The organism is Variovorax guangxiensis (genome assembly GCF_003952165.1).
GTDB classification, from domain to species: Bacteria; Pseudomonadota; Gammaproteobacteria; order Burkholderiales; family Burkholderiaceae_C; genus Variovorax; species Variovorax guangxiensis.
Map to the genome: position 1 here is coordinate 509882 of NZ_RXFT01000003.1, position 53309 is coordinate 563190.

The following is a 53309-nucleotide window of genomic DNA, read 5'->3' on the forward strand; positions in this document are numbered from 1 at the left end:
GTTCAAACTTCCCAGCATTCGTGAGCGGATTTCCGAGGCCTCGCCGCTCTTACCAGCGCGATCAAGGCGCTCACACAAGGCGACGGCCAGAAGAACTACGGTTGTGAGGCGTTGTTGTCCATCAACGACCGCCGCCTGCGTTTTACTCTCTTTGCCGGGCACTGCCTCCAGTATCAATGTTCCCGTGAAATGTTCCGGATTCGCGATGTCGATCCGGCCAACGTCCTCCCAGAACTCGGTCACCTGAGTTTCACCCCATGCGTATCCGCGCTGGTAGTCGGGGATGAGAAAGTCGAAGCGTGCGAAAAGATTGTCAAGGGAGTGCAGTTCCACGTTTGTTGGCTCCGGGTGATGGGCGGTTTTTGATTTGTCGGAGGGCTTTTTGAATCGGAAACTAACACGATGTCGCCGTAGTCCGGATGGAACTAGGTTGCTAGAACGAGGCGACACGGAGGAGTGCGACAGTGTGTTTTCAACGAGATTAGCCTTGGCGCTGAAAGCTCTGCATGACCAAGAACGTCTACGGGATCCCACCGCCGCAAACATCCGCTCCAATGGACATCGCCCGCTCGGAGGCCCTGTCCACCAGGCGGCGTGGGTATGACGTCGACGCCTTTAATACTTGAAGCTTTGCTGGTGGTCCGTAAACCTCAACCTTCCAAGATGGGTGTCTCAGTTATATTGAATTCCTAGGCCGAGCACCGTCTTATTGACCCGATCTCCGCCATTCAGAATGTCGCTACCTACCTCGCGGCGGATAAAAATAGAGGGCCGGAAGGCGATGGATTTGTCGGCCGGATCCGTCAGCGCGTAGTCCAGAGAGAGTCGTGTGTAGCCTGCGTGCCGCTTGACGTTGTTGAACGGCGCCGTGCTGTCAGCAAAGCGCTGGTAGTTCAACGTGCTGGACAAGCGAGGGAGCACGCCATTGAGTTGTGCCGTCGCCTTGAAGCCCGCATAGGCGCTGCGCCATGATCCTCGCGTGATCCCTGCGCTCGTGCGGTTTTCGGAGATGAATCCGAAATGGGGGATAAAGCTAAAGCATGTGTTAGGCCCACTCGGCACGCAGTTGACCCACTTTAACGATATGACGCTGATGTGCGCAGAAACGGTGTTGGCGTCGTTCGTCCCGTAAAGATCATAGCGACGTGTGGCACGCAACACCGGCAATAGCGTCCAACCGCCTTGTTCGAAGGGGTCCCATAGCGGCCCCATCACACCTATGCCCAAACTGCGCGTATCCTTCCGTGTACTTCCGGAAGTATCTCGGTTCCAAGCGGTGGATGCGAAGGGTTGCCAACCGAGGTCATTCACTGGCCTGAACGAGGCAATGGCTGCCACCTTCGCGATGGTGGCGTTGTTTCCGCCGCTACGCTGTGCGCTTATCAGCGCGGGATCGTCTCCCAGAGTTGATTCTCCATAGTTGCTGAAATCCCCTGACTCACGAACATGTACTCGAACGAATGGCAATACGGGTCGACTCGTTGGTGAGGGCGGTGGTGGTGGCGCTTTGTATTGAAGAACCTTATCAAGACAATCCAGTCGTCTGACGGAGTCGTGGATTTTCAAGCATTCATCGGTCGTGCCCTCGGCCGCGCAGGCGGTCAGTGGTGCGAGCATTCCGATGGCGATTGCCGCAGTCTTCACAGTGGCTCGTTTGGAGGGACCGTCGCACCGCTCTGTCTGCAAGCGAGCAAGATCAAATCCCCGATCGTTTCACAGGCGACGAGGTCGATCGAACCTACTCGACGCCAACTGCCACCTACCAGGTTGCGCATCACCTTATTGAAACGTGGAGGCATGACGGCGAGAACCGGATCACTGATACCAATCTTCCCCAACTTGGTACTCGCGGCGTACTTACTCCCGTATCCAGCCACGATGTCTAGGCTTGAAAAATCGTCCGCGACATCAATTACGGTGCGTTTGAGCGCCTGGTAGTCCGCAGCCATAAGCCCCCTTTTATGTCTCTCGTAGAAAGGAATAGCAGTTTCTTGGGGGAGTTTCTCCAAAGATGACCGACGCGCCATCCCCTGAATGGGGGAGGTTTCCAATTCCACGCAGTGCGACGGCCGGGAGGCATTGACGGCCACCAATCCCGCACTACGCGAGGTGCCGCCGCGCGTGACCGTATGTGTTGCCTTTCATCATGGGGCCGACGATGCTCCAAGCTTTCCTTTTACTTAGCAGAAGTCGTTGCAGTAGTTCCGCGCGCCGGGCAAGATCCATTCCGAAAACTACAGAAAGGATGCGAAATGTCTTCACCCACCATCAACGACGTCCGCAAAGCGCTCACCGCTCTGTTGCCAATCAAGCGACCACGAGGGGACAACGAAGGGGATGCAATCGACAACCCGAGTGTCTACGACGGATTGGCGCGCGAGGATCAAGATAAGGTTGACCTCGCAAAGGAGGTCGTGCGCGACTATGTTCTATACGCCGATGGCGAGGTCAACAACCGCGCCGTGACGGCGGTTCGCAAGGCCGGCTTTAACATAAGTATTGGCCCCGGCCAGTATGACCCCATGCGCACCGCAGGACGCGTATTGGTTGGAGATTGGGAGCTATCCCTCAGCGATCCAGAGTGAAAAGATACCTGACCAGACGAGGGACGCTCACGGAGTTGAAGCAACTCTTGGAGCACGATTGTTTGACGCATCCGCCGGAGGCCTGAGATTTCGCGATCTGGCGTCTGGAGGGCCCGACGGTATCGAGCAGGTGGTGCGCGTGAAGGATCGCTTCGTCGGCCGCGCTACGTTGCCACCGCGCGCGCCGGCGTTGGCATTGTCGCGCTACCGCGAGTCATGGCTGCGACAGATGTCAAAGCTGGCAGATTGGCGCCCGCCCTCCCGCAATACAGGCGGGCGGTTCGCGACCTGAGTGTCATGTACGACGCCAGCCACGAGCAAGTCCCCAAAGCCGTGTCCGTCTTCGTCGACATGGCGGTGCGGAAGTTCAACTCCAGGAGTTGAGGACTGGCGGGCTGGTGTCGGCGACAAACGCGGCTCCGCATGCTCTAGCGCTCGGCATTCACTCGTCTACGGCGTAGCAGGTCCGGCAAACACCTCCGTACCCATGCCCGCCTAGTAGTTTCCGTTCGAGGAGAGGTCAATGGATATCGTGACCACCGCCTCGTCGTACTCGATGACGCACGCAAGCCCTGGACGCCCACATCCGCTGGGACAACGAGCAACAGATCAAAATCTCGCTGAACTCGCGTAGCCCCGTCGAGTACCGCAGGGCCCTCGGGATCGCTGCATAGTCAGTCCAAACCCCTGAGTCAAAGATCGGCGGAATTCAACAACCCTGTACCTAGCTGCGATTCAGGTCATTGCCCAACTCCTGAATCAGGAAATCGACAACATGGCCTTTGCCCGGGCTTATTCCGACACACAACGTATTGACGCTGGCGACAACGGACCGCAGCTGGGCAGCACCTGGAATGGTGAGCACTTGATGGGCTGTCGCCTCGAGGCACTGATGCAAACGTTCCTGAGACAACTTGCAATTGTCAACCACATGTTGCTTCGCATTGTTGCGCAGTATTGCCGCACGAGCGCGTAGGCCATATTCCTCGATCAGCATCCCGTACAGATCCGTCGAGGCAGCAGCAAACAAGACCCGAGTCGCACTTGAGTTGAGTCTCTGATGCAAGGCATCGGCGATGGCAAAGAAACCATCCGCAGTGGCAAGCACATTTTCTGTAGAGGACAAAGCGTTCGATGGAGTCATGGAATAGTTGCCAAACTAGAACAAGGCTTGCTAGTGAGATTTCAGGGAGTTCCAGCGCAGAACACATTTGTCTCCGCTGGCGCGGCGCTCGATTGCAACAGCACTAAGCATAGGCACCGCCGGTTGAAGTTGCCGGCGAATGAAATCACAAAGATTTTCTAGGGTTGCCGGACCAAGGTCAGCAATCTCGTCAAGAAAGCGATGGTCAAGCATTTCCCGTACTCGCGCAATCTCTTGGCGCAACGATCCTAGGTCAGTCAACATGCCCGTCGTGGAGTCCGGGATTCCGCTCAGCGTTACTTCGGCCTCGTACGTGTGACCGTGGATACGAAGGCTCCCCGCAGTATCGATATTTCGATGCAGTGTGTGCGCCGCTTCAAAGTAGAACCTTTGCGAAAGCTCGCAAGTCACGTCAATCGTGTCGATGGCTGTCATCTGATGTTCAAGATCTTGTGAGTTTGCACGGACAGGCGCCACTGCGGGTGTGCCTGGCAATAATCGATCGCATCGCGGGTGTTCTGTCGCTGCAACGGTCCGTCCATAGGCTGCAGCAGGTGATGCTGAAAATCGTGTTCGTTCAAACTATCAGGATGTAACCCGAGTTGCGGATACACGAGCTTGAGCTCGTCACCGCTGCGCTGCACCCAATCAGCACCTGCCTTGGGGCTGACACATATCCAGTCAATACCGACTGGAGCAGCGATCGTCCCATTCGTTTCTACCGCGATCTCAAATTGATGCGAATGAAGTCCATCGATTAAAGGGGCATCTACCTGCAGGAGAGGCTCCCCTCCGGTCAGAACCACATAGCGGTGAGCGTGTCCTTCAGGCCACTGGGCAGCGATCAACGCTGCAAGGACGTTGGCGTCTGGATACTTTCCACCAAGCGTTCCATCGGTGCCAACAAAGTCGGTATCGCAAAACTGGCAGATCGCGTTCGAGCGCTGCTTTTCTTGACCCGTCCAAAGATTGCACCCGGCGAATCGACAGAATACCGCTGGCCGCCCCGCTCGTAGCCCCTCGCCCTGAAGCGTATAGAAGATCTCTTTAACGCTATAGGTCATGCCGCGACAACCTCTCCCGAAAACGATTTGTAGCCTTGGCTGCGCAAGTCGCAGGCTGGACACGCGCCACAACCAAAACCCCACTCGTGTGGAACTGAGCGATCACCCATGTAGCATGTATGCGTATCCTGCCGAATCAATTCAACCAACTTGTCACCGCCCAACTCTTGTGCCATCTGCCACGTTGCGGCCTTATCTATCCACATCAGCGGCGTCTCAACCACCATCGGTGAATCTAGACCCAGACTCATCGCAACCTGAAGTGCCTTCAGTGTGTTGTCGCGGCAATCGGGATACCCGGAGTAGTCCGTTTCACACATTCCACCAACCAGCACCTCCAGCCCTCGCCGATATGCCACCGCCGAGGCAAAGGTGAAGAACAGGATGTTTCGGGCAGGTACGAAAGTGTTTGGCAATCCGCTCTTGTGCAATTCGATTGCCTTATCTTGTGTCAGCGCGGTGTCGCTGATCTGTCCGAGTACCGAAAGATCGAGCATGTGGTCCTCGCCCAGTTTGGACGACCACTCGGGAAAGTCCGTCTTCAGTCGTTGACGGATAGTCTGCCGGCATTCGAGTTCCACGGAGTGACGCTGACCGTAGGCGAAACCGATGGTCTCGACATGCGCATAGCGCTCCAATGCCCAAGCAAGACAAGTGGTGGAGTCCTGACCACCCGAAAAAAGGACCAAAGCTTTGGAGTTCATGGTGGTTAGCCGTTTGCAACACGACGTGGCTTGCGGAGAGCGCGCTTGGTCAAGCGCACAAGGTGATTCGCCAGCACATCGATGTCGGTAGGTGTGTTTTGAATGCCGTTCCAGGGGCAGATGTCATCATTACTGAATACCCACTGACCGCTGGTCCACGCGGTAAACGGCTTGATCAAGCGAAGACCATCTGCAAAGTGCTCACGCGTTCTCGCACCTTCTTGCGCATAGAGAAGTTCCATGACAAAACCCATGGCAACAATGCCGGCGCCATGCTTCAAACGCGACGTTCGGGGACTCATGCCAGTCCACTCAGATCCGAAGACTGACCTGATTGCTTCAAAGAACTCGTTGACGATGTTGTAGGCCCTGTTTTCGTAGTCATCCAATTTGATGAAATCACGAATGGCGCCATCCGATGCGGAGTTCATGATGAAACGCTGCATTGCCGTATCGCTGATCACGCCCTGAGGATTGGTGTGCTGACGAATTTCACCAAAGAGCGACGACCCACGCGTGAAGTTCAGTCGATCCACTACGCGCGCCGAAAACTTGCGCGCGGTGAAGCGCTCCGGCAGGCCTTCCACGTTAGGAAGAAGTTCGTAGATGAGCGTCTTGGGAAGTGGTCGCGTGTTATTGATCAGGACGAACTGCTGGCGCAGTTCGTTGTAGTCTTTGCAGACAAGCACAGACACAAACACCTGAAAACCTGGCTTGTCAATTCCCGATAGCGCAGTCAAACGCTGCTGGCCGTCCACCACGAAGCCCGGCTTTGTCTTCGTCGCATCGATCTCGATATCGACGACTCCGTGGCCGCGGTTGGTCGCGCGGATGCCGTCGATGAAGGCGATGATCACAGCGTTAGGGAGCAGCGCATCATCGCGCTTGAAATAGTCGCGGATCTCCTTGATGTGCGAGGCAATCTGATGACGCTGAAACCCTTTCAGTTGACCATCGTCCTGGCGACCGACGCGCTCGATCTCCGAGAATGCGAGGACCTGTTGCGGCGTCGCCGCGAACGAAAACACGTCATGGCCGGCAGCTTGCTTGGCCCTGATGGCCGTAAATTTGAACTTGGTCACTGCGCGTTCTCCATCGTGGTTTGTAGATGTTTGTGATATACGCCCAGGTTGTGGAATCCACGGCGCTTGTTGCGATTGCTGGAGCGGAAGATGATGACTTCGACACCCACGGCGCTGCACACATCGCATTTGCAGCGCTTCCAAGGCGCATCCTGGAGCGTGCGACCCACCATGTCTTTCATCTTCGCGAGTTCCTTCTCCTGCCGGGCAATGTCTTCTGACTCACCTTCCACCAGGAAGCGGTGGTAATCCATTACAGCGGTCAACGTACGGCTAGCGGACTCCTCTCCCCGGTCAAAGCTTCTTAATGCGATCAGCGCCTTTTGCTCGCGCCGCTGCAGATCTTCCGCGCTGAAAATGCCGCGCTTGATGCCTTGAACGAGTCGCGAGTTCTCAATCGCTTGCGGGATCCGGATCGCGGTGTAGTAGTCCAGCCCCCCACCGGGCGAATCGATGTAGTAGTTCGCTTTGGCGTCCTTGAAGGCCCGAATCAGTGGCGAAGTCGAATCGAAACTCGTGATGCCGTATCCGGTGAATTCGTGGATCTTGTCCGCCTTGGCAAAACCAAGCAGGTGGATCTTCGTTTCGGATTTGATCGCCTTTCGCAATGCCTGCAACACGACATGGATCACCTCTACCTTGAGCGGTACCAGGCCGCCAATCGCGAGATACTTGTATCCCATGTGCTCGAGGTGGACGGCGGCCTGCGCCATGCTCTCAGGGGACCAACCCTGAACCGCTCCCATGGGCTCAAAGGGAGCACCAGTCTCTCTCACCAGATCCATGAAGGCCTGCGCGTTGGCCAGCGTGATCTTGTAGCGCGCGAGCGTGGCAGGCGCCACTTCATCAGGTTTCGGATTTGCCAGATCGCAGTCAAAAATGATGTGATCTGGCGAGACGCCATGAGTGAAGCCTGCCTCGGTATAAAACTCGACGACCTCTTCTGGCGAGTAGGCCGGTTTGTCGTGATCCACATAAGCGAAGGCACCGCAATCGCCCATCAGCATGGAGTCCTTGAAGGCGGGGCCGTCATAACGCAGAAACTTGCGCGCTCCATCGCGCAGCATCCGCTGCTCTTCCTTAGTGGAGTACCTCACCTTCGAGGAGGAAACACCCTCTGCTTGCCGAATGGCGCTCATGGACACCAATAGGCCGTCATACGGCGCAGGCTTCATCAACTCATGGGCATAGACATCACCCCAATACCGCTCGCGTGTCGGCGAGTTGCGATCGTTGATGAAGTCGTACGCCGGGTCGACGTAGTCTTGGGTGTCGGAATACAGAAACTTCATGAAGCGGAACTGGTTGTATAGGCACGCACGAGAGCGTCTTGGAGTTTTTTGATATCGCGGGGCGTGCTTTGAATTTCGTTCCACGCCACGCCAAGCGTCTCCCAATTCCCCTCAGTCCAACGGCAGGACGATGCCACTCGTTCAAGTTCCTTCTTGACGGCTTCGTAGCTACCCTGGGTCCCGGAAAAGCGCCCGTAGATGCGATCCATCAGGACACCCATGGCCTCGATACCGGCAGAATGCATCAGCCGACTCTGCCGAGGATCCAGTCCCCAGGCGTCGGGGAAGACGGCTCTAACCGCGTTCCAGAAATTGACTAGCAAGCGATACATGGACTGCAAGTCAGGTCCATCACGCAGGCTCGCTTTGAAAGGCGCCAACGCACCCAGCGGATTGTTCATGCTGTTGCGAATCATCGTGATGACTGCGGTGTCGGTGATGATCGCTTCCGAGTTGGTTCTATCCGAAGGACGCTTGATCAGCTTGAAGAACGGGGAATTGACATCCCGATTCAGGAAGTTGCAGATCTCAGAGGGCACCTTTCGAGCACTCAGGTCCTTTGGCAGTTGGATGCCGTTTGTCTCTGGCAGCAGTTCATTGATGAGTCGAGACGGCAGGGGCTTCGCTTTGTTGACGAGGATGAATTGCTGGCGTTGCAACTCCAGGCTGTCCGAGATAAACGCCACGACCGGCACAGCAATGCCTTTGTCGGCGATCTGCGCCAATGCCAATGAACGCTGCTGACCGTCAACGATCCAAGCAACGCGTTCGCCGGCCTCATTGACAGGAATGGTCAAGGTCCCAGCTTGCGCAAGGCCTTCATCACCGGTCGGACGGGTTCCCCTGGAAGCTGTAAAGCGAACCTGGGGTGACATCGCCAGAATAATAGCGTTCGGAAAGAGCACATCACCCTGGCTCAGGTAGTCGATGATGCCCTTAACGTGAGTTCGAATCTCTGGCCGTTGGAAGCCTTTCAAGGCATCCGATTCGTCACGATCAACCCGGGAAATATCTGCGACCTTGACGATGTCAGCGCCCTTGATGAAGAACGCATACACATCGAGGTCATGCCCCTGCGTCGTGTGCAGCGCACGAACGACAATTTCTTTGCTTTCGCGGCGCTCGCGGACAGCTTTCATAGAATTTCCGCCTTGACTTGGCGCCAGAGGCCTCTGAAGCGCGATTGCTCGCACGCGACCAGCGCTGTGTCACGAAGATAGCGGTGCAGGCGGGTGGAACTTCCCTTGTGTGCCGCCCACTCGGAACGAATCAGTTCGACGATCTCCTCGTCGGTCTTGCGCTCGCGCTGCGGGATGACAGGTTGCTTGAGTTGAGCCATCGCACGCTCAACGGCGTCATTCGCACTTTCGCCGCCAAGCAACTGGCCATCGAGTTCTTCAACGAAATGGCGCATTGCACGTTGCGGAAAGTCGGATCGGGTTCCTGCATAGCGTTTGTGCCCCTCAAGTCGCTCGTCATAGTGCATGACACAACGCTGGAGACGCGAGGCCACCATGCCAGCCCCCGCGCGAGAAGTGAAGATGCAAACTCTGTCGAGAGCACTTGTGTCGAGCCCTCCCAGATCGTGCTCCAGCATGCAAATGTAGGCGGAGGGGAGTGCAACCAGAAACTTGGTACGCACGGCGTCATTGATGAGTCGACTCAACGGTAGCGGCGTGCCTTTGAGCGCATTCAGTTCTCGCCACCAGTCAGCGGGGCCGTAGCCCGCCTCTGCAAGTGCAGGCGCGATTGATCCGGCGCCAGGCACAACAGTCAGGTCATAGTTCGGAACGAAGACATCCCATGCGGCAAGCCCCAGTCCAGCAGACACCACGTGCAAGGAACCGGTCAGGCGCGACGCAACAGCGCGACTTTCAGACATCGCGCGACCAACATACAGATCTCCAGCGGACATTACTGGGAGCACTCTTGTGGTGACTGCAAGCCAGCGCGCCGCGAGTTTTACCGGTCCACCGCTTAACTCAGACCGCTTCAGACGCGCAACCTCCCCGAGCGCGCGCTTGCGGGACGTGCAGTTCGTGATGACTCCGAAAGTCTCAATCATTGGGATGCACGCGGCAAAGATCTAAGCAACAGTTATTCTAACCTTCAATAGGCAAAAAACGCAGTTGTCTTATGGAATTTATAGATTTGCGTGCAGTTATTTGCCTTGATTTTTATGAGGTCTATACAGTTATTTAGATCCCGATCGTTGCTCTTTTTGATAAGAGTGACGGCTTGTATCAAATGCCATAATGCCGAAAACCAATGTCTTAGAGACAGTTGACGATTGCGGGGGACCTCAGGAGTGGCGATCAGAAAGTCGACGGCTATGAACTATCGGAGGGCGGGAGCTTGACCTTCGTTGTCTCAAGCCATGCCGCCGATTTGGGCGTGGGCAAGTTGCTTGAGCGAAGGGCTCACTTGTCGACCGTCGAGTATTTCGACCATCCTGGCGCTCGAGGACGTCACCTACGACAGTTGCCAACCGGCGGACTACAGCCGCGCCGACTCGAACCCCAGACACGCGTCTTCTTCTGTACGGACGATGGTCGATGGTCCGCTGGCCGGGTTGTAGAGGCGAAGGGAGAAGGCGTTGAGGTGCAGATTGGCGGACAGTCCATTCTGGTGGCCGCGGCAGATTTGCATGTGCGATGGGCGCAACCCATCAGCGACCCGTCGCCATTTCTTTGCGTGTTCCTGTCTGAAGCACACCTTGCAGCCAATTCCCGGCGTAAATTCTTGCTGGAGACGGTGCGTCAACGCGCCGAAGGTGCAGGGCTCGATGGCTTGCTGTCGAGCGGTGTCGAGTTGTATCCGCATCAGATGAATGTTGTGCGTCGCGTTCTCACCGACCCGATTCAACGTTACTTACTCGCCGACGAGGTCGGACTCGGAAAGACCATAGAGGCGGCAGCCATCATCCGGCAGCAAGTGATCGACGATCCGAAGGGTCACCGCGTCGCCGTTGTTGTTCCGGAAGCGTTGGTCGCTCAATGGCGCGACGAGCTCTCGCGCCGCTTTCATCTTGGACCACCATTCCTGGATGAATCAGTGCTGGTAGTGCATGCAGGCGCCGACGAACTCGAATCGGCGTTGACCGGCGCACACCTAGTGGTCGTGGACGAGGCACACCACATCGTCGGTCGTCAGAACGGCGATGCGCAACACATGGCTCAGTTGGAATTGATCCGCAACGCGTGCCACGACGCCCCATCCTTGCTGTTGCTGTCGGCCACTCCGGCTATCGCGGACGAGGACAGCTTCTTCGCGTTGATGCAATTGATCGACCCAGAGGTCTACCCCCAGGAGGAGCGCGAAGCATTCCACCAACGCATCATCCATCGCCATGAATTGGCACAAATCATTGCCGGATTCGAACCGGGAGCCATGCAGTTGCTCCTGGACGATGGACAGCGCCTATGTGAACTCTTCCCGGACGATGCGCGACTGCTTGGCCTCGTCGAATCCTTGGTGCCCATCGCGCGCGAAGCCAGGGATCCGACGGACAGTGGGTTGGTGGAAGCAGTCAACACCATTCGGCAACACCTTAGCGAAACCTACAGACTTCACCGGCGCATCCTTCGCAACCGTCGAAAGAATGCGGCAGGGCTCACACCGTGGCGCGACGGCGCTTCAAGCTTCGCGTATTCGGACAACACAGCAGGTGTAGTCGCGCGCCTGATCGAGAATTGGCGAATCGAGGCTGCGGTGCAGCCAGCCGCGCACGCGGCGTTCACGCAAGTCTACAGGTCGTGGCTGAACGCTCTGCTTGAAGCCCCTCATACGCTGCGCACCTTGGTTGACGAACGCTTTGAGCAGGTGCACACGAATGGTCTCGAAGCCATTGAGGCCGAGCAACTGACCTTATTGCAGCAGCACCTCACTCACTGGGATCCCCTCGCGGCTCGACTGAACGCCCTGTGCGAACTCGTCGATCAACAGCGACTGTCTCGCTCCAAACTTGTGATCTTTGCCACTGCGCGAGATGTTGCGAACCGGGTTTTTGAACGTCTCCAGGCGCATCTCCATGGGCAGGCGGTCGCACGCCATTCGCTGACACTCCAAGAGGATGAAGATCCAGAAGAGCCGCCTGAGTGGACGCGATTTCTACGCGACCAGCAATGCTGGGTACTTGTGTGCGACGCACGGGCCGAGGAAGGCCTCAACTTGCAGGGTGGGCGCAAGGCCGTTCTCCATTTCGATCTTCCCCTGTCGCCGAACCGCATTGAACAACGGCTCGGACGGGTTGACCGCTTTGGCGCCGGCGATCCCATCAAGACACTGGTTCTAAGTTGCAATGACAACGAAGTGGAGCAGGCGTGGGTCGACTGCGTGATAGACGGCTTCGGGGTCGGCGATCGCTCGATCGCCTCGCTACAGTATCTCGTCGATGCACAGATGGACCAGTTGCAAAAAGATCTATTCGAGCAGGGAGCCGGAGCGATCACAGCCCTTAAGGCGTGCTTGGGCGGCGAGCAAGGAGCGATCCGCAAAGAACTGCGCCGCATCGATCAGCAAGACGAACTCGAAGCCCTGCAATCCGAGGAAAGCACGAGTTTTGAGTCGTTGATTGATCTGGATGACGACTGGAGGCGCGTACGAGAGTCGGTCGAGCCGTGGCTGCAACGTGGCTTGCAGTTTGTGAGGCATGTGCAGAACGACGGCCAACCCGGGGTCGAGGAGATCGTTCGCTATTGGCATGCCGCTGGCGAGCGCGCGACTTTGGTCACCGCAGGCACCTTCCGCGCAGACTTCCTTGGCGCACTCGACACCGAGATGCGGCGTCGCCATCAGAATCGGCCTACCACGCAACGCTACGGCTACCGGCGCCAAACCAGTGTGATGCGGGGCACGCATCTGATGCGACTTGGCGATCCGCTGTTCGAGGGACTGCGCCATGCGGCGCTCATGGAAGATCGCGGCCGCGTCTGCGCAACTTGGCACTGGCACCCCGATTACAAACCCCAGACGGACGCGCCTGACCTCTTCTTTCGCTTTGACTTCCTGCTGCAGGCAGATCTTAAGCCTGCACTAGAACTGTTTGCGGACAATGCCAGCGCTGCGAGTCGCGATCGTGCGCTGCAGCGGCGCATGGATCTCGCGTTGGCGCCCGAATACCTGTGCGTCTGGCTCGATCACGGTCTTCAATCGGTCGCCTCGAGCATCGTCGACACATGGTTGAGGACCGACGACGGTGACGACGCGGTCGATCGCCTTCACCGCACCGACCTGACCCCTGCCGGATGGCGGCGCCTGCGCAACGGCGTTGCCAGCGACCTCCTGCGTGACTGGCCAGACCTCATCGAACGGGCCTACATTGCCGCGCGGCGCCACATAGTTGACGGAAAGACTCTTCAGGAACGCACGGGCGCCGCGGTCCAGACACTTAAGTTGCACGATGCCTCGCAGATCGCGCGACTGGAAAGCCGCCTCGCAACGCTCAAGGGGCGCGAGCAGGCGCTGGAAATGGGGCGCCTAGCCTTCGAGAAGCTCTTGAGCGAATCGCTGCAACAGGGCGTGCATAAACCGAATCTCACCCTGGACGCTATCGGCGCCGTGTTCCTGTCGAATCAACCACTGTTTGATGCATGAACTTCGGGATACTGCAAGAGGTGCTTGCCGCCTGGCCGACACGACGCCACGAGATTAAGACCAATCCAGGCGGCCTGTTTGCACGCATCGCGGGAGTGCTGTCGACTTCGCCAATAGGCGCTGACCTACAACCGTTGTTGCGGCATGCCTTGATGCGCGAATCTGCACGACGACATCAATCGGTAGCGCTGCGTGTCCCGCTGTTCGACGACTGGCCAACGCCAGAAAGTTATCCACACAACGGATTGCGCATCGTCCGACGTGGACACGACCACCTGGTGATCGAGGCGAAGAACTGGCGCCCCGCGTGGCTCAACCACAATGGCGACGAAGACCTATTTACAGACAGTTTCTCAGAGCGGTCAAGCAGGTTGGCCATGACCTGTGCCATCGACCCGGCGGTCCAAGAAGCGACTGGTTTCGATACATACTCGACCGCAGGCCAGCGCGCGGCCGTCCATGCCGTGCTGCTGGCCCCACCAAGAGCCACCCTGGTCGTGACGCTGCCGACGGGATCAGGCAAGAGCCTCGTTGCGCAAGCACCATCGCTGATGACAGGGGAAGGCGCGTGCACCATAGTCGTGGTACCGACGGTGTCGCTCGCTATGGACCAGGCGCGGCAGTTCAAGCACCTCTGGCGCCGGCGCCACCCTGATTCGGACACGAGCGATTTCGCCTGGCACTACAACAGCCCAGCGTCGACCAAGCAAAAGATCAAGCAGGCGCTGCGCACAGGGCGCCAGCCGATCCTCTTTACCTCGCCTGAATCCGTGGTCGGGACACTGCGGATGGCGCTCTATGACGCCGCCCAGCGCGGCTACCTCAAGTACCTCGTGGTCGACGAGGCGCACCTGGTCGCGCAATGGGGTGATTCGTTTCGGCCTGAATTTCAATCGCTCGCGGCGTTTCGGCGTGCGTTGCTCGCCGCGGCACCTGACGACGGCTTCAAGACAGTGTTGATGACGGCGACCCTGACGGCAGAGGCACTGGCCACGATTGAAACCATGTTCACGGATGGCAAGCCCGCAGAATTGATCGCTTCGGTGCACTTGCGCACCGAGCCTCGCTACTGGTACTACCGCGCCGAGGACGATGCGAACCAGCGATCCAGGGTGCTCGAAGTACTGCGCAATGCGCCACGGCCGCTGATCCTGTATGTAACGGAAGTCGAGAAAGCCAAGCAATGGACGCGCTGGCTCAAGGCAGATGGGTATTCCCGGGTTGCGAGTTTCCATGGCGAAACAGGCAATCAGGAACGACAACGACTGATTGATCAATGGGCCGCAGACGAAGTCGACATCATGGTCGCCACCGCTGCGTTCGGCGTGGGTATCGACAAGCGCGACGTGCGCTGCGTGGTGCACGCCTGCGTGCCCGAATCGCTTGATCGCTACTATCAGGAAGTCGGCCGAGGTGGCCGCGACGGCTGTGCCAGCAGTGCCATTGTGATATTCACCAAAGGTGATTTAGACACTGCGCATGGCATCGCGATCCCGGCATTGATCTCGGCCGAACTTGGCCGGCCCCGCTGGCAACAGATGCTGCAGCACGGGGTGGCAATCACCGGTCACAACAATGTCTGGCGCGTCGACATTTCGACCGTTGCGCCCAATCTTCACCGCACCAGTGACTACAACCGCGCATGGAACCTGCGCACCCTCCTTCTGCTAGCGCGCGCTGGCGTGATCGAACTGGCGAACGAAAAGCCCGCCATTGATGGAGGCGATGGAGCAACAGACGAGTTGGACGAAGAACAGCTCCGCGCCATCTTCGACTCGGTCCTGGTTCGCATCCTTCGCAGCGATCATCTCGACGAGGAACTGTGGAGCACCTTCCTTGAGCAGAAACGCGAAGAGACCATTGCCGCAGCGCAAGCCGGGCTTGATCGCATCGAGCGCGTCCTTAAGGGACAGACCGAAATCTCGCGCGAACTGCAGTCGATGTACACCATCGCCACGGGCGACGGGCGACGCGTGACGGTGGCCGCAGCTTGCGCAGGCTGCCCGAAATGCCGCAACGCCGGCTTGACAGGCCCCGACATCGCGGTGCTCTTTTCGCGTCCGCTTGTGCTGCCGCTCTATGCCAACGAAGCGACTGCCCTCACACGCTGGCGCCAACGGATGCCTGCCTGGCATCGATCCCCGGTCTATGTGCTGTTCGATCCCTCCGACCTGACGCTGGAGCGTCGGCTAGCGCAACTGGCGTTGGGGTTGCGGGATTTTGGCTTGCGCGAATTGCATCTGCAGCGCAGCGACTGGCCCGGCGCGCCGGAATGGTCAGTCATTCGAGAGGCAGGTACCGGCCGATTCGTGGCGCTCACAGACCTGGGCGATTCGGACAACGAACTGGCACAGCTACCAAGATTGACCGTAATTCGCCAGTGGGATCCGCAGGTTTTCATGCGGTTGGAGCAAGAATCCGCGCGGCCCTTCGATTGGATCTTGCTGCCCAGCGACGCCACAGAACCCTCACATCCTCAACGGCGGTTCGCCGATGCACGAGAGTGCCTCTGGCTCCCCGCCCTGCTCGACACCATTCAAACATGGGTATCCTGAACAACACCTCTGACGGGATCCACGGCATAGTCGCAGTGCTCTATCGCGCGCTCGTCCATTTTGGCCCGACTGATCGCGCGAAGCTGATCGAACTGTGCTCTTGCGGCCTGGACTCGGGCGATGGCGCACCCAAGGTGCGCAATGCACTCGCGCGCTGGGAAGACCTTGGCCTGTTTCAGGAATCGCCAAAGGGTATGTGCATTCCTCCGGATCTGGAACCGCACACTAAGGACAACGATGCAGCACTGACCGAGGCACTACGGTGCGCTGTATTGAGCATCGTATTCACGCCACGCAATACGCAAGATCTGTGGGGGACGGAAGGCTCGTCGGATTTCGCGCGAGGCGTTGCATGGTGGCTGGCTCAAGACCCTTATCGCTTGGACACGGGCACACAGCCCTTGCTTCGACTTGAGCGGTCCCAGGTCCAGATTGCAGAACGGCGGATCGTCATCAACGACGTACGCATGAGTCGCCTTGGCGAATGGGCTGCCTTTCTCGGATTCACCTGGAGCGCTCAGCGCGGCCGTTTCACACCGGACCCCACAGAGGCTATTGACCGAGTGCTCGAGAAGGTTCTCGCGGAAACAAATCAAGAGATGCCGGCCATGGAATTCGTCCAGTCGCTCGCTGCCATCCTGCCGGTGCTCGACCAAGGCAGCCATCGCCGTGCGGTCGAAGCCGAATTGCGTCCCGATGTCTGGGGCGCTACGCCCGAAGGCTGGGTATCACAGACGCTCGGTTTGGCATTGCGACGCCTGGAATCCAAGGGGCGCCTGCGCTTGCTGCAACGCGCCGATGTCGGGAGCGCGCTGCAGATACCCGGTCGTGGTGGCACCAGCCTAAGAGCTTTAGCCCAGTTCACGCATGTCCTGCGCACCGAGGTGACGACATGAGCGCGACTCTCGCCGCGCGCCACCCGGGACTGGACGAATACTGGCCCGATGCCGATGAAGTTCGGGAGTGCATCGGTACCGAAGCTGAGGGCTTGCCCGATGCTGTGCTATTGGCCGTCCACCAACCGACCCGGTTGCTAAAGCGGCCGTTTGGCGGAACTGCAGCGGGCACAGAGTGCATTGAAGATGCATTGCTCGACTTCGTACTCCATGGATTGAAGCCTGAGGGTTACCTGCTGGCGCCGGTCACCGGGCCATCGGGCGCCGGCAAGTCGCACATCGTTCGCTGGCTCGAGATCCGGTTGAAGCATCACCCGCGCGCGCAGCAATTTGACGTGATCCGGGTGCCCAAAAGTGCGAGTCTGCGCACGGTGATTGAAGCCGTTCTCCAACCCGTGGCACATCTTCCAGAATATGCCGCACTGCTCGAAGAGGTCGCGCAGGCGGCCAGCGCACTAGCTCCCACACACGCGTCGGCCCTGTTCGGGACGATGTTGCAGTTGGGCTTGCAAGAAAAGGCCGAGCAGTGGAGTCGCGATCCCGACGCTCGCATCGAGGGTTTTGGTGGAGCAACCCTATCAGGGCACGCACGTCAACTGGCGAGTTTCCTTCAGGACCCCGTCATCGCGCCCCACTTTCTGGAAGGCGTTTACCCGCGCCTGCTGCAAAGGGCGTTGCGCGGTCGCGACCACGAGGCCGAAGACGCGGACCAACCGCCGCAATTCGAACCGAACGACCTCGTGCTTCCACCGAATCTCGATGAGAAACTGCCCGACGCGTCACGTGGCGCGCAGGCCTATTACCGCACACGGGTTGAGCGCAATGACGGGCGCAATATCGCCGTGGCGGCGCTTAACGCCGTGCTGGACAGTGCCGTCGCCGGCGTGTTCAAACTAGGCCAACTCACGCATGGCAAGACACTGCAAGACATCATGCGCGAGATTCGCGAGGCGCTCCATGGCGCGGGTCGCGAACTGGTATTGCTGGTCGAGGATTTCTACGCTCTGACCGGCATCCAGGAGCACCTTCTTGCCATGTGCATCCAAGGCGTTAATGACGGCCCTCGGCCGATGTGTCCGATGCGGACCGTGTTGGCGATGACGGATGGCACCCTGGTGGGCCGCGACACCATCGCAACCCGCAGTGAGTTTGAATGGATGGTCATCACCGAGAGCGCCGACGAGGCCCAAGTGGTCGATGCGGTGGTTGAACTGGCGGGACGCTACCTCAACGCGGCACGCATCGGCCGCGGTCGGTTGATAGAGTCGTATGAGCCGGTCGCAGGCACGGTGCAGACCCAATTCGAACCCAGGAACGATGACGACGATGGCAGCGAGTGGCGCCGCGCGTTTGGCTTCACGAAGCGCGATGTTCCGCTGTTTCCACTGTCGCGCGACGCTATCTATTTCCTGGCCAGGAAGCACCTTGTAGACAGCGGCCGCATGCGCTTCAACCCGCGGCGCGCACTTCAACGTATCGTGCGGGACATCCTGTTGGCACGCAGTTCATTCGAGAACGGAACCTTTCCGCGGGGTCTTGCCATCGAGGACGCGCTCTCGGTGGACCTTGCCAACGTCTTGCAGCGCGTGCCAAACGCCGACGATCTGAAGGATCGATATCGCAAGCTCATCGTTTGTTGGGGGAATACCCCGACCGGGATGGTGCAACTGCAGCGGATGCCCGAAGGCATCTACAAGGCCTTCGGATTAACGCCGCTTGCCGTCGGCACGGTGCCGCATGCACCGGTGAAGCCATCGCCTCCCGAGACTCAATCACGTTCAACAACGGCGCCGCCGCCTGTCGAACCTGCTCCGATAGAAGACCCGACCGCGGGAATCACGGCACAGTGGCGCCCCTTGCTCGACGCATGGGTCGGCGGCCAGCGCTTGGATCTGCAGCGAGCCAACGAATTGCGAAAGCTGGTCAGGGATCAAGTGGCCGCGTACGTGGACTGGAACGTGCTCTCGCTTGACGCCAAGGACATCGATTCGCAGAGTTTCCAATTACCTGCAGCCCTGGGCCAGAAGAGGCAGGACAGACCAGAGAATCCAGTGGTGTCCGTGACAGGCCCCTCAGGCGCCGCAGATTTACCTGACGCACAGTTGGCGCGCGAAATTCTGGCTCTGCTGCGATTCAGCCACATGAACGGCAGTCTTGACTACGAGTCGGGCGACGAGGACGCGGTCCACGTCGCAGAGTTCCTCGAACGCAACGGGCGACTAATCGAACGCGCCGCTTTGCACGCTGCCGAACTCAAACTCGCGGTACTAGCGCAAGCTGCGCTACGCAGCGCCGCATTGCGACTGGGGCTGCCTTCCTCGGCGTCATTGCAGGACAAGTTGCAGAAGGTGCTTGATATCGCCGACGAGGCGCCCGAGTCTTCTGGGAGCCCGCGTTGGGACGAGTTGCGCCTCGAATGCTGGTCCCAGCGCGAAGCCTTGCTCCATGCGTTGCTGCGCTTTACACGCGTGATTCAGGGAAGCGCATCGATGTCATCGACGCCCTATGCCATCGACGCAGCACGTTTCCAGCGAGCCATCGGCGGCCCTGCGCAGGATGCAGCAACGATCGGCACTGTGATCAAAAATGACGCTCAGATTCTTGACCCATTGCGCGCCCTGCTGCCAAAGCTCACCAACGCGCGTCTCACGCCGGCAGTGCAGGAGGCGCGCAAAGTCACAGCCGACTGGATCAAGATCGTGCTCTCCGATACAGGTCTCAACGGCACATCAGCCGAGGCGGAAGAGTTCTGCCGCGCAGCGCAGGACCTCATGAATCAGGCGCTGCCATTGCTTTGGCCACCCGACGCACCCGGCCGCGCCCAGCCCTTGCTCGGCCACGCTGCGATGACCGAAGCGACGCAACGCATGCAGTCTGTGGTTTGGAAGGAGGTGACCGGGCCCTGTCGCGCACTCGCCGAACTTGATTCGGCCGACAGCACGCGTGCCGTCGAACTCCTTGCCAAGGTATCGTGGCCGGACTTGAAAGCGTCACGGTACTTCGTGCAAGAGTACACAGCGTTCACCCAAGGCCTGGAGCGCGCCCTTCGAGCGGAAGAGGCGGTGCATGGCAACAGCGATGCTGCACAGGCCATCACCGCTGTGGTCGCACAACTCGAGTCCCTGGTGACATTCACCTCCGATCTGGCCAAGGAGAACAAATGAGCCTCGTCACGCGAACCCGCGAATTGCACGCGCGCCTCGCACTCTATGGCGCCACCAAGTCAAGCTACAACGAAGCCAAGCAACTTGACGAGTTGCGGATTACCCTCATTGAAAAGCGCGTAGCCCGCGCGCGAGACCTCTTGGCCGCCCGAACGGTGCTGGCTGGGCATGACATGCCCAGCATCGTGGCGGCGCCATCGGCGGACCTCGTGAAGAAGACGGCGACTTTGCTCCAGCGCTTTCGCGACAACCCGGTCAAGGTGACCCTTGCCAAGGAAACGGCATGGCCCGCAGTGGAGAAGTTGGTGGACTTGTACCTTAATTCGGCGGAAAAAAGTGCGCGGACTGCTTGGGGAAGATTCTGCGAGGCCAAGGTGCCCACCGATGACCCGCAGGGCTTGAAGACCGATCCGGAACTCAAGTTCGATCCCGAGAACCTGGTCGTCCTGCGCGAATACGAACCCCTGTACAAATCATTGGCCGTGCAGAGCGGTTCCTTGCCAACCCGGCCGGAAATCGCAGCGAAGTTCGTCGAAGATGCACAGCGAGCGCATGCCTTGCTTGACCAACTGCGGCGCAACATGCCGCCGGCGGTGCGCAGGTTCCTCGAACAGGTGCAGGGTGGCCGGGTGCCGCTGGATCAGGTCACAGCAGATGTGCTGACATGGCTTGGGGGCGAAGGCCGGTTGGGCGAGTTCGAGGTCAGGAGGAAGACTCCTTGATGCACCAACTGCTTCTGGACGTGCTCGATGCGGTGGAAACATGCGAGATGCGCCAACTGTCCTGGGGCATCGTCGATACGGCACTGTCCGGTGATGAACTGGTCGACATCGTCGATCCGCGCCTGGATGCTTGCCTCGAAGCCGGCGACGCGCAATACGTGTCGCCGGACGAAGTCATTGCGGCAATGCTCGCGGCGCGCGTGCTGCATGCCACTCCGGAAGGTGGCTATCGTTCGCGCTTGGCCGAAGGCGTGCGTCTCATGCAGCGCCTGCGCCAGACCTTTGCCGTGAAGGGGAATCCGCAGCGTGGTGACTGGGAAGGTGCGCCCACCCTGGTCGCAGATTTTCGGATTGCGCGCCGGCCGCGCCGTTACCCCCGGCGGGATCGGGACATCAGCGAACTGCTGCAACCGCTGACACGAGGTGCCATCCCCGAATCTATCGCCGACGGTCTGCGTGCTTTGGCCGTTCGCGACGGTCAGTCCTTGCGACTGGCCGGCTTTCAGTGTCGCGCCACGCAACGCATCCTTGAAGGGTTGCGGCGGGCCGACCAGCGTGCCACGGTGGTATGCGCTGGCACCGGGAGCGGCAAGACAATTGCCTTCTACCTGCCGGTGCTCTCCTATCTGAGTTCGCTCGTCAGCGCGCAGGATCCTGTCCAATGGGTCAAGGCGGTGGCACTGTATCCGCGCAACGAATTACTCAAGGATCAGTTGGCCGAGGTCTATGCGCAGGCGCGCGCGCTGGACGAAACTCATCGGTCGCGAGGCGCCCGCAAACTCACGGTCGGCGCATACTTCGGACCTGCGCCGCGTGACACGAGCAACCGCGCTCTCGAGCGGGCGAAATGGAAGCGCACTGACGAAGGCCATCTCTGTGAGTACATTCGCTGCCCGGCAGGCTGCGATGGATCGATGATCTGGCGCGACACGGATCGCGCGGCGGGCCGCGAGCGCCTCTACTGCGAGAAGTGCGGTGGCACGGTGCACGAGACCGAATTGCGGTTGACACGCCAGCGCATCGAACGCGAACCACCAGACGTTCTGTTCACCTCCACCGAAATGCTGAACCGGCGACTGTCCGATTCGCGCGCACGCCACCTCTTCGGAGTCGGCGTCGTGCCCGGCCGTGGGCCACGCGCCGTACTGCTAGATGAAGCGCACACCTACACCGGCACGCACGGTGCCCAAGTTGCATATCTGCTGCGGCGCTGGCGAGCGCTCAGTGGGGTGCGCATGTCGTGGGTGGGACTTTCCGCCACCTTGCGCGATGCAGCCCGCTTCTTTCAGGATTTGACCGGCCTGGCCGAACAGGAAGTGGCCGAAGTGTCGCCGCTGACCGACGAGTTCGAAGAGGAAGGCGCCGAGTACATGATTGCCTTGCGCGGCGATCCGGCTTCGCGCAGTTCGCTGCTGTCCACGACGATCCAAGCCTCCATGCTGCTGGCGCGACTGCAGGACAGGCGAGCTCAACCGTGCAGTGAAGGCACGTACGCGAACCGCACCTTTGTGTTCACCGACGACATCGACGTCACGAACCGCTTGTATTTCGATTTGCTCGACGCCGAAGGCCGCGACAGTTTCGGCAATGTCAACAGCAGTCGGTCTGAAGGGGGCCTCGCAGTACTGCGCAGCCCTGAACCGCTGAACTCTCGACGCTACCTTTATGGTCAGGACTGGCGCCTGGTCCAGGACATCGGGCACAAGCTGTCCGAACGCTTGGTCATAAGCCGCACCAGTTCGCAGGATGCAGGCGTCGACCGCGCAGCCGACGTGATCGTCGCCACAGCCGCGCTGGAAGTCGGATTCAATGATCCGACCGTAGGCGCCGTGTTGCAGCACAAGGCGCCTCGCGACACCGCGCAATACCTGCAACGCAAGGGGCGCGCCGGCCGCCAGCGCCAGACGCGCCCTTGGACCGTCGTGGTGCTGTCCGACTACGGTCGTGACCGTGTCGCCTATCAGAACTACCAGGCTCTTTTCGACCCGCTGCTGCCGCCCGTGCAGCTGCCCGTTCGCAACCGCAACGTGCTGCGCATGCAGGCCGTCTACGCCGCGATCGACTTCCTGCGGCAGCGCGTGCTGGCGCCCGGCAGCGTATGGACTGCGCTAAGTGGCCCCGCGGACTATGCGCCAGTCAGGACTCTGCAGCAAGAACTGGCGGACGCCGTCTGTGGCTTGCTTCGCGACCCGGCACAAGCGGAAGCGTTGCAGCATCACATTGCCAGCGGCCTTCAGTTGAGCACCCATGACTTGCTGCCGCTCTTGTGGGGCTATCCGCGCCCGTTGCTGCTGGCAGCGCTGCCCACGGCCCTGCGCCGACTCGAATCAGGCTGGCAAGGTGCCGCCGGGCCTGCATCCGACCTCGCCGTGATCGACAGTCCGCTACCGGACTTTGTGCCCTCCAGTCTCTTCAGCGACCTCAATCTTCCCGAAGTCACGATCGATGCCCCCCCACAGTACCGTGGGGGGGCGCCGGAACGCCACGCAATGCCGATGTTGCAGGCCTTGCGTCAGTTCGCGCCGGGTCGCGTCTCGCGCCGATTCGGCATCGTTCACCGCCACGTAGCGCATTGGATTGCGGTGCCCTTGGGGGGTGAATCGTGCGCGGACCTCGAGCTCTCGACCATCGGTCACTTCACTCCACTGGGCCGATTCGATGTGCAGCGCGCCGATGGCCAGGTTGTCGCAGTCCCTGTCGAACTTCCGCGCACGTTCGCAGTAAAGCAACGCCCGCCCGAAGTGAGCGATTCGTCCAATGCGGATCTCGATTGGCGTACGCAGATCGTGCCACCTGCACAAGCGGTGTCGTTGTCACTGCCACGAGACGGTGGTGCTTGCTCGCTGCTCGCTTCACTCGATGTCTATGCGCACCAGAATCTCAACCCGCTCGAAGTCCGCCGCTTCGCGTCCGCCTCGACGGCGAAACTGCAATTTCGTGATGGGCGCGATCCCGTCGTACGCGTCAACTTCGTGCGCAATGGCGTGCCGACTGCGCTGGGTTATGCGCTGCTGGTCGATGGCATTCGCTTTCGCATCCATTTTCCCGAGCAACTCTGGCAAGAAGTGGACGGCCATGCCACACCCAAATGGCGTGCGCTGCGGATACAGCGCTATCGCGACCGCCTGCTGCATGGCGACGTGCTTGCCGAGATCGAGAATGATTTCGTACGCGTGCGCTTGGGCGAAGTGTTCCTGAATGCCGCCTGCAATGCCGCGCGGCGCGATGAGGTCACGCTGCGCGATGCGGCGGACAAGATTGCCTCCGACGGAGCGCTCGTCGATCTGCTCGAGGTGCTGGACCTGACCTTGCAACAGGCTTCGCCCGACGACGGCAGCCCTCCTTCGAGCCGGCAGGAACGCCTGCGCAGCGAGCTGGTGCAACTGCTATCCGGCGAGCCCTTGCGCCAGGCCTTGCTCGCCAGCGCCAGCGTGCTATGGACTGAAATCGACGTTTCCTGGGAACGATGGCTCCGCCAAACCTATCGAGACACACTTGCAGCATCCATTGCCCGCGCCGTGGTCGACGCTTGTCCCGGCGTGGACGCCTCTCAACTCCTGGTAGACACCGACCCCGGCCCCCGTCCGGGACAAGACTTGCCGGCGCCGGACGATGAAGTCTGGATCACCGAAACCACGGTAGGCGGTGCGGGCATCGTCGAGCAGTTCATCGCGAGCTATGCGGCCGACCCCCGGCGCTTCTCCGCGCTGCTGGACCGCGCGCTCGACATCAGCGAATGGGAGCAGATCGACACTCGCCTGCGCCGCCTTGCCAACGCCCTGGAATCCCGGGAAGTGCCCGCGTTGTGCGAGGCAATCGCGCGCTTCCGCGATGCAGGACGCGCCGACGAGGCGACCCAAGCCTTTGGCCAAGTTCGCCACGCCTTGTCGGCGCAGGGGTACGGCGTTAGCCATTCATTTGTCGCTTCGCTGGTGAATCGGCTGCTGCGCCCGGGCAGTTCGTCCATCACGGATGCTTTCGTCGCCTGGGCCATGCGCGAATGGGAGGCGCTCGAGCACCAGTTGGAAGTTGAACTCGACCTCAGTGTGGTGGCACCGATGCTGGCTACATCCAGTGAAGTTGAGGCGGTGCTCGGCAGCCTGCCTCACGATTCCACTTCTGACCACCAAGCCTGGCGCAGCAGTGTCGTGGCCAGCCTGCTCTGGCCGCGCGGCGGCGCGTTGCGCTCGGGCGGACTGGAAACATGGAATCCGTTTCGGCCCAATGTAGTGATCGAGCGCTGGTTGGTGGCCGAGCGCGTGCAACGCAGCCGGATCCGTGTGACGCTGGATGAAGACGGCTGGGAGGCGAAAGTACTGTCCGAGATCGCCCGGCGCGGCCAGATCACGGCCGTGGCCGAACTCTCGCAACGTGCACGAGTGGCGCAGTTGTGCACGCTGCTGGCCAGTCACCCCGTCGAGTCGGACTACCTGCTTGTCTACGCCCGGATACGCGCGCTGCGCATCGAGACCGATCGCATAGAAATCGATGCCGAAATTGCGGAGGCTGCCCAATGATGTTCGATGCAAGCCAGGGCTCGCGCCGCATCTTCAGCAATAGCGGCACCAGCCCTTCCGAGTTGGCCGAATTGATCCAGTGGGTTGTCATGGCCGATCTGCTGGTGCGCAGCGATCGGGTATGGCTGGTCGCACCGTCCATTGACAACGCCCCCATGCTGGACAACCGCACCGGCATCTTCGATGCGCTCGATCCAGGCTGGGGACGTCGACAGGTGCGCTTGATCGACGTTGCCTTGCGCATGGCGTCCGAAGGCGTACAGGTCGTCATTACGGCGCCGCCTTCAGAGCCACACTCTGCGTTCTTTGGCGAGTTGCGCGCAGCAGCGCGGGACCACGGACTGGAGCAGCATCTCGTCGCCGGCACCCGCCACTGGATCAGCTGCAGCGGAATACTCACGCGCCATGGATTGATACGTGGCGCACTCAACCTCAGTCGCGAAGGAGTCCGGCAACTTGACGACGTAGTGACCTTCGAAACTGCACCGGATGATTTGAATCGATTGCGCGAACAGTTCGATGCGAACGCACCCCAGGATAGCCGGACATGAACGCGCAGAATCTTCTTCAGCAAGCACCATGGCTGGCCGGGTTCTTTGGCCCAGGCAATGGATTGACCTGGACGGAAATCTCGAGCGGCCGCTCAGCCTGGACGCCATGGCTGCGGCCATGGCTTGCGCTGGTGGAGGCCGGCCAGGCGGATCGCGGTTTGGTGCTACCCGCAGTAGATGACGACGGCCTGTTGACCTGGTATGGATTCGCCTCGACACCGCAGGACGCATCGGCGCTGGCAGAGCAAGTATCGAGTTTTCTTGGGCCGGGGATGGTGGACTTCGACCAGACCCAGAGCTTGGTGCCCAGCGCACCACACGAGCAGGTGCTCATCGATCAGTTCCGTGGCCACGTGAAGATGATTCGGCTGCGCATTGATGCCAACGAGGTAGCAGCTAAGGCTTCACTGTCGATGCTGGCGGAATTGCTGCTTCGGCGACCCGCGCGGTCACGCCTTTCGGCACGGCCCTTTGGCGAAGTCCGCACTGCGTTCGAGCAGGCCATTGCCACTGGAGACGAAGCGCGCGCCAGGCACTGCATCGATGAGCTTCGCGGCACCGGACGCCTGAGCGCAACCAATGAGCGCTTTCTCGATGTCCGCTTGCGCACAGCATGTGGGCAGGCTGCAGCGCTGGTCCATGATGTCTCGACCATGTCGATGTTGGCGGACGCGTACCTCCCTACTCGGGTGCTACGCGATGTAGTGGAAGCGCTGTACGCGGTGCATCTGGCGCGGCTGCCCACCGATGCCGCCCCTGAGCAATGGATCGAGGCCTATCGCGGAAACCTGCACCGACACGACCGCTTGTTGCGTGCCCGTCGGGGCATGCGCTCGCCCCTCGTGTTGCGCACCTTTCTGCTGCGCGAATGTGACAAGACACCCGCCGAGATGGATCGTGCCGAGGCCAAGGCTCTGCATGACGCACTGCTCGCCGCCCCGGGGCACGACGAGTGGGCAACCCGGATCTGGAACTGGGCGCTGGGCCGAATGCCGGTTGACGCGGGTGGCCAGGCCTCGGCATCCGCGACCACACCTTTCCCCGTCCCCGCGGTCTCATTGAACACTGCCGAAGGGCAGTTGGCGCACTGGCTGGTTGCCCCCCCTTCGCTGCAAGCACTGGCCGCATTGTTGAGGTGCGCGCTGGAGATCGGCACGATCGACGCAGCGGCACACGTGATCAGCGCATTGCGCACTTTTCCGAGCAACATCGTTGAGTGCATGGCACCGGTTCATCAGCGCATGCGGACGATGCTTGAAGACCTGGTGCCCCAAACCGAGGCTGCTCCAACCGATTGGACTGGATGGGCGCAACGTTGCGTCTTCAGCGCACCCGCCGACGCCGCAGGCATTGCAGCCCTTGCCGAGCAAGGCGCCGAGGAATGGGACCATGCCGCGTGGTTAGCCGATCCGTCGCGGGTGGAAACCTTCGTCGACATGCTGCAAGGCCATGGCAATGCGTTGCGACCGCATCTGTTCACCATCTACGGCAGCTTGTGCGACCTGCAGGACCAGCCTTCCGCACTGTCAAAGCTGGTGCTTCAACTGCTGACCCTAGTTGCGCTTGACCACCCAGAAGTCTCTCAACTTCCAACGCTGTCCGAATGGGTCAGTGTGCTTGTTCGACTAGGCGCTAGCCGCGCGACGTTGGATGAAGCAGCTGAAGCAGTACATGCAGCTTGGGATGAGGTGAAATCGATGACCGCCCTGGACTGGGCTTGTGACGTCATCGAAACGCTAGCGAGCGCACCGCGTCGGTCTAACGGCCCGCTTGATGCTTTCTATTCCGAAGTCATCGGCTTTGCATCAGGCCACCGGCATCGTCTATCCGGGGTTCAAGATCGAATCCTCACTTTGCTCTCGGGCGACTTCGGCCTGGAGTGGGTGCCGCTGGTGCGGCCGATGAATGACGCCACGGAATCGGCGGCAGCGCCGCGCTCCTTCGAAGGCGAGTCAATCGGCATCTACACTTTGCAGGAGTCCATTGTTGCTCGTCTTCGCAGTGCCATCTCGGCCATGCTGCCGGGCGCCGCGCTGGCATTCAATCACGATCACGTCGCGACGCCGGCGCTCGAACACATGGCGCATCACAGCACGGTAGTGGTCTTCGCTTGGCGCCGGGCCAAGCACCAAGCAGCTTATTGCGTACAGGCGCAGCGACCTGTAGGTGCGCCGCTGCTGATGCCGGCAGGTACCGGCTCAGCTAGCATTCTGCGTGAGTTGTGCGGGTACTACGGTATTTCTATGGATGAACAAATTCTGAGTTAGGCGACCGTGACAAGGCCAATGGACATATGTGGAGCGACAGCGTCTCCCCCAGAACGCTGACATCGATGTCACTCGCTAGAGCACCCAATTCCGCCGAAGATTCCGTTCGAAAGTAAGCGGATTTAGGTTCATTCACATATATGCACGTCGCGCACAAACCGCGACAGCGCAACGCGGCCCCTTCAATCCACCCGCACCACGCTCTGCTTATACTGACTTCGGGGCACCGCCTTCGGCATTACCAAGGCACCGAACCCAACTGAAGACTCCGTTCGGAAATAAGCGGACGCAGCAGAGACGAGTTGGCGTCTTCTTTGGGGACTATCGACACCGGAAAGATGGCTGTTGTAGAGAGAAACCGAGAGACCAAGGTCGCGGTTTTCCAGTTGGAGAGACTCCGCGAAGGCCGCGAACCTCGACTCCAACGACAACTGTTCGAAGCGGCCATCCCCCATTACCTGCAAAACCTCCACGGCCAGCGGATCGCGAACGATGATCGCTGCACGAGCAGTTGCCACCACAACACGGATGGCATGTAACAACTCAGCCTGGATACCATCATCGCGAAACATCCCGCCGTTACCGCTGATCAGCCAATCGACCGATACGTTGAGTTCGCGGTGAACGCCGAGGAAAAAATCCGCACCAGGTCGCTTGACCCCCCTGGAGATCTCGCTGACGTAGCCCGGACTGAGCCCCAGACGCCGCGCCAACTCTCCCTGATTCATGTCCATCTCGGCGAGCATGAGACGAACACGCAGCGCCATCTCGCTGAAAACATTTTCCTCTTGCACTGGGGAGCTCATGGGCCTAGACTTCCAAAATTCTCAACTGCGAACATTAACAATCAATGGAGAATCTTCATCCAGAATAAAAAATCCTCTCGGGAAGAAAAGTCTCAATTCTTCGCATGAATACACTTCTGCGAACTAATTCTACGCCTTCGAACGAAGTGGCGGTTTGACAGCCCGCTTGCGAGCTATCGCTGCCGTCGATTGAAGTCTTCTACCAAATAAAAAGCCCGGGGCAGGCATCCCCCGGGCTATGAGCGGATATCCGCGATCTGGCGATTCAGTATCTGCCTCGCGTTCTCAAGCGTCAAGCCGAGACGCATGGGAGTCGCGTTGTCTCTTTTTTCGTAAGCGGTTCGATGTGTCCGGGCACATCCCGGTCCGTTTTAAGTAAAGGAAGATCTGCCATGCGACAGTTCTCTCACAGCTTTCTCTCCACCCGCGAACCGAAGCCCTCCGCGTTTTTCGGCATGAAGCGAGCCAAGGGGGCGTTTCTGACAATCCGCTCCAGGACCCTTAGGTACTGATCGAGAGCCTGTCGGTCTCGTCGATATGCTCAACGCGAAAGAGTTTGCAGCCTGGGCAACGGCCACGAACCTGTCGCCCGATACGGTCGAACTGATTCAGCGACTGAGAAATAGCGAGCCAGGACGACGCGTCACCAACACGGCCGGCAATTTCTGCGGCGGATTCCCCAGCCAGAAGCTCGGCAAGGTCATCCAGTGGGAAAGCATGACGGGCGAGCGCGCCTGCGTGCTGCTCTGGGAATACGACGCCGATACCTTCGAAGTCTGGGATCAATGCCTGCAGGTGAAATTGAACTACACCCTGCCCAACGGCAGGCGCAGTGGCGTTCGCACATGGATCGACTTCCTCAAACTCGATGCGACGGGCGCCGCTGCCGTCGACTTCAAGACGTCTGCAGAACTCGCGAAGCTGTGCGTCGAGCAGCCATATCGCTGGGTTCAGACGGGCCCTGACTCATGGGACCAGCCGCCCGCCTATGAAGCGTGCAAGAGGCTGGGACTGGATTACTACATCCTCACCGACCGTGACATTCCGTACACCCTCGCGCGAAACATCGATTTCCTCCGCCCGCGCCTGCTTCGGCGCTTCGACATTCCGCAAGAAAGCATGACGTTGCTGCGCAGTCGGCTCGAAGGGGAGCAGCGCATGCAACTGAGCGAAGCGATTGCGCTGATCGGCGACCCCGACGTGATCTACGAGGGGCATTTTCAGCGTCACTGGCATCTGGAACTCGCGAGCGAGCCGCTTGCGAACATCGATTGCGCCTGGGTCTATCTCAATGCAGAAACCTTTCCGATCTATCAAGCAGTCGAGCGCTGCCGCGACCCGCGGCGCCAGCGCCAGATAGATCCGAACACCATCTTGCCGGGCAGCACAGTGACATGGGGGCACAAGACCTACTTCATGCTCAACCGGACTGCCGCGTTTGTTTTTCTCCAGACTCCGGAAGCGCCCCTCGCAGAACTGCCCTGTAAAGAATTCAGGCGCTTGGTGCTCGCCCAGGAAATCGAAGTCAACGGCCCCGTCTCGATCGCGACAGAGGAAGGCCTTGCACGCCTGCAGCGCGCCTCGACCAAGTCCTTGCTCGACGCAACCAACAAGCTCATAGCCATCGAGAAATACGACAAGGGCGTGGCCATATCCGACCTCGGCGTATCGGAGCGTTCGATCCTGAGGTGGAAAGCCAAATACCGGGAGTCCGAGGCACGGTTCGGCAACGGATTCATCGAGTTGATCTCGGAGGATGACAAGAAAGGCAACCGTACACCGCGGACGGAGGAAAAGGAGCTCGAACTGCTCGCGAAAGCCTTCGAGTTTCTCAGGGAGTCAGTGCCGCGCGATCCCAGCGCTGGGTACGCCTACTACACCGCTCTCTGCACAACGGAGCACGTCGCTCCTCGATCGCAGGCCAGTTTCTATCGTCATTGGAAGCAGCAAGACATTCACGAAATCACGGAAGACCGCGAAGGCAAACGTGCAGCTTACTGTGAGCTGCCGCCGCGCGTGACAGGCGGCCGTCATATCGAGCAGGGCCCCGCTGAAGGCGACAGTCCGTTCTCAAGGGTACATATCGATCACCGCCAGAGCGACATGTTCTGCCGAAAGCTCAATGGCATCCAGCTACTCGGCAAGCCCTGGTTCTCGATTGCTATCGATGCCTATACGCGACTCGTGCTTGCGCTGTGGGTATCGATGCTCGCGCCTTCGCATGCGTCGGTGATGATGGTCGTGCGTGACATCGTTCGCCGCCACGGAAAGCTGCCGATGATGTTGATCACGGACGGCGGGGTTGAATTCCAAGCGGTTCTCATCAAGCAGATGCTGGCGTTCTACCACTGCGAACACGCGCTGCGCCCGGCCTCCGAGCCTCGATACGGCAATCCCGTCGAACGATTGAATCTGTCGATCGATCATCAACTCACGACCGTCTTGCTGGGAAGCAACGAAGTTCTCAAGACTCCGAGAATGAGTTCGAAGACGCACGATCCTCGCGAATTGGCCTACCTCACCGTACCCGCGCTGGCCCAAAAGGTGGAAGACCTCCTGTTCGGCAAGTATCCGGACATGCCTCACGGCACCCTCGGAAGCACGCCCAACCAAGTCCTGCGCTCCGCATCGATCACTCAGGGGACCTCCTGGGGGATTCCAAGAACGTTCGATGATGTGTTTGTCTGGAACACCATGGCCAAGGCCCACAAGCATGGCGGCCTCATGCGCCAGCGCGACGGCATCAGGCTCAATGGGCACAACTATTACTCTGCCGAGATTGCGGGCTGGACCCACAAGAAGATGGAGGACGTCCCCTTCTATGACCCCGAAGACCCCACCTACATCGCGGCCCGGATCAACCGCCAATGGGAGCGCTGCCCTCTGATCGACTCCCAGATGCGCCGTCTGCCGCCCGAGGGTTTTCGCAAGTACTACCTGAGCGAGCACATTTTCCTGAGTCGGCCGAGTACATCAAAAAAAGACAGAGATGCTTTCCGCAATGCCCTCGGGCAGAGCTACATCGACGCCGAGAGGGAGCGGGAGCAACAGCAACTCCAGGACGAAGAAGAAACCGCCGCCACGCCTGCCTCTTCTCCGGCGCAATCACCCGCTAAACCGCAGACAGCGCCAGAGGCCTCCGCCTCCGCTTCCTTGAAACCCTTTCCTATTTCCAGAAGGCGAAACTGAACTTCAGGAGGTGCTTGATGCCATCCAAGGATAAAGCTACGACAAGCTCAATTGCCCGACTTGCCGCTCGTGGTCGAGAAGTCGATCCTCTGGTCGCAAAATTCAGAGAAGAAATAATTCTTCACCCCCATTTCCAGGATGGAATGGATGAACTGGCAGAACGAATTCAATACGGGAACAAACAATCGATTACCGCTGTCATCGGACCTACCTCGATAGGAAAAACAGCGATGATCGATGAATTCAGCCATGAATTCAGTGAAGCGATGGCGGGCGTTCCAGAAGAGAATCGCACTCGACTGCTCACTCTGGAGTTGGCGGCTCCAGAGGCAGGCCCGTTCAAATGGAAGGACGATCTATACATTCCCGCTCTTGAGGCCTTGGAGGAGCCGTGTGCCGATTGGAAGATTGATGTCAATGAAGTAAGAGAACGATTTAATTCAGGCGATTGCCATCCCGCATTTTCTACTCAGAAGCTACATGTCCCGGAATATAGAAATCTCTTTTTCAAAGCTGTGGATCGAGCGAAGGTACTCGCGGTCCTCTTTGACGAGGCGGATCATCTACGCCGCCCTACATCGGACTCGGGAATTTTTCAAAACTATGATTCACTCAAAAGCCGAAGCAATACGTGCTCTGCACATTTCGCACTTTTTGGCACAGTACTCTTGACGGATATCTTCAAACAAAATGGGCAAATATCAAAGCGAATATATCCGATATGGCAAACACCCTACTCCATCAAGGAAATGCGACACTTCTGCAGCGGACTCTTGTCAATAGAGGAAAAATCTCCCGTTAAACTAAATTTCTCCATCGTGCAAAAGCAGAATGAATTATTCAGTGATTCATTGGGTTATCTGGGACTTGCGCACGAACAGTTCGATCGGGCAATAGTGCGTGCCATTGACAGGGGGCAAAAGCATCTGTCATGGACCGACATGACTCGGGAACGACTTCACACATCCCAGTTGGAGGGCATCCTGAACGATACGATCCAGTTCATGAAGGTAATGAAGGAACTGGATGAAAGCTTGAAAGAAAAGCGCCGAATATTTTTTGGTAGCGCCGAAGCTCAAAGCACTCCAGAGACACCTCCTTCCGCCGTCGTCAAGGCCCCGTTCAAAGCGAAGTTGAAGCGGGAGACACTTGGACCATGACGACCGCTCAGCTCTATCCGCTAGGTACGGCGCTCAAGCGTTTTGCGGGCCACACTCCCAGAAGAAGTGACGCCGCTGGCGTAGAGTCCCTCACCAGCTTTATTTGTCGGCTTGCACTGGATCATTATTGCGCACCGCACCGGCTATATGGCGCGCTCATAGCGAATGACTGGACCAAAAGAAAGGTCGACTTCAAAAAAATTCGCAGCGCCGAGTCTCAACTCATCAACAGTCTCGGCGAAGCCGCAAGGTCTTCCGTAGAAGCTTTGCAAAGGGAATCGGATATAACCGACGCGTCGGAGATGACTTTTCTTAGCATCGCTGGTCTTTGCGACCAGAAGGCGAAGCACTTCCTGCATAAAGGCCGCCATTGGTGCGCACAGTGCTATATGGAGTCAAGGAACGCTGGAGAGCCTACTTGGGATCCACTTTACTGGGCACCGACGACGACAACCATTTGTTTGATACACAGAACTTTGCTCCAGCAATTCTGCCCACATTGTAAATTAATACAGCGCCATCTTCCTAAATTTCCGTTCCTGGATTTTTGTGAATACTGCGGATGTGATCTTGCCAGCGGAAGCTCAACTTCCGGCGATGCCGATCAACTCGATCAGCGAATGTGGCTTGCTAACGGCGCACTGGATCTGATCAAAAATCGGCAAGACACCATCTTGAGCCGCGAAAATTTCTCTCTACGCCTCAATGAGGCGACACTTATATGCAGCAATGGTGTATTTGAGGAATTCGCGAGAATGACAGGCATCAACACATGCAGTCTTCGGAACTGGCAGCTGAAGCATGCCGCTCCAACGTGGTCCAATTTCATCGATATCGCTTACCGTCTTAATACTCCGCCAACTCAGCTCGCCGGCCCCTCCACCCTGATTTTTGATCCTGCAGTCTTTAATTACCGATCGAGCCTTCGCTTGGACAAGCAGCATCGCCATCTGCCGAAAGAAAGGATTGAAGAATTAAGACGGGCGACAGTGGAGCTTCTGAAAGCTCCAATTGACGTTTGGGTTTTCCGAAATGGAAAGCTGTCGTCCATACAGAAACAGTTTGACATCTCCTACTGGACATTTAAAAGGCATTTAGGCGACTTAGCTGGTCAAATCTCAGCAAAACGCCTAGAGGCGAGTGAATATCGCAAGAAATTGACAGTCGCGGGACGGCGAAAGCGGCTTCGCGCTGCCCGAGACAAGCTCGCGGGGATGGAATTGGAACCTTCCGTGCGGAACATGAAGAAGTCCGGGCTGGTTAAAGTCTCGGATGTGATCTCCGTGCGCAGAGGAAAGGGTTCCTCTGGGGCGGAGACATCCTAAGAACTAGGGAAGGAGAGAGTACGAAGTCTGAACTTCGTCTCGATAGTGCGAGAAAGCCCTTGGTTCAAGTGCGCTTCGGGAGCTTCAACCATAAAGTGTCATGAACACTCTATGAAGCATAAGCTGTCAGTCAATGACAACTTATGGGCTCCCCGGCATTCCGTGAAGAATCAGGGGCTTGGATTGGTGGCCTGGGGCGGAATCGAACCACCGACACGCGGATTTTCAATCCGCTGCTCTACCAACTGAGCTACCGGGCCGTTGCTGTGTGCAGCCTCAGATTATACAGCGCTTCTGCGCCCTCTTGAAAGATCGACGCCAAGTTGTTTGAGCTTTCTGTAAAGATGGGTGCGTTCGAGGCCGGTTTTCTCGGCGACGCGGGTCATGGAGCCGTTCTCCATCGCCAGGTGGAACTCGAAGTACGCCTTCTCGAAGCCGTCGCGCGCATCGCGCAGCGGGCGGTCGAGGTCGAAGCTCTGGGTCGACTGCGGGCCGGTGTCGGCCACGGGCACGGAAGCCAGCGAGGCCATCAGCAGGCTGTCGCCGGTGGTCGTGATGGCGGTGGCCTGGCTGCCGGTGATCGGCGCGGGCACCACGCCTGCTGCCGCGCGGCGCGCGCTTTCGCGGGCCAGCCCCTGCTCCACCGCCTTGAGCAGCTTCTGCATGGTGATGGGCTTTTCGAGAAAGGCGAATGCGCCGATGCGCGTGGCGTCGACTGCCGTGTCGATGGTGGCGTGCCCGCTCATCATGATGACGGGCATGCTCAGGAGGCCGGCGGTGGACCACTCCTTGAGCAGCGTGACGCCGTCGGTATCGGGCATCCAGATGTCGAGCAGCACGAGATCGGGTCGTGCGCGCTGGCGCGCAGCGCGCGCTTCGGCCGCGTTCTCCGCGAGTTCCACGTTGTGGCCCTCGTCATTGAGAATTTCGAAGAGCAGGTCCCGGATGCCCAGCTCGTCATCGACCACGAGAATGTTTGCCATGAGTGCTGCTTGTTGTGTGCGCTGGTGTCCGCAATGGTATGTTGAGTCCTCTGGCCCATCCATCGCCTGTGCGACGGACATTCGTGCGGCTCAGGCGGCGGAAGACTTCGACGAATCTTCGGTGTGAGCGGCCGCTGCCCGCGGCTCGCTTGCCAGCGCGAATGATAGCGAGACTTGTGCCCCTGCTACAGCCCCATCGACGACGCGGTTCGAAAGCTCGATGCGCGCGCCGTGCTCGTCGGCGATCTTCTTGACGACGGCGAGTCCCAAACCTGTACCTTTTGTTTTCGTGGTGACGTAGGGCTCGAACGCGCGCTTGAGGATGTTCTCGGCGAAGCCCGGGCCACTGTCCTGCACGGTCAGGCGCACGCGCTGCCCCGAGTCGCCCAGCCGCGTCCGGATGGTGACCTCGCCCGCCTTGCCAGTTCCGCTCGCAGCGGCTTCCGCAGCGTCCTGCGCGTTTTGCAACAGGTTGTGTATGACCTGGCGGATCTGCTGCGCGTCGCCCCTGATGGGCGGGCAGCGCTCGTCGAGCTCGGAGCGCAGCGTGATCGGCAGGTTCTCAGCGCTGTAGAGCTGCAGCACGTCGGTCAGCAGGGCGTTCAGGTCGACCGGCTTGAGGTCGGCTGCGGGCAGGCGCGCGTAGTCGCGGAATTCGTTCACCAGCCGCTTCATCGCGTCGACCTGGTCGACGATGGTCTTCACCGACTTCACGAGCACGGCCTGCTCGGGCGGCTGGACCTTGCCCGAGAGCTTCATCTCGAGCCGTTCGGCCGAGAGCTGGATCGGCGTGAGCGGGTTCTTGATCTCGTGCGCGAGCCGCCGCGCGACCTCGCCCCAGGCCTGCGCGCGCTGGGCCGAGACGATCTCGGAGATGTCGTCGAACACCAGCAGCCGCGCGGCGCCTGGCAGCTCCGCGCCGCGCGCGACGATGTTGATGGCGCCGTCCTGCTGCGGCAGATCGGCGCCGGAGGCATGCAGCTCGAAAGCGTGCTGCCAGTGGTCGAGGCCGTGCTGCATGCGCTCGACGAGAAAGTCCTCGAACTGCTGCTGCACCTTGGCGCCGAATTCGCCCAGCCCCGGGACCTCGATGAGCGGCCGGCCCTCGTAGGCCGCAAGCGGCGCGCGCAGCACGCGGGTCGCGCCCGGGTTGGTGGACAGCACGGTGCCCTTGGCATCGAGCACGATCACACCCGAGGTCAGGTTGTCGAGGATGGTCTGCAGGTTGGCGCGCGCCGCGTCGAGCTGGCCCATGGTCTTCTCGACCGCGCCGCGGGCGTCGGCCAGCTGCTGCGTCATGACGGCGAAGGAGCGCGTGAGGCCGCCCAGCTCGTCCTTGCCCTGCAGCACAGCCGTGGGCCGCAGGTCGCCGGCCGCCACCTGCCGCACGCCTTCGGCCAGCACGAGCAGCGGCCGCGCGAGCTGGTTGCCGAAGAGCACGGCCAGCAGCACCGCGCCGAACACGGCGAGGAACAGGCTCAGCGTGAGCGTGCCGATGTACATGCGCCGCAGCCCTTCGCGCGCCAGCGCCCGTTCCTGGTATTCACGGTTGGCCTCCTGCACGGCCAGCGCGTTGGCGACCACGGCCGGCGGCAGTGGCCGCGTGACCTGCAGGTAACGCGGCGCGGTATCGAAGTCGAAGCCGGGCCGCTGCACCATCGCGAGCGCACGCACGCTCGCTGCCGGCGGGGTCGCGCCCGGCGCGGTGGTTTCGTCCAACCCCTCGACGTGCGCGACGGCACGCTCGGGACGCACCTGCCGAAACTGCTGCTGTGTCGGCCGGTCGGGGTTGAGCTGGAACCGCGAGGTGCCGGCGCTGGCCACGAGCTGCCCGGAGCCGGTCCAGAGGATCACGTCGCTGGCCTCGAGCTGGTCGCGGATGCGCTCGAGCACCAGGCCGGCGCTCGCGTCGGGCACCTGCGCCAGTTGCGCGCTGGCGCTGCGCGTCTTGACCGCAAGGTCATCGGACAGCGAATCGAGCGTGGCCCGTCCGAGGTTCAGGCCGGCGTCGAGCGCGCCTTCCACCTTGACGTCGAACCAGCTCTCGATCGAACGCGCGACGAACTGGTACGACACCACATAGACCAGCGCCCCCGGCACCACCCCCACCAGCGCAAAGATGGCCGCCAGCTTGATGAGCAGCCGGCTGCCGAACTTGCCCTGCCGCAGCCGCCGCAGCAGCCGGAAGGCGACCCAGCCGATCACCAGCACCAGCAGCACCGCCACCACGACGTTGATGCCGAAAAGGCGCACGTAGTAGCGCTCGTACAGCGCGCGGTTGTTGGTGGCCTGCGCCAGCAGGAATATCAGCACCAGGCCGATGGCGGTGACCAGCGCCGCGCCAACGCCGATGGCCCAGCGCCGGGCCCGCGCGCGGCTCGCGGCCTGCGAGGCCACCGTGCCGCCGCGCGCCGGAGTGCTCACTTCTGCTTCTCCATCGGCAGCTTGGCCGTGCGCTCCACGGCGATGTTCCAGTCGGCCTGGCCGACCACGCCGATCTGGAACGGACGCGGCAGCTGCGAGGTGTCGAGCCTGAAGCGGAAGGTGACCTGGTGCTGCGGGTCGTCGCCGATCTCGGCCAGGTCGCCCATGCGCAGGCGGCCGACGCGCTTGATGGCGTCGAGCGCGTCGCCGAGGGTGTCGAAGTTCTGGTTCAGCGAGATGCCCAGGCCTGCTGCACCGGTCATGGGCGCCGCCGACACGTTGAGCCGCCAGCGGCGCGTGAGCGGCTGGTAGGCCAGCCGCATGTGGCGCGTGACCTGCGCGACCTTGCGGTCGGTCCAGTACCAGCGCTCCTGGAAGAGCTCGGCCTCGGCCACGAAATAGATGGCGATGCCCTTGTCGAGCACCTCCTCGACCAGCGAGGGCAGCTCGAACTGCACGGCAGCGCTGAAGTAGACGCCATCGTCGGCCTGCTCCAGCCGCATCTGGGTGATGGTGGCGCCGCTGCGCCCCTGGGCGAAGGCCGCAGCCGGCAGGAGGGCCATGCAGATCGCCCAGATCCAGAGCAGGACGGACAGCGACAGGAACAGCCAGCGCCGTCGCTCAACGAGGACGCTTTTCAAGCAGGGCGTAGAAAAAGCCGTCGTGGTCACCAGAGGCATTGTCCGGGACGCCACGGGCATTCGACCCGCTTTGGGGCAGCAAATGGCCCGGCGACGGCAGCAATCGTGCGTTGGTGTTGTGTACAAGAAACGCATCAATTTGTTGCGAGCCCTCTTCGCGAAACACGGAGCAAGTGCAGTAAAGAAGTCGCCCGCCGGGCCGCACCAGCGGCCACAGGGCGGCCAGGAGCGTGGCCTGCTGGGCGGCGAGCTGGGCCGTGTCGCTTTCGCGGCGCAGCCAGCGCACGTCGGGATGGCGCCTCACGATGCCGGACGCCGTGCACGGCGCGTCGAGCAGGATGGCGTCGAAAGGCGTGCCGTCCCACCACTGGTCGGTCCGGGCGGCGTCGGCAACGAGCACCTTGGCCTGAAGCCCGAGGCGGGCCAGGGTGTCGTCGATGCGGCGGCTGCGGGCGGCATCGACTTCCAGGGCGGTGACCTCGATAGCGCCGGGGCCTGCCATTTCGAGCAGATGCGCGGTCTTGCCTCCGGGGGCGGCGCAGGCGTCGAGCACGCGCAGCGGCCGCGCTTTCTCCGGCAGCAGGCCCTCGAGCAGCAGCGGTGCGGCCATCTGCGCGGCCGCGTCCTGCACCGAGCAGGCACCGTCGGCAAAGCCGGGCAGCTGCTGCACGGGCCGGGCGCGCGCCAGTTGCAGGCCGCTCGGCCCCACGCGCGTCGCGGCCAGGCCGGCGGTTTCGAGTTCGGTCAGGTAGGAGGCCGCTGTCGTCCTGAGGACGTTGACCCGCAACGTCATCGGCGCCTGCGCGTTGTCGGCGGCCAGCACCCGCTGCCAGTCGCGCGGATGGTCGCGCTTGAGGCGCTCGATCCACCAGCGCGGGTGGTTCCACTGCGCGACGGGTTCCGAGTCGGTGGCGGCCACGAGCTCGTCGCGTTCGCGCAGGAAGCGCCGCAGGCAGGCGTTGATGAAGCTGGCCTGCGCCCGCGTGGCGGGATTGCGCTTGGCGGCCTCGACGGCCTGGTCGACCAAGGTGAACGGTTCGTAGGGAGCGTGCTCCGCATTCCAGGCGAGCGCCAACGCGGTGCACAGCAGCGCATCGGGCAGGGGCGGCGGCGTGCGCTTGGCCAGGTGGCGGCGCAGCGCCTCGGCGCGGCCGAGCCAGCGCAGCACCTGGAAGCCGAGCGATTGCACGCCGGGCCGCAGCGCGGGCTCGACGGCCTCGAAGGCCACGGAGCCCGACGTGCCGGCGCGGATCGACGCCAGCGCCGCCGCCGTCAGCTGCAGCTGGCGCCAGAGCGGGGGTTGTTGCAGGGGCGGCGTGTCGCCAGGGCCTCTGCGAGAGGGGTCGGAGGGTAGTTCTGACAAGTTGGAGGCGATGGTAACGGGCCGGCCAAAAGCCGGACTTCGTACATGGAAAGAGAGCGACAGGAAATACCACTGCGGCCGTGGCGGCCCGGATCACAGGCCGGCGCCGCTCAAAGCAGCGGTGCCGCCGGACGCAGACGCACGGCCCATGCCACCAGCAAGGCCGGAAACTGGGCGATGGCGGCGTTGTATTGCGCCACCGCCTGGTTGAACTGGCTGCGCGCGATCTCCGCCGCGGCGGAGGGTTCGGGCCAGCCGATGGGCTCCGCCGTGCCGGGCACCATGCTTGTCGCGCCGGGCAGCAGCTGCGCGGGCCGCGACAACGTGCCGTCGGCGTCGAACACGGTCACCTGGTCGGGATGCTGCCGCTGCCAGGCGCCGATCCAGACCTGCAGCGCGGTCGCCAGCGCCGCCATGCCGCCGACGTCGAGCGGGCGCAGCCGGGTTGCGCCGAGCAGGGTCGCGAGCTGCGCCGTTGCGGCCTGCAGCGGCGCGATGGACGACAGCGATTCGCCGGTCGGCGCCGCCTCGGTCTGCGAGCCGGCCGCGATGCTGGCCTGCACGAAGTCGAGCTGCTTGCCCAGCGCCGCATCGAGCTGGCCATAGGCCTGCAGCACGGCCGCGCGCAAGCGCACCAGCCGGTTGTAGGCGCCGACAAACCAGAAGAGCAGGACCGCGACCGCGATCCAGCCGGCCAGCGATTCGGGCAATACGCTCATCGACGACAAGGCCTCATCAAGCAATCAATCACAGGGAACAAATGAAAACGCCCCCCGACCGGGGCCGGTCGGGGGGCGTGGTGTACCGGTCATGGCCGGTGATGCTAACCAGTTATTCGGTCGCAGCGCCTTCGCTGGCGTCCGCCGTGCTGGCGGCAGCATCGGCTTCACCGGAACCGGCCAGTTCGGCCGCTTCCGATTCGGCGATGGCGCGGCGCTCGGCCTCGTCCATGGCGTCCTTGACCTTGCGTGCCTGGTGGTACGCCATGCCGGTGCCCGCGGGGATCAGGCGGCCGACGATGACGTTTTCCTTCAGGCCGCGCAGCTCGTCGCGCTTGCCCATGATCGCGGCTTCGGTCAGCACGCGCGTCGTTTCCTGGAACGAAGCGGCCGAGATGAACGAGTCGGTCGACAGCGATGCCTTCGTGATACCCAGCAGCAGGTTGGTGAACGTCGCGGGGATCTTGCCTTCAGCGCGCAGGGCGTCGTTGGTGTTGAGCATCTCGCTGCGTTCGATCTGTTCGCCGGCGATGTAGCTGGTGTCGCCCGGGTTGTCGACCACGACGCGGCGCAGCATCTGGCGAACGATCACCTCGATGTGCTTGTCGTTGATCTTCACGCCCTGCAGGCGGTACACGTCCTGCACTTCGTCCACGATGTAGCGCGCCAGTTCTTCCGAACCCAGCAGGCGCAGGATGTCCTGCGGGTCAGCCGGGCCGTCGACCACCGATTCGCCCTTGTTCACCACCTGGCCTTCGTGCACCAGGATGTTCTTTTCCTTCGGCACGAGGTCTTCCCAGACCGTGCCTTCCGGATCGGTGATCTGCAGGCGGATCTTGCCCTTCGTTTCCTTGCCGAACGACACCGTGCCGGTCATTTCGGCCAGCATGCCCTTGTCCTTCGGCGAACGGGCTTCGAACAGCTCGGCAACGCGCGGCAGACCGCCGGTGATGTCGCGGGTCTTCTGGCCTTCGACCGGAATACGCGCCAGCACTTCGCCGGGGCCCACGTCCTGGCCGTCACGCACCTGCACCAGCGCGCCGATCGGGAAACCGATCGTCACCGAGTGGTCGGTGCCCGGGATCTTCACTTCGGCGCCGGAGGCGTCGATGAGCTTCACCTGCGGACGCACGACCTTGGCGGCGCCGCGGCGCTTCGGGTCGATCACGACCAGGGTCGACAGACCGGTCACTTCGTCCACCTGCTTGGCGACCGTGAGGCCTTCCTCGACGTTCTCGAACTGCGTCTTGCCGGCGAATTCCGTGATGATCGGGCGGGTCAGCGGGTCCCAGTTGGCCAGGACGTGGCCAGCTTTGATCTGCTGGTCGGCCTTGACCGTCAGGGTCGCGCCGTACGGCACCTTGTGGCGCTCGCGCTCGCGGCCGTGCTCGTCGTGGATGATGATTTCACCCGAACGCGAGATCACGACCAGCTCGCCCTTGCTGTTGGTCACGTAGCGCATCGTGGCGTTGAAGCCGATCGAGCCGTTCGACTTGGCTTCCACGCTCGAAGCGATGGCGGCGCGCGAAGCGGCACCACCGATGTGGAAGGTACGCATCGTCAGCTGCGTGCCGGGTTCGCCGATGGACTGGGCGGCGATCACACCGACGGCTTCGCCGATGTTGATCAGGCCGCCGCGGCCCAGGTCGCGGCCGTAGCAGGTCGAGCAGATGCCGAAGCGGGTCTCGCAGGTCAGCGCGGTGCGCACCTTGACCTCGTCGACGCCTTGCGCTTCCAGCGCCTCGATGGTGTCCTCGTCGAACATCTCGCCGGCCTTCAGCAGCACGGCGCGGTTTTCCGGGTGCAGCACGTCGTCGGCAGCGGTACGGCCGAGGATACGGTCGCGCAGCGATTCGATGACTTCACCGCCTTCGACGATGGCGCGCATCAGGTAGCCGCCGTGCGTGCCGCAGTCCTGCTCGGTCACGACCAGGTCCTGCGTCACGTCGACCAGACGACGGGTCAGGTAGCCCGAGTTCGCCGTCTTCAGCGCCGTGTCGGCCAGACCCTTACGGGCACCGTGGGTGGAGATGAAGTACTCCAGCACGTTCAGGCCTTCGCGGAAGTTCGCGGTAATGGGCGTCTCGATGATCGAGCCGTCAGGCTTGGCCATCAGGCCGCGCATGCCGGCCACCTGGCGGATCTGGGCCGCGGAACCGCGGGCGCCCGAGTCGGCCATCATGTAGATCGAGTTGAAGGACTCCTGCTCGACTTCCTTGCCGTTGCGGTCGATGACCTTCTGCTTCGACAGCTTGGCCATCATCACCTTCGACACTTCGTCGCCGGCCTTGCCCCAGATGTCCACCACCTTGTTGTAGCGCTCGCCGGAGGTCACGAGACCGGAGACGTACTGCTGCTCGATCTCCTTCACTTCCTTGGCCGATCGCTCGATGATGCCGTGCTTCTCCGAAGGCACCAGCATGTCGTCGATGGCGATCGAGATGCCGGCCTTGGTTGCCAGGCGGAAGCCGTTCTGCAGCAGCTTGTCTGCGAAGACGACGGTTTCCTTCAGGCCGCACTTGCGGAACGAGACGTTGATGAGCTTGGAGATTTCCTTCTTCTTCAGCGCCTTGTTGATGTTCGAGAACGGCAGGCCCTTCGGCAGGATCTCGGACAGCAGCGCGCGGCCCACGGTGGTGTCCACGAGCGAGGTCGACGGCACGAATTCGCCGGTTTCCTTGTTCTTGGTGTACTCCGTGATGCGCACTGCCACCTTGGCGGTGAGTTCGACTTCGTTGGCGTCGAGCGCGCGCTGGACTTCACCGATGTCGGAGAAGACCAAGCCTTCGCCCTTGCCGTTGATGCGGTCGCGGGTCGTGTAGTACAGACCCAGCACCACGTCCTGCGAGGGAACGATCGACGGTTCGCCCGAAGCCGGGAACAGCACGTTGTTGGAGGCCAGCATCAGCGTGCGGGCTTCCATCTGCGCTTCCACCGACAGCGGCACGTGGACGGCCATCTGGTCGCCGTCGAAGTCGGCGTTGAAAGCCGCGCAAACCAGCGGGTGCAGCTGGATCGCCTTGCCTTCGATCAGGATCGGCTCGAAGGCCTGGATGCCCAGGCGGTGCAGCGTCGGAGCGCGGTTCAGCATGACCGGGTGCTCCTTGATGACCTCTTCCAGGATGTCCCAGACCACCGGCGTACCCGATTCGACTTCCTTCTTGGCAGCCTTGATCGTGGTCGCGATGCCCATGGCTTCGAGGCGCGAGAAAATGAAGGGCTTGAACAGCTCGAGCGCCATCAGCTTCGGCAGGCCGCACTGGTGCAGCTTGAGCGTCGGGCCCACCACGATGACCGAACGGCCCGAGTAGTCGACGCGCTTGCCCAGCAGGTTCTGGCGGAAGCGGCCGCTCTTGCCCTTGATCATGTCGGCCAGCGACTTCAGCGCGCGCTTGTTGGCGCCCGTCATGGCCTTGCCACGGCGGCCGTTGTCCAGCAGCGAGTCGACGGCTTCCTGCAGCATCCGCTTCTCGTTCCGCGCGATGATTTCCGGAGCCTTCAGCTCCAGCAGGCGGCGCAGGCGCGAGTTGCGGTTGATGACGCGGCGGTACAGGTCGTTCAGGTCGGAGGTCGCGAAGCGGCCGCCGTCCAGCGGCACCAGCGGACGCAGGTCCGGCGGCAGCACGGGCAGCACGTCGAGCACCATCCACTCGGGCTTGATGCCCGACTTGCGGAAGGCTTCCAGCACCTTCAGGCGCTTGGAGTTCTTCTTGACCTTGACTTCGGAGCCGGTCAGGTCGCCGCGCAGGCGTTCGATCTCGCTGTCGAGCTCGATGCCTTCCAGCAGGTCCTTGATGCCTTCGGCGCCCATCTTGGCGACGAACTCGTCACCGTATTCCTTGCGCTTCGCGTCGTAGTCGTCCTCGGACATGATGCCGAACTTCTTCAGCGGGGTCATGCCGGGGTCGGTGATCACGTAGGCTTCGAAGTACAGCACGCGCTCGATGTCGCGCAGCGTCATGTCGAGCACGAGGCCCAGGCGCGACGGCAGCGACTTGAGGAACCAGATGTGGGCGCAGGGCGCGGCCAGGTCGATGTGACCCATGCGCTCGCGGCGCACCTTGGTCTGCGTGACTTCGACGCCGCACTTCTCGCAGATCACGCCGCGGTGCTTCAGGCGCTTGTACTTGCCGCACAGGCACTCGTAGTCCTTGATAGGGCCGAAGATCTTCGCGCAGAAGAGGCCGTCGCGCTCGGGCTTGAACGTGCGGTAGTTGATCGTCTCGGGCTTCTTCACCTCGCCGAAGGACCACGAACGGATCTTCTCGGGCGAAGCCATGCCGATCTTGATGGCATCGAAATGCTCATCGGGCGTGAATTGCTTGAACAGGTCGAGTAGCGATTTCATAAGACTCTTTCCCTTTTCAAATTAGGAACGCTCGAGCTCGATGTCGAGACCCAGCGAACGGATTTCCTTGACCAGCACGTTGAACGACTCCGGCATGCCGGCTTCGATCGAGTGCTCGCCCTTGACGATGCTCTCGTACACCTTGGTACGGCCTTGCACGTCGTCGGACTTCACGGTCAGCATTTCCTGCAGGACGTAGGAAGCGCCGTAGGCTTCGAGCGCCCACACTTCCATTTCCCCGAAACGCTGGCCGCCGAACTGCGCCTTGCCGCCCAGGGGCTGCTGCGTGACCAGCGAGTACGGGCCGGTCGAGCGGGCGTGCATCTTGTCGTCCACCAGGTGATGCAGCTTCAGGAAGTGCATGTAGCCGACGGTGACGGGACGCTCGAACTGGTCGCCGGTGCGGCCGTCGAACAGGTAGGCCTGCGTGCGGCTCTCGGTCAGGCCCTTGGCCTTGGCGATGTCGTCCGGATAGGCCAGCTTCAGCATGCCGCGGATTTCCTCTTCCGAGGCACCGTCGAACACCGGCGTCGCGAAGGTCGCGCCGTTCTGCAGGTTGCCGGCCATCTCGAGCAGTTCGGTGTCGCTCAGCGAGGCGATGTTCTCCTGGCGGCCCGAGCCGTTGTACAGCTGCTCCATGAACTTGCGCAGCTCGGCCACCTTGGCCTCCTGCTGCAGCAGGTCGCCGATGCGCTGGCCCACGCCCTTGCCGGCCCAGCCCAGGTGCACTTCGAGAACCTGGCCCACGTTCATCCGCGAGGGCACGCCCAGCGGGTTCAGGCAGATGTCGCACGGCGTGCCGTCGGCCATGTGGGGCATGTCCTCGACCGGAACGATCTTCGACACCACACCCTTGTTGCCGTGGCGGCCGGCCATCTTGTCGCCGGGCTGCAGGCGGCGCTTGACGGCCAGGTAGACCTTGACCATCTTGAGCACGCCAGCGGGCAGCTCGTCGCCCTGCGTGAGCTTCTTGCGCTTTTCTTCGAACGCGAGGTCGAAGCTGTGGCGCGTCTGCTCCAGCGAGTTCTTGATCGACTCGAGCTGCGTCGCCACTTCGTCTTCCGCCGGGCGGATGTCGAACCAGTGGAACTTCTCGACCGACGACAGGTAGGCCTTGTCGAGCTTGGTGCCCTTGGCCAGCTTGTTCGGGCCGCCGTTGGCGACCTTGCCGGTCAGCAGCTTCTCGATACGGTCGAACGCGTCGGCTTCGACGATGCGAAGCTGGTCGTTCAGGTCGAGGCGGAAGCGCTTGAGTTCGTCGTCGATGATCTGCTGGGCGCGCTTGTCGCGCTGGATGCCTTCGCGGGTGAACACCTGCACGTCGATCACGGTGCCCTGCGAGCCCTGGTCCACGCGCAGCGAGGTGTCCTTCACGTCGGAAGCCTTCTCGCCGAAGATGGCGCGAAGCAGCTTCTCTTCAGGCGTCAGCGTGGTCTCGCCCTTCGGCGTGACCTTGCCCACCAGCGTGTCGCCCGGCTGCACTTCGGCGCCGACATAGATGATGCCGGACTCGTCGAGGCGGTTGAGCTGCTGCTCGGCCAGGTTCGGGATGTCGCGCGTGATTTCTTCGGCGCCCAGCTTCGTGTCGCGGGCCATCACCACCAGTTCCTCGATGTGGATCGAGGTGTAGCGGTCTTCGGCGACGACGCGTTCCGAGATCAGGATCGAGTCTTCGAAGTTGTAGCCGTTCCAGGGCATGAACGCGATCAGCATGTTCTGGCCGAGAGCCAGTTCGCCGAGGTCGGTCGATGCGCCGTCGGCCACCACGTCGCCCTTGGCGATCTTGTCGCCGCGCTTGACGATGGGGCGCTGGTGGATGTTGGTGTTCTGGTTCGAACGCTGATACTTGATCAGGTTGTAGATGTCCACACCGACTTCACCGGCAGCCGCTTCGGCGTCGTTCACGCGCACCACGACACGGGTCGCGTCGACATAGTCGACGATACCGCCGCGGGTGGCCGTGACCACGGTGCCCGAGTCGACCGCGGAGACGCGCTCGATACCGGTACCGACCATCGGCTTCTCCGGACGCAGCACCGGCACGGCCTGGCGCTGCATGTTGGCGCCCATCAGCGCGCGGTTCGCGTCGTCGTGCTCGAGGAACGGCACGAGCGATGCGGCCACCGACACGATCTGCGCGGGCGAAACGTCCATGTACTGGATGCGCTCCGCGCCGACCAGGATCGATTCGCCGGCTTCGCGGGCCGAGACCAGGTCGCCGGTCAGCTTGCCGTCCTTGTCCAGGGCCGCGTTGGCCTGGGCGATGACGTACTTGCCTTCCTCGATGGCCGACAGGTAGTCGATCTCGTTGGTGACCTTGCCGTCAACCACGCGGCGGTACGGCGTCTCGATGAAGCCGTATTCGTTCAGGCGGGCGTACAGGGCCAGCGAGTTGATCAGGCCGATGTTCGGGCCTTCAGGCGTTTCGATCGGGCACACGCGGCCGTAGTGGGTCACGTGCACGTCGCGCACTTCGAAGCCGGCACGTTCGCGCGTCAGACCACCCGGGCCAAGGGCCGACACGCGGCGCTTGTGGGTGATCTCGGACAGCGGGTTCGTCTGGTCCATGAACTGCGACAGCTGCGAGGCGCCGAAGAATTCCTTCAGGGCGGCCGAGATCGGCTTGCTGTTGATCAGGTCGTGCGGCATCAGCGGCTCTTGCTCCGCCTGGCCCAGACGCTCCTTCACGGCCTTCTCGATGCGGGCCAGACCGGTGCGGTACTGGTTCTCGGCCAGTTCGCCCACGCAGCGCACGCGACGGTTGCCCAGGTGGTCGATGTCGTCGACTTCGCCGTTGCCGTTGCGCAGGTCCACGAGGATCTTGACCACGGCCAGGATGTCCTCGTTGGTCAGCACCATCGGGCCGGTCGACTCGTCGCGGCCGACCTTGGCGTTGAACTTCATGCGGCCGACGCGCGACAGGTCGTACGTGTCCGGGTTGTAGAACAGGCGCTGGAACAGGGCCTGCACGGCGTCTTCCGTCGGCGGCTCGCCGGGGCGCATCATGCGGTAGATGGCCACGCGGGCGGCGAACTCGTCCACGGTTTCGTCGATGCGCAGGGTCTGCGAGATGTACGCGCCCTGGTCGAGTTCGTTCGTGTAGATGACCTGCACGTCCTGCACGCCGGCCGTGCGCAGCTTCTTCAGCAGCGACTCGGTCAGCTCGTCGTTGGCCTTGGCCAGGATCTCGCCGGAATCGGCATCTACGATGTTGCGGGCGATCACGCGGCCGATCAGGAAGTCTTCCGGCACGCTGATGTGCGTGGTGCCGCCCTGCTCGAGCTCACGCGTATGGCGCGCGGTGACGCGCTTGTCCTTGGCGACCACGACCTTGCCCGACTTGTCGGTGATGTCGAAGCGCGCGACTTCGCCGCGCAGGCGTTCGGAGACGAACTCCATCTGCGCGCCGCTGTCCATCAGGCGGAAGTTGTCGTTCACGAAGAAGTTCGCGAGGATCGATTCCGGGTTCAGGCCGATGGCCTTCAGCAGGATCGTCACCGGCATCTTGCGGCGACGGTCCACGCGGAAGTACAGCATGTCCTTCGGGTCGAACTCGAAGTCGAGCCACGAACCGCGGTAGGGAATCACGCGGGCGGAGAACAGCAGCTTGCCCGAGCTGTGCGTCTTGCCCTTGTCGTGCTCGAAGAACACGCCCGGCGAACGGTGCAGCTGCGACACGATCACGCGCTCGGTACCGTTGATGATGAACGAACCCTTGTCCGTCATGAGCGGCACTTCGCCCATGTAGACCTCTTGTTCCTTCACTTCCTTGACCACCTTCGACTGCGAGGTCGACGACTCGCGGTCATAGATGATGAGCTGCACCTTGGCGCGCACGGCCGACGCGAAGGTCAGGCCGCGGGTCTGGCATTCGCGCACGTCGAACGCCGGCTTCGCCAGGTTGTACTCGAGGAACTTCATCTCGACGAAACCGTTGTGCGAGACGATCGGGAAGGCAGCGTCGAAAGCGGCCTGCAGGCCTTCGACGGTACGTTGTTTCGGGGGGATGCCGGCTTGCAGGAACGCGGTGTATGCGTCTTTCTGCATCTGCAGCAGGTAGGGGATTTCGACGACGCTGTCGCGATTGCCGAAACTTTTTCGGATGCGCTTGCGTTCGGTGTAACTGTACGCGGACGATTGGGCCATGAGAGCTCCGGTGCTTGAGATCTTCAGCGACTTGTCAGCAGTGCCTGGGCACCACTGCTTGGCGGCTGGCCACTACCAGCCGTTGGCGGACAGCGATGCGTTGCACATCGCCCGAACCAAGGGGTCTTCTGCAGTCGGGGTCAGAAGACACTCAAAAATCCCGCCTCGTTTTGGCTTTTCCGGAGCCCTTTGGGCCTCCGGGAAAGCCGATAACGAGCCGGCTTTTGAGTGCGCTCTGAAAGCGGCAAAGGCTGGAGGGCCTTTTCAGGCACCTCCAGCCCTCCAGGGGGTCTGAATTACTTCAGTTCCACCTTGGCGCCGGCTTCTTCCAGCTTCTTCTTGGCGGCTTCAGCGTCAGCCTTCGACAGGCCTTCCTTGACAGCCTTGGGAGCGGCTTCCACCAGGTCCTTGGCTTCCTTCAGGCCCAGGCCGGTGATTTCGCGCACTGCCTTGATCGCCGAAACCTTGTTCGCGCCAGCGTCCATCAGCATGACGTTGAACTCGGTCTTCTCTTCGACTGCAGCAGCAGCGCCACCGCCACCACCTTGAGCCGGAGCGGCCATTGCAGCGGCGCTCACGCCGAACTTCTCTTCGATGGCTTTGACCAGGTCGTTGAGTTCCAGGACCGTCATGCTGTCGAGCGCGGTCAGAAATGCGTCTTTATCGAATGCCATTTTTGTTTCCTAACAATTGGGTTGAATGTTTCAAACGCAAGCAGCTCAGGCTGCCTGTGCTTCTGCCGGGGCATCGGCGGGTGCAGCTTCGCCACCACCACGCTTCTCGGCCAGCGCCGCGAGAACGCGGGCGGTACGAGAGATCGGGGATTGCATCAAGCCCAGCAGTTGAGCCAGCAGCACTTCCTTCGAAGGGATGTTGGCCAGTTGCTTCACGCCTTCGACGTCCAGGGCCTTGCCACCGAATGCGCCACCGCGAATGACCAGCTTGTCGTTGGTCTTCGCGAAATCGGCCACCACCTTGGCGGCGGCCACAGCGTCTTCGGAGAAGCCGTAGATCAGCGGACCGGTCATCTGGTCGCCGACGACCTCGAATGCGCTGCCGGCGACAGCACGGCGGGCCAGCGTGTTCTTCAGAACACTCAGGCTCACACCCTTGCTGCGCGCTTCGTTGCGCAGTTTGGTCATATCGGCAACCGTGATGCCACGGTATTCCGCCATCACGAGCGTTTGAGCTTTTGCGGCGAGGCTGGTCACATCGTTGATGACCGCTTCTTTCTCACTGCGATTCAGACTCAAGGTCTACTCCTTTAAATGCGATCTTCGGCCGGGGCCTGGATCGCGCTTCATGCAGCGACCAACTGTCAGGAACAAAAAATCAACTTTCTCGATTCCTTGCAGTGGGGTCGCCATCTGCGCTGGATACCGGACGGGAAGGTCCGGCGTTTAAGTGCAGCACCCTGCACACCAGCGGTCTTGGATGGCCCGCGGCAACCGAAGCCGCCACGACCCACCACATCCGCCCCACCCTTGCGAGGTGGAGCAAATCTCTTTAGCTTGCCGAGATGGTTTGCGTGTCCACGCGGACACCCAGACCCATGGTCGACGACACAGCCACCTTGCGCAGGTACACGCCCTTGCTGGTCGCGGGCTTGGCCTTGACCAGAGCTTCGATCAGCGCGGCGAGGTTGCCCTGCAGCTTGTCGTTGTCGAACGAACGGCGACCGATCGTGCCGTGCACGATACCGGCCTTGTCGACGCGGAACTGGACCTGGCCGGCCTTGGCGTTCTTCACGGCCGTGGCGACGTCCGGGGTCACGGTGCCGACCTTCGGGTTCGGCATCAGGCCGCGCGGGCCCAGCACCTGACCGAGCGTACCGACGACGCGCATGGCGTCCGGTGCGGCGATCACGACGTCGAAGGGCATGTCGCCAGCCTTGACCATGGCAGCCAGGTCGTCCATGCCGACGATGTCGGCGCCGGCGGCCTTGGCTTCTTCAGCCTTGGCACCTTGGGCGAACACGGCGACGCGCTTGGTCTTGCCGGTGCCGTTGGGCAGCACGACGGCGCCACGCACGACCTGGTCCGACTTCTTGGCGTCGATGCCGAGCTGCACGGCCACGTCGATCGATTCGTCGAACTTGGCGGTGGCGGCTTCCTTGACGATGGTGATCGCGTCAGCCAGCGGGTACAGCTTGGTGCTGTCGACCTTGCCTTCGAGCGACTTCTGCTTCTTGGTGATCTTGGCCATTTACACGCCCTCCACATTCACGCCCATCGAACGGGCCGTACCGGCGATGGTGCGAACCGCGGCGTCCATGTCGGCGGCGGTCAGGTCCTTCATCTTGGTCTTTGCGATCTCTTCGAGCTGCGCGCGCGTGATCTTGCCGACCTTGTCGGTGTGAGGACGTGCGGAACCCTTCTCGAGCTTGATCGCCTTCTTGATCAGCACGCCGGCCGGCGGCGACTTGATGATGAAGGTGAAGCTCTTGTCGGCGAAAGCGGTGATGACCACCGGCAGCGCCAGACCCGGCTCGTAGCTCTGCGTCTGGGCGTTGAACGCCTTGCAGAATTCCATGATGTTCAGACCGCGCTGACCGAGTGCGGGACCGATCGGCGGGGACGGGTTGGCCTTACCAGCTGGCACTTGCAGCTTGATGAAGCCGACGATTTTCTTCGCCATGCTTTTTGCTCCTTGCGGGTGATATCGCTTCGGCTTGCGGCCGAGGCTCCCCGGGGTTAAACGACTCTTCGATCAAGGCCGCGCGCCGAGTCGGACAACGCGCAGCCGGGAATGGTTTGGACCTCGCGGTCCGGAGCTCAGGTCTTCTCGACCTGGCCGAATTCGAGTTCCACAGGCGTCGCGCGGCCGAAGATCATGACCGACACGCTGACCTTGCTCTTCTCGTAGTTGACTTCCTCGACGGTGCCGTTGAAGTCGGTGAACGGGCCTTCCTTGACGCGCACGAATTCGCCGACGGTGAATTCGATCTTGTGGCGCGGCTTCTCCGTGCCCTGCTGCATCTGGCTGACGATGTCTTCGACCTCTTTCTGCGAGATCGGGGCCGGCCGGTTCTTGGCGCCGCCCACGAAACCCGTCACCTTGTTGGTGTGCTTCACCAGGTGCCAGCTCTCGTCGTCCATGATCATTTCGACCAGAACGTAGCCCGGGAAGAAGCGACGCTCGGTGGTGCGCTTCTGGCCATTCTTGATCTCGACCACTTCTTCGGTCGGGACCAGGATGCGGCCGAACTTGTCCTGCATGCCGGCGCGGTTGATGCGCTCGGTGATGTTGCGCTCGACGGCCTTTTCCATACCCGAATAGGCATGCACCACGTACCAACGCAGATCAGGGTTGGCGGCAGGAGCCAGCACGGAGGTGCCTTCTTCCTCCGGCGCGCCCGGCGTGGTTTCAACTGCGTCGTCAGTCATTTACTTTCTCCAGCCCAGAATGAGGTCGAAAAATACCCACTCGAGCGTCTTGTCGGTCAGCCAGAGAAAGACGGACATGATCGCCACGAAGGCAAACACGTAGGCCGTCATCTGCATCGCCTCCTTGCGGGTCGGCCAGACGACCTTCCTGACTTCGCGCCACGAATCGCGGCCGAACGCCCAAAGCTGGCGACCATTCTCCGAACTACCGAAAACAACCACAGCCGCCGCCAGACCGACCAGCAGCGCAGCCCATTGCACCAGCGAGCCCTGGCGCGCCAGCAGATAGAACGCCACGATGGCGCCCACTGCCAGCACCACCGCCGCAGCCAGTTTGGCCTTGTCGGCGCCGGTGCTCACCGTTTCGATTTGAGAAGTGGCCATGTTCGGCTGATTTCCTGTGACCCTGAGGCCTTCAATTCAATGCGTCTCTTGAGACGCCGAAGCCCGTCGGGACGCGACGGGCTTTTCGGAGTGCCACCTTAAGTGGCAGGGGCAGTAGGAATCGAACCTACAACCTTCGGTTTTGGAGACCGACGCTCTGCCAATTGAGCTATACCCCTCCGGTACTCTTTGCGCCCGCCGTATTACAGGTCGAGGATCTTCGCCACGACGCCCGAACCCACGGTGCGGCCGCCTTCGCGGATGGCGAAGCGCAGGCCTTCTTCCATGGCGATCGGA

Annotated in this window: 38 protein-coding genes and 2 tRNA genes (1 of these 40 cut by a window edge); 12 read left to right on the forward strand and 28 right to left on the reverse strand. The window is 61.2% G+C overall.

Annotated features, from left to right (window positions below):
- The 3 genes from EJP67_RS10685 to EJP67_RS10695 form a co-directional block, all read right to left on the reverse strand.
- Positions 1-333, reverse strand: partial view of a DUF262 domain-containing protein gene (locus EJP67_RS10685; protein ID WP_165909605.1) — the start only. Its footprint begins 1623 nt before the window's first position; the window shows 333 of its 1956 coding nt (coding positions 1-333); it begins with the start codon at positions 331-333; the stop codon falls past the left edge of the window.
- 339 nt (positions 334-672) lie between these two features.
- On the reverse strand, positions 673-1644 hold the full coding sequence (locus tag EJP67_RS10690) for a hypothetical protein (RefSeq protein WP_126021661.1): 972 nt from the start codon (positions 1642-1644) through the stop codon (positions 673-675).
- Positions 1641-1949: a hypothetical protein gene (locus EJP67_RS10695; RefSeq protein ID WP_126021662.1), complete on the reverse strand. Its 309-nt coding sequence runs from the start codon at positions 1947-1949 to the stop codon at positions 1641-1643. Before EJP67_RS10695 ends, EJP67_RS10690 begins: the two co-directional genes overlap by 4 nt.
- A 303-nt stretch (positions 1950-2252) precedes the next feature.
- Here EJP67_RS10695 and EJP67_RS10700 point away from each other — a divergent pair, with 303 nt between their 5' ends.
- Positions 2253-2585, forward strand: a complete 333-nt coding sequence (locus EJP67_RS10700; RefSeq protein WP_126021663.1) for a hypothetical protein — start codon at positions 2253-2255, stop codon at positions 2583-2585.
- A 724-nt stretch (positions 2586-3309) separates the two neighbouring features.
- On the opposite strand, the gene EJP67_RS10710 is transcribed toward EJP67_RS10700, so the two are convergent.
- The 8 genes from EJP67_RS10710 to EJP67_RS10745 are packed head-to-tail and all read right to left on the reverse strand — an operon-like array spanning position 3310 to position 9786.
- A complete protein-coding gene (locus EJP67_RS10710) occupies positions 3310-3729 on the reverse strand; it encodes a hypothetical protein (RefSeq protein WP_126021665.1) in 420 nt (139 codons plus the stop codon).
- Between the two features lie 30 nt (positions 3730-3759).
- Positions 3760-4164 (reverse strand): 6-pyruvoyl trahydropterin synthase family protein, encoded by a 405-nt coding sequence (locus EJP67_RS10715; RefSeq protein WP_240650593.1) that lies wholly within the window; start codon positions 4162-4164, stop codon positions 3760-3762.
- Entirely contained in the window at positions 4161-4793 is a 633-nt protein-coding gene (gene queE, locus EJP67_RS10720) for a 7-carboxy-7-deazaguanine synthase (protein WP_126021666.1), read from the reverse strand. The genes EJP67_RS10715 and queE overlap by 4 nt, the downstream gene beginning before the upstream one ends.
- The gene (queC, locus tag EJP67_RS10725) at positions 4790-5497 is read right to left on the reverse strand and encodes a 7-cyano-7-deazaguanine synthase QueC (protein ID WP_126021667.1); all 708 of its coding nucleotides are present in this window, start codon (positions 5495-5497) and stop codon (positions 4790-4792) included. Before queC ends, queE begins: the two co-directional genes overlap by 4 nt.
- Before the next feature lie 5 nt (positions 5498-5502).
- Complete coding sequence (gene dbpB, locus EJP67_RS10730) at positions 5503-6579, reverse strand: DGQHR domain-containing protein DpdB (protein ID WP_126021668.1); 1077 nt, start codon at positions 6577-6579, stop codon at positions 5503-5505.
- Positions 6576-7871, reverse strand: a complete 1296-nt coding sequence (gene dpdA / locus EJP67_RS10735; protein ID WP_126021669.1) for a tRNA-guanine transglycosylase DpdA — start codon at positions 7869-7871, stop codon at positions 6576-6578. Before dpdA ends, dbpB (EJP67_RS10730) begins: the two co-directional genes overlap by 4 nt.
- Positions 7868-9010: a DGQHR domain-containing protein DpdB gene (gene dbpB / locus EJP67_RS10740; protein ID WP_126021670.1), complete on the reverse strand. Its 1143-nt coding sequence runs from the start codon at positions 9008-9010 to the stop codon at positions 7868-7870. Before dbpB (EJP67_RS10740) ends, dpdA begins: the two co-directional genes overlap by 4 nt.
- On the reverse strand, positions 9007-9786 hold the full coding sequence (locus EJP67_RS10745; RefSeq protein WP_126021671.1) for a hypothetical protein: 780 nt from the start codon (positions 9784-9786) through the stop codon (positions 9007-9009). Before EJP67_RS10745 ends, dbpB (EJP67_RS10740) begins: the two co-directional genes overlap by 4 nt.
- 440 nt (positions 9787-10226) lie before the next feature.
- On the opposite strand from EJP67_RS10745, the gene dpdE reads away from it, so the two are divergent.
- Genes dpdE through dpdD form a run of 8 tightly spaced genes read left to right on the forward strand, consistent with a single transcriptional unit; the run spans position 10227 to position 28138 of the window.
- Complete coding sequence (dpdE, locus tag EJP67_RS10750) at positions 10227-13466, forward strand: protein DpdE (RefSeq protein WP_126021672.1); 3240 nt, start codon at positions 10227-10229, stop codon at positions 13464-13466.
- On the forward strand, positions 13463-16021 hold the full coding sequence (gene dpdF / locus EJP67_RS10755) for a protein DpdF (RefSeq protein ID WP_126021673.1): 2559 nt from the start codon (positions 13463-13465) through the stop codon (positions 16019-16021). The genes dpdE and dpdF overlap by 4 nt, the downstream gene beginning before the upstream one ends.
- Positions 16009-16917, forward strand: a complete 909-nt coding sequence (gene dpdG / locus EJP67_RS10760; RefSeq protein ID WP_126021674.1) for a protein DpdG — start codon at positions 16009-16011, stop codon at positions 16915-16917. Before dpdF ends, dpdG begins: the two co-directional genes overlap by 13 nt.
- Positions 16914-20081 carry a protein DpdH gene (gene dpdH, locus EJP67_RS10765; RefSeq protein ID WP_126021675.1) on the forward strand — a complete coding sequence of 1056 codons (3168 nt, stop codon included), beginning with the start codon at positions 16914-16916 and terminating at the stop codon, positions 20079-20081. The genes dpdG and dpdH overlap by 4 nt, the downstream gene beginning before the upstream one ends.
- Positions 20078-20803: a hypothetical protein gene (locus EJP67_RS10770; RefSeq protein WP_126021676.1), complete on the forward strand. Its 726-nt coding sequence runs from the start codon at positions 20078-20080 to the stop codon at positions 20801-20803. The genes dpdH and EJP67_RS10770 overlap by 4 nt, the downstream gene beginning before the upstream one ends.
- Entirely contained in the window at positions 20803-25320 is a 4518-nt protein-coding gene (dpdJ, locus tag EJP67_RS10775; RefSeq protein ID WP_240650601.1) for a protein DpdJ, read from the forward strand. The genes EJP67_RS10770 and dpdJ overlap by 1 nt, the downstream gene beginning before the upstream one ends.
- Complete coding sequence (dpdK, locus tag EJP67_RS10780; protein WP_126021678.1) at positions 25317-25871, forward strand: phospholipase D-like domain-containing protein DpdK; 555 nt, start codon at positions 25317-25319, stop codon at positions 25869-25871. Before dpdJ ends, dpdK begins: the two co-directional genes overlap by 4 nt.
- Positions 25868-28138 (forward strand): protein DpdD, encoded by a 2271-nt coding sequence (gene dpdD, locus EJP67_RS10785; RefSeq protein ID WP_126021679.1) that lies wholly within the window; start codon positions 25868-25870, stop codon positions 28136-28138. The genes dpdK and dpdD overlap by 4 nt, the downstream gene beginning before the upstream one ends.
- A gap of 182 nt (positions 28139-28320) precedes the next feature.
- On the opposite strand, the gene EJP67_RS10790 is transcribed toward dpdD, so the two are convergent.
- Entirely contained in the window at positions 28321-28944 is a 624-nt protein-coding gene (locus tag EJP67_RS10790; RefSeq protein ID WP_126021680.1) for a helix-turn-helix domain-containing protein, read from the reverse strand.
- Between the two features lie 537 nt (positions 28945-29481).
- On the opposite strand from EJP67_RS10790, the gene EJP67_RS10795 reads away from it, so the two are divergent.
- The 3 genes from EJP67_RS10795 to EJP67_RS10805 are packed head-to-tail and all read left to right on the forward strand — an operon-like array spanning position 29482 to position 34618.
- Positions 29482-32133: a DDE-type integrase/transposase/recombinase gene (locus tag EJP67_RS10795; protein WP_126021681.1), complete on the forward strand. Its 2652-nt coding sequence runs from the start codon at positions 29482-29484 to the stop codon at positions 32131-32133.
- A gap of 17 nt (positions 32134-32150) precedes the next feature.
- Positions 32151-33293, forward strand: coding sequence for an AAA family ATPase (locus EJP67_RS10800; RefSeq protein ID WP_126021682.1), 1143 nt, complete (start codon positions 32151-32153; stop codon positions 33291-33293).
- Positions 33290-34618, forward strand: coding sequence for a TniQ family protein (locus EJP67_RS10805; RefSeq protein ID WP_126021683.1), 1329 nt, complete (start codon positions 33290-33292; stop codon positions 34616-34618). The genes EJP67_RS10800 and EJP67_RS10805 overlap by 4 nt, the downstream gene beginning before the upstream one ends.
- A 184-nt stretch (positions 34619-34802) precedes the next feature.
- Here EJP67_RS10805 and EJP67_RS10810 read toward each other — a convergent pair.
- The 16 genes from EJP67_RS10810 to EJP67_RS10885 all read right to left on the reverse strand — a co-directional run.
- A tRNA-Phe gene (locus EJP67_RS10810) sits at positions 34803-34878 on the reverse strand.
- A gap of 21 nt (positions 34879-34899) precedes the next feature.
- Entirely contained in the window at positions 34900-35601 is a 702-nt protein-coding gene (locus tag EJP67_RS10815) for a response regulator (RefSeq protein ID WP_126021684.1), read from the reverse strand.
- Positions 35602-35691: 90 nt separating this feature from the next.
- The gene (locus EJP67_RS10820) at positions 35692-38025 is read right to left on the reverse strand and encodes a sensor histidine kinase (RefSeq protein ID WP_126021685.1); all 2334 of its coding nucleotides are present in this window, start codon (positions 38023-38025) and stop codon (positions 35692-35694) included.
- Positions 38022-38666 carry a DUF4390 domain-containing protein gene (locus EJP67_RS10825; RefSeq protein WP_126021686.1) on the reverse strand — a complete coding sequence of 215 codons (645 nt, stop codon included), beginning with the start codon at positions 38664-38666 and terminating at the stop codon, positions 38022-38024. Before EJP67_RS10825 ends, EJP67_RS10820 begins: the two co-directional genes overlap by 4 nt.
- Positions 38647-40029 (reverse strand): 16S rRNA (cytosine(967)-C(5))-methyltransferase RsmB, encoded by a 1383-nt coding sequence (gene rsmB, locus EJP67_RS10830; RefSeq protein ID WP_206169482.1) that lies wholly within the window; start codon positions 40027-40029, stop codon positions 38647-38649. Before rsmB ends, EJP67_RS10825 begins: the two co-directional genes overlap by 20 nt.
- 110 nt (positions 40030-40139) lie before the next feature.
- The gene (locus tag EJP67_RS10835; protein WP_126021687.1) at positions 40140-40748 is read right to left on the reverse strand and encodes a LemA family protein; all 609 of its coding nucleotides are present in this window, start codon (positions 40746-40748) and stop codon (positions 40140-40142) included.
- A 112-nt stretch (positions 40749-40860) separates the two neighbouring features.
- Positions 40861-45096, reverse strand: coding sequence for a DNA-directed RNA polymerase subunit beta' (rpoC, locus tag EJP67_RS10840; protein ID WP_126021688.1), 4236 nt, complete (start codon positions 45094-45096; stop codon positions 40861-40863).
- A 21-nt stretch (positions 45097-45117) separates the two neighbouring features.
- Positions 45118-49242 carry a DNA-directed RNA polymerase subunit beta gene (gene rpoB, locus EJP67_RS10845; RefSeq protein ID WP_126021689.1) on the reverse strand — a complete coding sequence of 1375 codons (4125 nt, stop codon included), beginning with the start codon at positions 49240-49242 and terminating at the stop codon, positions 45118-45120.
- Between the two features lie 296 nt (positions 49243-49538).
- Positions 49539-49916, reverse strand: a complete 378-nt coding sequence (gene rplL, locus EJP67_RS10850; protein WP_126021690.1) for a 50S ribosomal protein L7/L12 — start codon at positions 49914-49916, stop codon at positions 49539-49541.
- 45 nt (positions 49917-49961) lie between these two features.
- Complete coding sequence (gene rplJ / locus EJP67_RS10855) at positions 49962-50495, reverse strand: 50S ribosomal protein L10 (RefSeq protein WP_126021691.1); 534 nt, start codon at positions 50493-50495, stop codon at positions 49962-49964.
- Between the two features lie 253 nt (positions 50496-50748).
- Complete coding sequence (gene rplA / locus EJP67_RS10860; RefSeq protein WP_126021692.1) at positions 50749-51447, reverse strand: 50S ribosomal protein L1; 699 nt, start codon at positions 51445-51447, stop codon at positions 50749-50751.
- Positions 51448-51879, reverse strand: coding sequence for a 50S ribosomal protein L11 (rplK, locus tag EJP67_RS10865; RefSeq protein WP_093206996.1), 432 nt, complete (start codon positions 51877-51879; stop codon positions 51448-51450).
- 137 nt (positions 51880-52016) lie between these two features.
- The gene (gene nusG, locus EJP67_RS10870) at positions 52017-52628 is read right to left on the reverse strand and encodes a transcription termination/antitermination protein NusG (protein ID WP_126021693.1); all 612 of its coding nucleotides are present in this window, start codon (positions 52626-52628) and stop codon (positions 52017-52019) included.
- On the reverse strand, positions 52629-53012 hold the full coding sequence (gene secE / locus EJP67_RS10875) for a preprotein translocase subunit SecE (RefSeq protein ID WP_126021694.1): 384 nt from the start codon (positions 53010-53012) through the stop codon (positions 52629-52631). It lies immediately after the preceding gene.
- Between the two features lie 103 nt (positions 53013-53115).
- A tRNA-Trp gene (locus EJP67_RS10880) sits at positions 53116-53191 on the reverse strand.
- Positions 53192-53215: 24 nt separating this feature from the next.
- Positions 53216-53309: EF-Tu C-terminal domain-related protein (locus EJP67_RS10885; protein ID WP_133373060.1), on the reverse strand; the 94-nt coding region annotated here is incomplete at its 5' end.

What these genes read in the sequence shown, in the direction of transcription:
- EJP67_RS10710 (WP_126021665.1), bottom strand. Translation starts at nt 3,729, where the DNA reads ATGACTCCATCGAACGCTTTGTCCTCTACAGAAAATGTGCTTGCCACT.
- dpdD (WP_126021679.1), top strand. Translation starts at nt 25,868, where the DNA reads ATGAACGCGCAGAATCTTCTTCAGCAAGCACCATGGCTGGCCGGGTTC.
- nusG (WP_126021693.1), bottom strand. Translation starts at nt 52,628, where the DNA reads ATGACTGACGACGCAGTTGAAACCACGCCGGGCGCGCCGGAGGAAGAA.
- dbpB (WP_126021670.1), bottom strand. Translation starts at nt 9,010, where the DNA reads ATGAAAGCTGTCCGCGAGCGCCGCGAAAGCAAAGAAATTGTCGTTCGT.
- dpdG (WP_126021674.1), top strand. Translation starts at nt 16,009, where the DNA reads ATGGGTATCCTGAACAACACCTCTGACGGGATCCACGGCATAGTCGCA.
- EJP67_RS10795 (WP_126021681.1), top strand. Translation starts at nt 29,482, where the DNA reads ATGCTCAACGCGAAAGAGTTTGCAGCCTGGGCAACGGCCACGAACCTG.
- dpdJ (WP_240650601.1), top strand. Translation starts at nt 20,803, where the DNA reads ATGCACCAACTGCTTCTGGACGTGCTCGATGCGGTGGAAACATGCGAG.
- rpoB (WP_126021689.1), bottom strand. Translation starts at nt 49,242, where the DNA reads ATGGCCCAATCGTCCGCGTACAGTTACACCGAACGCAAGCGCATCCGA.
- EJP67_RS10715 (WP_240650593.1), bottom strand. Translation starts at nt 4,164, where the DNA reads ATGACAGCCATCGACACGATTGACGTGACTTGCGAGCTTTCGCAAAGG.
- EJP67_RS10835 (WP_126021687.1), bottom strand. Translation starts at nt 40,748, where the DNA reads ATGAGCGTATTGCCCGAATCGCTGGCCGGCTGGATCGCGGTCGCGGTC.
- dpdH (WP_126021675.1), top strand. Translation starts at nt 16,914, where the DNA reads ATGAGCGCGACTCTCGCCGCGCGCCACCCGGGACTGGACGAATACTGG.
- dpdA (WP_126021669.1), bottom strand. Translation starts at nt 7,871, where the DNA reads ATGAAGTTTCTGTATTCCGACACCCAAGACTACGTCGACCCGGCGTAC.
- EJP67_RS10790 (WP_126021680.1), bottom strand. Translation starts at nt 28,944, where the DNA reads ATGAGCTCCCCAGTGCAAGAGGAAAATGTTTTCAGCGAGATGGCGCTG.
- EJP67_RS10800 (WP_126021682.1), top strand. Translation starts at nt 32,151, where the DNA reads ATGCCATCCAAGGATAAAGCTACGACAAGCTCAATTGCCCGACTTGCC.
- EJP67_RS10695 (WP_126021662.1), bottom strand. Translation starts at nt 1,949, where the DNA reads ATGGCTGCGGACTACCAGGCGCTCAAACGCACCGTAATTGATGTCGCG.
- EJP67_RS10770 (WP_126021676.1), top strand. Translation starts at nt 20,078, where the DNA reads ATGAGCCTCGTCACGCGAACCCGCGAATTGCACGCGCGCCTCGCACTC.
- secE (WP_126021694.1), bottom strand. Translation starts at nt 53,012, where the DNA reads ATGGCCACTTCTCAAATCGAAACGGTGAGCACCGGCGCCGACAAGGCC.
- rpoC (WP_126021688.1), bottom strand. Translation starts at nt 45,096, where the DNA reads ATGAAATCGCTACTCGACCTGTTCAAGCAATTCACGCCCGATGAGCAT.
- rplK (WP_093206996.1), bottom strand. Translation starts at nt 51,879, where the DNA reads ATGGCGAAGAAAATCGTCGGCTTCATCAAGCTGCAAGTGCCAGCTGGT.
- dpdF (WP_126021673.1), top strand. Translation starts at nt 13,463, where the DNA reads ATGAACTTCGGGATACTGCAAGAGGTGCTTGCCGCCTGGCCGACACGA.
- EJP67_RS10805 (WP_126021683.1), top strand. Translation starts at nt 33,290, where the DNA reads ATGACGACCGCTCAGCTCTATCCGCTAGGTACGGCGCTCAAGCGTTTT.
- EJP67_RS10815 (WP_126021684.1), bottom strand. Translation starts at nt 35,601, where the DNA reads ATGGCAAACATTCTCGTGGTCGATGACGAGCTGGGCATCCGGGACCTG.
- rplA (WP_126021692.1), bottom strand. Translation starts at nt 51,447, where the DNA reads ATGGCCAAGATCACCAAGAAGCAGAAGTCGCTCGAAGGCAAGGTCGAC.
- queC (WP_126021667.1), bottom strand. Translation starts at nt 5,497, where the DNA reads ATGAACTCCAAAGCTTTGGTCCTTTTTTCGGGTGGTCAGGACTCCACC.
- dpdK (WP_126021678.1), top strand. Translation starts at nt 25,317, where the DNA reads ATGATGTTCGATGCAAGCCAGGGCTCGCGCCGCATCTTCAGCAATAGC.
- EJP67_RS10700 (WP_126021663.1), top strand. Translation starts at nt 2,253, where the DNA reads ATGTCTTCACCCACCATCAACGACGTCCGCAAAGCGCTCACCGCTCTG.
- rplL (WP_126021690.1), bottom strand. Translation starts at nt 49,916, where the DNA reads ATGGCATTCGATAAAGACGCATTTCTGACCGCGCTCGACAGCATGACG.
- queE (WP_126021666.1), bottom strand. Translation starts at nt 4,793, where the DNA reads ATGACCTATAGCGTTAAAGAGATCTTCTATACGCTTCAGGGCGAGGGG.
- EJP67_RS10745 (WP_126021671.1), bottom strand. Translation starts at nt 9,786, where the DNA reads ATGTCCGCTGGAGATCTGTATGTTGGTCGCGCGATGTCTGAAAGTCGC.